This window comes from Dapis brunnea BLCC-M229, from assembly GCF_050015995.1.
GTDB lineage: Bacteria > Cyanobacteriota > Cyanobacteriia > Cyanobacteriales > Microcoleaceae > Trichodesmium.
The window spans coordinates 1-46,284 of the sequence record NZ_JBNHEP010000295.1 but is presented as its reverse complement, the minus strand read 5'-3'; the positions used below and the strand labels follow the sequence as shown (position 1 = coordinate 46,284).

Sequence of the window (46,284 nt, the reverse complement as noted above, 5' to 3'; positions counted from 1 at the left end):
GTGTTGGCTCTGGTGTTGGCTCTGGTGTTGGCTCTGGTGTTGGCTCTGGTGTTGGCTCTGGTGTTGGTACTGGTTGGGTTATTATAAAGTTACCATTTTGATCTATAATGCCGAAGTTCCCAAATTCATCTCTAACCAATTGCTCATTTTCAATTGATGCTCCTGCTCCCATTATTTTTCTCCCTTTAAAAATATTATTTAAATTTGTTTGCGATATTTATTGACAAATACTTTTTTTTATAGTAATAAAGTTGTTAATTTTTCATTAGTCCTAAATTTGACCAAAAATTACAATAGGTATTTATTCTGAATTGTCTAACTAACCAGTATGGGACGAAGAATTATAGACCAAAGGTAAAAGTGGCCCTGTTTGTTCCTGTCCGTTGACCGCCAAATCGCTGTGACAAAGGTAAATCCGATGTTCATTTGACCCATTAACTGAACTAGAGTGGCAATAAGTTACACGACCTAACAAATCTAACAAAATTCGTCGCAATCTTTCCCGATCGGATTTTTGAGTATCTTCAATAGTCCAACAATTTCCTAACTGGCCTTGCAAAAATAATGGCGCTCCGTAGAGAGTGGCAGTACCCCCACTTAACCACAGAGGAGAGCCAACATCTAACCAAAACTGCCATCTATGACATTTGCGACTAGCTCGGTATTGGAAAATCGTCGCTAAAGTAACTGCGGGAGGTGAATGACCTATTGAACGGACTGGGTATGGATTGGCACTAACAACACCTCTACGTAAAAACTGGATAAATTTCTCTACTGTACTAGAGGATAAATCTTCCTTCACCGGTTCATCAGTCATAGCTTCTGTTACCTGAAGTTGGGAGTTTTGTTGTAGTCTGCGCTCTACTTCCCAATAGTGTGTTGCTGTTTCCATCAACTCTCGTAGCGCTGCTAACTGAGCATAAGAAAGATAACTAGAAATAAAAAATTTCTGAATTGCTCTATCTAGTAAAAAGATAGGATTAGGCAGTTGACGTTCTTGCTGTTGCGATCGCTGTTTTTCTATCCACTCTAAAATCTGATTATAAATACGAGTTGCTCGATACCCCACCCTATCCCATCGAGAAAAAGTTTGTATGGGTAGTAAGCGTGGATGTGTAATATCTGGATAAAAGCAATGATCCGCTAATAAACCTGCCCGCACTGGATCTATATCATTAGTCTTTTGTAAATTTTCCTGACCATCTATTTCTTTTTCCCCTGTAGTAGTAGTAATTGACCTCTGACTCAATACCACCAGCATTTCTGCCACAGCATCACGATCTACTAGACGACCCAAACCAGGATAAACTAAAGTTAAAATACTTAATAATGCTCGAATCATCGGATAGCTAATTAGAGGACGTTGTTCTTTAAGAGATTCCACAGCAATTCCATCATGGTTGAGAATTGAAATCAAACTATAACGAGCGATCGCATCTAAACCAGGAGCTATTATTGCCACTTCTTCAGGTTTTACTATACCCAAATTTATATCTTTAACGATCGCCTCTGCTGTTTCTCGTAATAAAGCTGCCCGCGAAGTCCGCTGAATGGATTTAAAATAAGTTGGAAGTTGATAAATATAACTATTTAGGTAATTTTCGACGACTAATTCGACAATAGGTTCCCCTATTTCTTGTGCTAAATTCTGAGCTGCGTCTAATGCTTCTATTTGACAGCGCTTCTGTAGTTGTGCTAGATATTCCGGGTCAGCACCCAAACCTAATCTAATACTACCATCAGGATTATAAGTGAAAACACCTATAGAGCCATTATCTAACAGAAAGTCGAACAACTGACAAGTTATAGCTGGATATTCATCCACATCATCTGCCAATACAAAAGGATAGCGATGAATTAAATGTTGCTGATAGGTAGAGTTTGGCAGTAGATACCGCCAGTACAACTCCGTGATTATGCCGTAAGTTAGGAAACCTGTTTGCCAACACCAATGTCGCCAATGTTGCAGTAATTCTACTATATTGGCATAGAAGCCCTCTATAGGAGTTGGTGACCCAACCCCTACTTCCTCAAATCCCTGTTGTAAAATCATTCCGATTTCTTCTGTGGGCGTGCAACTAAAAGCAGCCAGTTGAAATAAGTCTAGAATTCGACGTATTATCCGCTCTAGACTTATTCCTGGCTGTTGTAGTTTCTCTATATGAGGACGCCAAAATCTGCTAGCAAGTTCCTGCTCTGTTTCGGGGCGTAATCGTAAAGGAAACTGTCCCCTCAAGTCCAAGGCTTGGATTAGCAATGGCCAGAATAAGATTACCTCATCCTCAAAAAAACCTAATGGGGTAGTTGAGTGATAGGGGTATTGTTCTGATGTGGCCTCCGAAATTCGGTCCATCAAATTAATGCGGTTCTCTGCATTAGCGGCCAAGATTAATATTTGGGGTTCACTATGTTGGAGGTCCCTTATTTGATTGTTGCATTGGCCGAGCGTACCGGCAGCTATATCGCTTTTAGAATTTTCTGGCCTCACTTTAGAAACAATTTGATTTAGGGGAGATTGAATCTGTTGGCCTCTAATGCAGAATTCTTCTATTAACCGACTTGTTTTACCACTAAGAGTTGGCCCTGTAATCCAAAGGGAAGAAAATGGCAATTTTAGCTATCCTTTGTTTAGTTAGGAAACTAGATTATATTATGGAATTATTGGTTTTGATGCTATATTTATAGTCTGTATTTTTCTTTCTGTTAGTCAACCTCAGTATCCCTGTCTAAAAACTATAACGTTGGAGTTTTTTGTCAGAATTTCGTGTTGATTAGTATAAGTCAAAATTTCCGAACTTGAGATTTTTCAGAATGGAGCGTATCTAAAAACTATAACGTTGCAGTTTTTTTTCAGAATTTCGTGTTGATTAGTATAAGTCAAAATTTCCGAACTTGAGATTTTTTCAGAATAGAGCGTATCTAAAAACTATAACGTTGCAGTTTTTTGTCAGAATTTCGTGTTGATTAGTATAAGTCAAAATTTCCGAACTTGAGATTTTTCAGAATGGAGCGTATCTAAAAACTATAACGTTGCAGTTTTTTTTCAGAATTTCGTGTTGATTAGTATAAGTCAAAATTTCCGAACTTGAGATTTTTTCAGAATAGAGCGTATCTAAAAACTATAACGTTGCAGTTTTTTTTTCAGAATTTCGTGTGGATTAGTATAAGTCAAAATTTCCAACCTGGAGATTTTTTCAGAATTATCAAGACTACAGACGGAAATTTATTCTCAAAAATTCAGATTCCTTACCCTCAAGAAAAAATCATTCTTGCCTCTCAAACTACACCCGATTTAATTACTATATCTAAACCACCTAAATCACTTTTAAGAATGTTAGAAAATGAAAGTATTGAAAAACAAGATATTGTCTTGAAGCTGCGAGAAAAAATTTTGAGATTTGACAAATCTATTGGAGAAAAAAGTACAAATGTTACTATTACTTACGATCAAAAAAGGAAAGACGGTTAACTTTGCAAACCACCACACAAACTTTTAGGAGGATTTCAATTTCCAAAAGGTGCATCTGGTTTAGAAATGTTTTTATATTTACCATATCGGCATTTTAAATCATTACGAAAATATATGCGCAACCAATATAGCAGTTCTCATATTAATGAGGTAGAGTATTTTTTTCTATTCCTTATTCCCTATTCGCTGTTGCCTAAAATCGAAAATTTGTGTATCTCACCAATTTGAGAAATGCTATATAACGATCTAAAAAGCATTAAAATTTCAATTTTAACTGATGATTGGAAGAAAGCATTAGGATACAAAATTACCAGTCGCTATAGTTATCAAGGAAAAACAGAATACAATAATATTGAAGGATATCTAAAAATGTATGAAATAATGACAAAAAAATCTATTAAATCTAAATCCATAGATGCTTTAGTCGATGTAGCTTTATCAGAATGGCAAAATAGAAACTCATCATAAATGAATCAAAAAATTAGTTAAAATAGAAAATTATAGATTTTAGGAAAATGCTTAAACAGGTAAATGAAAATCAACCTACTCCCTACTCCCTACTCCCTCTTGTCTAATGAATACACCAAGTCATGCCATTATTAATCTCGCACTTCTTACTAAACCTCAACTACCACAAGCTAATCTGGCTATTGTAATTGGTGGAATTTTACCCGATATTCCTATCTTTATTTTCTACTTTTGGGCAAAATTTATTGCTCGTTTACCAGAGGCAAAAATTTGGTCAGAAGCATATTATCAACCATTAATCCAAAATCTTGTTGCCATCTTTCATTCTATTCCTTTTGCTATAATTGGATTGCTAATTTCTTACTACTTTGGTTGGCAAATTATGCAAGTTATCTGTATTAGTTTAGTCTTGCATTCTCTACTAGATTTGCCAGTACATAATGATGATGCTCATAGACACTTTTTCCCCTTCAGTAACTATAGATTTATTAGCCCTATTTCTTATTGGGACCCAAACCATTATGGATCAATTGTGGCTTTAATAGAAATTTTGCTAGTCTTATTAGGAACTTGGCGGGTATTTCCCGGAATTAATTCTGTTGTAGGAAAGGGATTAATGATTTTAGTGAATATATTTTATTGGAGTGGTTATATTTATTTTTATCTTCGTTCTAAAGCTTGAATAAACTAGATAACTACACAATAACATTAGTAATTATAATTAGATTTTTCCTGACCTGACTGGGAAAAAAATAACCAAAATTAACAACTGCAAATATTACCCATTCCCTATTGCCTATTCCCTAATTTAAGAACGCCGAATATTAAAACAACACCACTCTTCTCGCTTCCAAAGAGTAGCTACAACCCAACCATTTTGTTCTAAAGTATCAGCAATTGATTTAGCTTGTTCTAATAAAATCCCACTCATAATACCCCAAGTGGTCGGTTTAGCGATCGCTTCGAGATGAGGAATTATATCAATAATAACCTCAGCTAAAATATTGCAGACTATACCATCTACAGGTTCAGGAACTAATTTAATTAAATCCTCAATATCTCCCTGTTCAACAATTAATTTTTCCGCCTCTATTTGATTTAATTTTCCATTATTAATAGTCGATCTAATCGCCAAAGGATCAATATCTACAGCATAAATCTGACGTACCCCTAATAATACTGCCCCAATCGACAAAATACCACTACCACAACCAATATCAGTAATTATAGCTTCAGGATTTGGTTCCAAACCCAAGCGCATTTCTAACGATTCTAAACATAATTCTGTAGTAGGATGAGTACCAGTACCAAAAGCTGCTCCTGGATCTAAACGGAGGATAATTTTATCTGACTCCTCTGGTAAAGCTAACCAAGCAGGATGAATCAGAAAGCGATCGCCAATTTCTTGAGGTTGCCAATATTGCTTCCAACTACTTGCCCAATCTTCTTCCTCAATTAAATTCCAATCCATCACTGGAGCAGGTAAATTCATACATAGAGCATCTTGACGCAGATTTAAAGCCAGAGCTGACAAGTCCAATAGTTGAGTTTGCTCTTCTGGTAAATAAGCCAATATTAAACAATCATTACCTTTAACCTGACTCGCTGTCCCCCGGCAACCAAAACTATCCAGACGCCAGAAAATTACCTCCTCCAGACTTTGGTTGCATAAGACTCTAATTTCCCACCAGTTATATGCCATAAAAATTTCAGCTTTTCTATGTTAGATTTTATATTTTTTAATTAGTCATAGGGTTTACGCAGAAACAGAAACCGGGTTTCTCGACGAAAGTCCCTCTATGATCGGCAAATCATCAGGGTAATTAATAAACCCAGTTTCTTGGTTGGAGTCAGTAAGTCCTATTCAACAATTAATAATTAATAATTAATAATTAATAATCAATAATTACCTCTCCTTGAAAACGGATAGGATTGACTAATCATGAAAATTTTTTCAAGTTTCTCCTTTAAAGGAGAGGCTTTTTACCTTAATTATTCGGTAATTTAAGAAATATATTCACTGCCAATAACTAAAAACAACCATTGAGGGGAGTATTCAGGATAATTTTGGTGAAAAAATATATTTATCTGTGAAGTACCCCAACTTGCTTCACTGAAGTTGGGGTTTCCTGCTTCAACTCAATCTAAGGACAGTTTGATTGATCTTCGAGACTTCGAGCCTTACTGGGAACCGCCTCGACTAACTTTGGTTAGTTTTGGGTCTTATATATATTCCCTCCACTTCTCAGGAGAATCTCTGCACCTTTAGGCCCAAGAGTATGTCAAAGAGCAACTGTATAAGCATCTTTAATTCCTGGTTCTTTGAGAATTTCAGTTAATATTGCTTCTGGTAATGGATCGTCAATACTTAATACCATCACCGCATCACCCCGAACAATTTTACGACCCACCTGCATACTGGCAATATTGACATTAAAACTGCCTAGAAGTGAACCTATTTTACCAATAATTCCGGGCATATCTCGGTGGAGAGTCAATAACATATATGGACTAGGAGGAACATTAATTGGGAAACCATCAATATTAGTAATCCGAATCTCATCTTCTCCAAGTAAAGCACCTCTAACAATATGGTCCCCTAGAGAACCCTTTGCTTCCAACTGTAATGAACCAGTATAGTCCCGGACTGAAGCATCTCTAGTTTCCACTACCCGAATACCTCTTTCCTTAGCTTCAATTGAGGCGTTTACATAGTTGACCCGCTCTCGCAAAGCTTGAGATAGTAAACCCTTCAACGCTGCCACTACTACAGGTTTACTATCTCCACTGGCCAAATCTCCTTCGAGACGAACATTGAGAAAATCAATACGCCCACCTGCTAATTGACTGACCAAATTACCAAGGGTCTCAGCCAATAATAAATAAGGCTTTAGTTTTTCTAAGGTATCAGGATACATACCAGGAATATTCACCGCCGATCTAGCAGGCAACCCTAATAATACATCTCGAATTTGTTCAGCTACATCAATTGCCACATTCACTTGAGCTTCAGCAGTAGAAGCACCCAAGTGAGGAGTCATCACAATTTTTTTTCCCAACTCTCGTAGTGGGGACTCAGCTTCTAGAGGTTCATTTTCATACACATCTAAAGCAGCTCCAGCAATTTTTCCTTCTTTTAAAGCTTCAGCTAAAGCAACTTCATCAATAATTCCACCTCTAGCACAATTAATAATCCGAGCTGTAGGCTTCATTTTGGCAAAAGTTTCAGCATTAATTGAATGATAAGTTTCGTCAGTTTTGGGTATGTGGAGAGTAATATAATCTGACTCTTGGATCAATAAATCCATATCTACCAAATTACAACCCAATTGCTCTGCCCTTTCTGCAGAAATAAATGGATCGTAAGCCAAAATTTTCATACCCATGGCTTTCGCCACCTTAGCTACATGGGAGCCAATTTTACCCAAACCAACAACACCGAGAGTTTTTTTGTAGACCTCTACCCCAATAAACTTTTTGCGGTCCCATTTTCCACTTACAACTGATTGGTTAGCCTCTGCAACGTGCCGCGACATGGACAACATCATCGCTAGGGCGTGTTCTGCTGCAGCTATTGTATTTCCTTCTGGAGAATTAACTACTACAATACCTTTACGAGTTGCTGCTGGTACATCTACATTATCTACCCCGACTCCAGCACGACCAATAATTTTTAGTTCTGTTGCAGCTTCAATAATCTCTTTAGTGACTTTTGTACCAGAGCGAATCATTAAAGCATCATATTCTGGGATAATTTTTACCAGTTCTTCTGCAGGTAAACCTGTTTTAACATCTACCTGAGCTACTTGGGAGATAATATCAATTCCACTTTGATCGATTGGATCGGATACAAGAACTTTTGGCATAGGAAGTTAGTTGAATAATTTGGGTTATTTGATTGTTTTTCTTACTGAAACTTCTGCTTCAGTTTAATTTTTTGGTGTCTTAAATAACAGCTTTACCCTTCAGAGTACCAGTATGGGCCTATAATTTAATTGATTGTCAGAAATATTTTAGATTGCTTTGGTTAACTTCTATGAATTATCTCGTCGCCGTATTCTCAGACCGTATGAAAGCTGAAGCCGCTTATTCTGCTTTGGAAAAAGAGGGTTTGCCCATGAAACAAGTGGCAATCTTGGGCCGGGGGTATCAAACTGCCGATGAATATGGCCTAATTGACCCAAAAGAACAGGCCCGCAAACAAGCGCTCCGTATGATTACTTGGCTTGTACCATTTGGGTTTGCTGCTGGTACTACTTTTAGTTTGATTACTGGTTTGAATACTTTTGCTTGGGCAGGCGAATTTGGCAATCATTTTATTGGTGGTATATTGGGGGCTATTTCGGGGGCAATGGGTGGGACTTTTGTTGGTGGTGGAGTGGGTTTGATTGTTGGTGGTGGTGATGCTGTATCTTATCGTAACCGTCTCAACGCAGGTAAGTATTTAGTTGTTATTCGGGGTTCGGAAGCTTTGACTCGTCTGGCAACTCGTACTTTATATCAGTTTAAACCAGAAAATATTCAAGGATATACTGCACCGGAAAGTTAGGAGATTTTTTAGGAGTCAGGAGTCAGGAGTCAGGAGGAAGTCTAAGTATATAGCTGGTTTATAAACTGAATACAAAACTACTAGCTTTTTTACATATACATATAAATGTCATTGCGAGGGGAGATGGGAAAGCAGATATTTTAGTTGATTCAATAATTACCCCCCCGTGGCAATCTGATTCATAACAGTATATGTGAGATTGCTTCGGCTAACTTCAGGGTTTATCCTGGGAGTTAACTTGTTTGATCGCCGCCTCGCAATGACAATATGAGATTTATAACTTTAACTTCTTACCTTATAAATAATTATGTTACCAAAAGAAGAACTTCTCAAAGGAATCGAAAATCGCGAAGCTATTACCAGAATAATAGACTTAGCTGAACAAGCTATTAAAACTTGGGAAATTACTCAGAGTGATTTTTTATCTCCACCAGAAATATTTGAAGCAGAAAGAATTTTTCAAAAGTTAACTGAAGTAGAAATAGTTGCATGGGGTGGTTATCCTCAAGCTGAACGAAAAAGATTAGCGATCGCTCGTTCAGATTTACCTATTGATATTTCGAGTGTGGAATTAAAGGCTATTAATATTGAGGGAAATTTTCTGTTTGATACTGCTACTCACCGAGACTTTCTTGGTTCGATGTTAGGCACAGGAATTGTTAGGGAAAAAACGGGAGATATTATTGTTTTGGGAGAACGAGGTGCCCAGGCAATTGTTGTTCCTGAACTGGTGGAATTTTTAGAGATGAATCTCCAACAAGTTCGGTCTGTTCCTGTTAAAGTTAAACCCTTAGAATTGAGTGATTTAAGAATAAGAGAACCGAAAAAGAAAGAGTTAACAACTGTGGAAGCTTCTATGAGATTAGATGCTGTTGCTTCCGCTGGTTTTGGAATGTCTCGTAGTAAAATGGTTGATTTTATTGAGGGGGGAGATGTAAGAGTTAATTGGAAAGAAATTAGTCAGGCAAGTTATCAAGTTAAGTCTGGAGATTTAATTGCAATTCGAGGAAAAGGGAGGTTAGAAATAGGGGAGGTTGCTATTACAAAAAAAGAACGTTATCGGGTGCAGTTAACGCGTTATGTTTAAAATTAGGTGGTGGTGCATAGTAATGGTAGAAAAAGTTTGGGAAGTATGGGAAGTATGGGAAGAAATTAAAAAATATATATCTTCACCATTACGGTTGCAGGACAACCAAAAATTATTCAACTGTCTAATGTTGTCATTGCGAGGCGATAATAGAATAAGTTAATCTTCTGGGAAAAGCAGATTTTCAGCCGAAGCAATCTCATAATTTGACTCGGAAAGATTGGCACGGAGAGTAATGACTGAGTAAACCAATATAACTGTAGGGACGTTGCATCCAACGTCCGTAGTGCATGCAACATTCCTACTCAATAAAATGTAGAAAAGTTTTTCAGGTAAGAGTATTACCGAATAATTAACAATTATTAATTATTAATTAAATAATTCAGCTTTATTAGCCTCCCCTTTCAAGGGGAAAAGAAGAAATGAAATAATGTTTCCTTTGAACTGAGGAAACACAAAAGACTTGAATTGACCAAACTTTTTGAAGCGCGGAAATCCATGACCCCTCTTCTGAAAAGCTTCCCAGGTGTCGTGCAGTCTACGAATAGTAGTCTGCAACACCTGAGAATGCACCAGGCCCAAACGCGGGAATTGCTTCTTAGCTTTGGGCAGGTTGTTTTGTTGACGATGGTAAGACGGGAACGGCTCATCGGCAGGAATGATGTACTCCTTCTCCAACGAGCACCTGTCTACAGCAGACTGTGTAGGGGCACTTTGACTTGTCCCCAGAGAGTGTATCTTTGGTCAGCTAAGAAGAAACGAAGCAACATGGATTTATCCTGTTGCGTAGTATCTGCTTAGAATCCCCGTGACTAACCTCCGGGGAGTAGTCAAGCAGATTCCCTGAAATAGGCAGGAGAAAACCCCTAATCCCGGAACCGAGGTTGAGGAATTCCACATTGTCGTCCCATGCGCAACAAAGTTTTCTGAACACAAACCTAAAAAAATAACGGGAGGAAGTTAGCCAGCCTGTTTTAACGGCTGGTTGAATAACGACACGCGGGTAATAAAGCGTAGTAAAAATCTGCTTTACTTGCTATACTCTGCTTTACTTGCTATACTAGAGATAGCAAGTAAGAACAAGGTTTGTTGCCATGACAAGACCGCTAGTGCGGTGAAATTCCGGTGGACAGTATAAGGGGAATTAATTTCCTACGACGGCTGTTTGCGCAGCATTCCGCAGGAAAAGCAAGCAGGCAGCTAAAGCAGCGAGAAGATTGCTCCAACCAGCGTGAGTAAAACCACTCGTGAAAGCTAAAAAAAAGTAAGCTCACAGCTAGATTTTGGTGTATGCCGAGGAGTTTAGAAGTCTGCCCTTCAGGCTGTAAGGAAATGTGGATTTATCCCCTAAGCGGTGGGTAAACCACGGAATCCAGGGTGTTTCAACCCCTGGAGATGTCAAACAAACCCTCTATAACCATGTTCTTAACTAAAATTAACCAACTTATACAAAACTAGCAAAAAACAATGAAAAAATCTCTAGACAATTCCAAAACTAACAAAAACCAAATCGCAAATGTCCAAATCTCGGCCAACACCCTCAAGGAGCTGTCCATCGAGGAGCTGTCGAGTGTCTGTGCTGGCGGCGATTCTAACAGCAACACATACAGTCGTTTCTTGACGAATTATGAATGTAATCGTTGTCAAGATTTACCCAAGTCCGACTCCAACCAGAGCAATTGATTAAATATTGTCCTATAACTGAATTATCTCAAGAAATAGTGAGGTTTGACACTCAGTTAATGCAAAGCCCTGAAATATCAGGAGTTGAATATCAGCAAGGTGAATTGCATGGCTATGAGCTAAGAGAATATTTGCTCGAAAATGAGTATAAATACTCAGAAGCCTGACATCCTTGCCCTGTCAGAACTTTAAAATAAGATGCGTTTGCCCTACGACTCCAACTGATGGCTCCTCGTTTCAGCCTAGCCGACCATCCTCTGATATAGAACCCATTTGGGATCTATTTAAAAAGAGAGGGGGAAGATGGGGAGATGAGGAGGTGGGGGTTGTAACTGTTGGCTATAAATCGAGACTTAAATGCTAGTTTAAATCTAGCTATGGCGGTCAGTGAGAGCTCCGCTAACGCGTTTCGCGCCAGCGTTGCGAAGCAAACGACCGTGACAGCCTGTGGATTGGATAACGCCGACGTTACCAGGTAGAAACAGGAATAGAACAAGCTATCTAGAGATAATCATAGATTTGCATAGATAGGTGTATTGGATTATCACACTAGGTGGTCAGAATGTAGTACCTCGTCTAGCTTTAAAATGTGGGTAAAGAGCGAGTCAATGAAGACCTCTCCCCCAACCCCTCTCCTGCAAGGAGAGGGGGGAGATTTTACCCACAATTTTAGTCTGGACGCGCTGGTAGGTTGGGTTGAGGGACCGAAACCCAACAACAATAGATATTTCCCACTTGTTAGGTGAAAACCATAGGTATCTGTTGGGTTGCGCGATCGCTTCACCCAACCTACTAGACTATTCCTCCAAAACCACATCTTCATAAAGTACCTCAATTGGAAAACTCAGCTCTACAGAAGTTAAATTTACCTCATCCTTGTTCCCCATAATTAGAAAGTTCCAAAATGCCATTTTGATTAAGTCGAAAACATTCAACTATCATCTTTTGTGCATTAATCAAAAGATATTTTTTCAAAGTAGAAAGACGACGATAATTTTGAAACTTTTTACCGCGTTCAATTGCTTCAGTATCAGGAGACAAAATTTCAGCAATTAAGCAAGGATAATAAAGAATTTTAGTTGCACCTCTATCTTGTTCCTTGTAAGTAATATCATGTCCGGTTGAATAGTTATAATTAAAGCTTGTAGTAGGGCTTGAGCAATATCTATAATTTAGGGCTAAAGCCCTACTACAAACAAAAATTTTTTGTTTCGCTTTCCTACGGAATGCTAACGCAAACGCGACATGAAACAGGTCAGCAGAACGGAGTTCTATCACTCATTATCCGGACATGATATAACCATTAGATCAGGATAATAAAAAGGTCAGACTTCAAAAACTCCAAGTTTAGCATCTGCCATTGATATTTCACTTTACCCCACAGGTGATTTTTTAAGACTGTAGTTAAGTTAACCGCAATGTAATTATGAGGAATAGTTCCTCCAGTCATATCAAAAACTTGACCGTTCATATATTCATATTTAATCGGTTGTTTTTCCTCCCATTCCAGATATTCTTGAGAGGTCATTAGTTGGTTTTTAGGTTGGGCAGTCATTAAGTATATCTCCGAGTAAATTCGTAATTAATTTATTACTAAAGAAACATGATTTAAACCTAGTTATTTCCTGACAAATCATATTCTCTTAAATGCTTACAATAATAAAAAAGTATTGACACTTTGTAGGTTGGGTTGACAAAGGAAACCCAACAATAAGTTATATATGTTGAGTTGTACCTTAACGCAATCTACTGGACTGACACAGCTAAAAAGTTTATTGTTATAAGGTAGATTAGATGGCTAAAATCTAAGCTATCAGAATTGTTTCAAAATCGCTCATAACGAACCATTGCACCGTTTTAGATATCTTGCTCCACTGATTATCCGAGTATAATATAACTAATAAATCTAGAGGTAAAGATATGCCACGTTTATATGACCGAGCCTATAAAATATTAGAGGTAGAAGTTGACAAATGTGCTAAGGAAGATTTGGTTGGGGAAGTGGGAAAAAATATAGTAATGAAAAGATTGGATAAGTTAACTTTCCAATCAGGAGAACCCCTAAAAGAAGAAGAGTTAAGTTATTTAGTAAAAGACCAATTTCCTAATTTTAGTGAAACAGTTATTCAGAAAGCAGCTAAAGCAAATAAACCACCAGGAATGTTGAGTAAAATTGCCTGGATACCTGCTGCATTAGTGGGAATGGCAGGGATAGTTTGGGTAGCAAATTTACCCTATCCAATGATTCGTAAACCTGTGGCGAAAGTAGCACCAATAATTTTGATTCCTAGTTATATAAATATGGATTATAACTATCGAGAGGCGATCGCTAATGTTGAACAAGCAGACCAATTAATTAATAAGGCAACTTCCAGCGCAGATATCAATTTTGGTGCTGAAAAAGTTGCTTTGGCGCAAAAACATCTTGATGAATTGCCTGTCTGGTTTTTGGGTTATTATCCTGAAAGATATTGTACCTTTTTCAGTTGTTCTTGGAAATTCACATTAGATGAATTTGAAACGGCGAGAAAACAGGTAGGGCGAATGGAGGCGAAGATATTTCAAGAAAAAAATGCTCAAACATTGTTAACGGAGGCGGAACAAAAAATTGCCGCAGCTAAACAACAATATCTAGAAGCTGCAACCTCCACAGAAAAACAGCAGGCGATCGCTAACTGGCAAACTGGAATAGATAAGTTAACACAAATTCCATCTGTTACTGTTGCTGGAAAAATGGCAAAACCACAATTAGCAGCAACTAAGCGAGATTTTCAAGCAGAGGTGGGTTTAGCTGGTGGTAGTAAACGTAGTGATGTGATAATTGAAGCAGCGAGACAATTTGTTTTGCAAGCAGGTAAAATTTCTGAAAATGAACCCCATCCAGAACAGAAATTGCAATTGGCAGTCAGTTTATGGGAACAGGCAATTAATCAATTAAAGAAAATTTCTGTAGATAACCCAAGTTATGTAGCAGCACAAACTAAATTGGCAGAATATCAGGTAAAACTGAGTGAAGCTAAAATGCGTTTAGAAGTAGAAAGGGAGTCAGGAACAGCTTTTAAGCGGGGTAAAGATTTAATAGCAGATTGGCAAAAATATGCTGTTGATAATTCCGATCGAGGTTTACTTACTAGTAAGTTACAGGAAATTATTAATCAGTTAGAGAATGTTCAACCAGGAACAACTTATTATCAAGAAGCTCAAGAATTATTGAAATTTGCTAAGAATAAACAGAAAAATTTATAAGTTGAAATTAGTCAGGCAACACAGAAATTTTGTCAGGGATGCACAGATGAAGTTTTTCGCTCTAAATATTTAGGTAGGGGATATTTGGAAATCGTCTACCTATTTTTTTGAATTAAGTGCATAGTTTTTTTGTAAAGTGGTAAAATTGTTTGAGAAAATTTCTTAGGTAACACCTACATATTTTAAATGCTTTGAAAAGGGGGATTTTGAATAAGCATTCAGCCGTCAGCTACTAATTAGAGGAAGAAGTAAAAGCAACTGAGAAATTGAGATAAAATTAAAAATTACTGCCAAAGTAAGTTTCTTGTTTGTAGTTGGGCTTTAGCCCTAAATCAAGAGTGGGCTAAAGCTCAACTACAATCTTAATTAATTCTTGCCTTGTGCGATGCAGTTCTTAATTAAGGAGCTTTTGAGGAAATTCTTGAAGACTACGATGATTTAGAAAAAATCGATATTCTCGCCACTTTACAGTTTGCTACTATTGTACATCAATAATTTATAATATTCAGTATTTTCTTAAATATATCTATTAGAATTAAATGAGTCCATCCCTAGAAGAATCTATTGTTTTAATTAGTAGTAGTAAAAAAGCAAATGTTATTGGAACTGGATTTGCTTTTTATCAAGCAGATAATTATACTTATTTGCTAACTTGTGCCCATGTTGTTGAGGGTGTGGGTGGTGAGGAAAATTTATTGGTTAATAATATTCCGGCAGAAGTTATTTCAACAGGAGATGTTAATGGTTTTGATTTAGCAGTGTTGGGAGTTGAAAAGTTGAATGTACCACTTTTCCAGCTAATAAGTTTATCCGAAGCAGAAAATCAAAAGTTTCGGATAGCAGGTCATTATCTCTATGGTGAAAATAAAAACGTTATGCTGGAAACTGTTAATGGAACTCTAGGGAAAAAGCGTTTTGCTCGTCAAAATAATGAAACGGTGATAGCTTGGAATTTGTTAATTAATGAAGGCGATCGCCTTCGTCAAGGTTATAGTGGCGCACCTGTAGTTGATCTGAGCGATCGTGTTTTGGGTGTAGCTACCAATATGGAGAATGAGGGAGCGGAAGGATTAGCTATTTCGGTAGAAGCTTTAAATAAAATTTGGCCTGAAATGCCTGTTGCTATTTCTCTACAGTTCTCTGAAGTTGAACTCAAGTCTGATGTTGCTTATGACTATAATAAATTAAAGAAATTGCTGAGTGAGGGAAAGTGGAAAGAAGCAGATGAGGAAACATCTCGTTGTATGTTGCAAGTTGCAGGGCGAGAAAAGGAAAGTTGGCTCGATATAGAAGATATAGATAAATTTCCTTGTACAGATCTCCGTACAATTGACCAACTTTGGGTAAAATACAGTAATGGTAAGTTTGGCTTTTCTGTGCAAAAGGAAATTTATCAGAGTTTGGGTGGTACAAGAGAGTATGATAAGAAAGTATGGGAAGCGTTCGGAAAGGAAGTCGGATGGCATCAGAAGGGGAAATGGTTGTATTACTCTGACCTAACTTTTAGCTTAGATACACATTACATGGGGTACCTCCCGATACCACGCGCTTCATGGCTTGAACGATTCCTCTGGATGGTAGCGATTAGTTGGCCTCTTCTCTCGTTTAGCTTCTCTTCTCTCGCGCAAAGACTTGTCAAGTGTAACATATAACCGTTTCCGGCGCTTTATTCAGTTATCAGTTTTTTATAACCCATTTATCGCCGATCGCTCAGATATCAGTTATCAGTATGACAGCAGTTTTCAGCTCAATGAACCACACTAAAAAAATGATAACCCTGTAGGGACGTTGCATAAAGCATCCCTACTTTGTCCTCTGCTAATCATAAACTTTCCTCTTCATCAAAAAATAAAGACTCTAAATTACGGTATCCACTAATTACTCTGACAATTTCTATTTCCATCTCAGTTACTTGATATAAAATAATATAACCATCCAAAGGAACACCTCTTAAATTAGGCATAATTTCAGCATAACTTCGTCCCATCTTCGGAAACTTAATTAAATTTCTACACTTCTCAGCAAAACGTTGAACAAAGCGATCGCCTGCTTCTATACTAACGTTAGCAAAATAACTAGAAATTTCATCTAAATCGCGAATAGCTGCTTGAGAAAGACTATATTTATTCACTTAAATTTTCCTCTCGCATCTGCTGAAATTTTGCTTTTAATTGTGCAATAACAATTTCTCCATCAACTTTTTCTCCCTTTTTTAATTGTTCTAAACCCACCTGAACTTTTTGGCGAGTTTCATCAAGCCATTGTTCATAATCTTGTTTTTCTAATAGTTTTAAAGCAGAATCAATAACTTCCTCAATGTTGGTATATTTTCCCTTGGCAATTTGAGATTGAATAAACTTTTCTTGTTGTGAACTTAAGATGATATTCATAACTACATAACCTGATTTTTTATTAAACTAACATTATTAACAATACTAGAAATCACTCGCTAACAGGCTCCATATTACCACAAAAAGAGACAGCCACATTATATCCAATACGAATGCCAAACAATCTAGCTAGGGGATTTTTATCATAGAGATAATCTGCTGCTTTTAAATCATCTTTATCAACAGAATAATCCTCCCTTTCAATATCAATAATCACCATTTACCTATATTCTATGGTGTTTAAACAGCAGCGCGGATACTATTTTGATAAAGCTGTTTACCAATCTTCCCAACTTCTTCATAACTTAATAAGAGTGTTTCCATCAATATTATGCTCCAAAAAAAGGATTGTTTATTTATAATAGCAGAAGTAATAATAAACTAGCTACAACAATTCTTTAATCTGTGAGGTACAGATATTCGATCCCCCCTAACCCCCCTTCAAAAGAGGGGGGGACTTCAAAGTCACCCTTGAAAAGGGGGATTTAGGGGGATCGTAAGTTTACCTCCGAGATTCGATAATTGCTATATCTCATATCAAATTCGGTGATATTGGTACAATTCAATATTGTCAGGGTTTGGAGATCAAACCCCTACCAAACAAAATAAAGATAAATGAGCGATCGCCATTCCGGTCAGCTAACAATTTAATTATTATTATTTTTGAACTTAAGGACTATGTAAAAATGGCTTACAGTGATTTTAAAACTATTAATCAAGTTCAAGCGACTTTTGACCTTAGTATTAATATGGTTAATCTATTTCCTAATATCGAGTTAGTTGAACCGAGTGAATATTTGAAAATGACTCTGAAACGTAATCTCAAAGTTGCTTTTGATAATAATACTGAAAAAGCTCGTTCGGAGTTAATTATTGCACCCTTGTTGATAGAAATAAGAGAAATATTTGATGGTAAAATTAGCTTGTTTTCTGGCAAAGATTTTAATGTCGATATTACCAGCGGGCTAAATGGGTTTTGTGACTACATTTTGAGTGCTTCAGAGTTCACTTTAGAAATAGAAGCTCCTGTAATAACAATTGTTGAAGCTAAAAATGAAAGTACAAATGTAGGTTTAGGTCAATGTATTGCAGAAATGGTGGCAGCACAGAGGTTTAACCAAGCCAGAAATAGAATAACTGAAAGTATTTATGGTGCTGTTACGACTGGTCGTATCTGGCGCTTTCTCAAACTTTCTGGTCAAAATGTTGCTATTAATAATGAGGAGTTAGTCATTGAAAATGCAGAAGATATAAATGTTTCTAAGATTTTAGCAATTTTAAGTTTGCCTATTAAACAATTGAACAGTTAATTTTTTTGATTCCTCTAAAGGAGAAACAAAAAAAATTCCTTTGAGAAAAATCTTCTTCTTTATAAGAATGAGGTAATTATTAATTATTAATTGTTAATTGTTGAATTGGTTATTATTTTGCCTGTATAATATATTCAGGACTTACGCATGAGATACGAAAAATTAGGGTTTGAGATTGCTTCCCTATAGGTCGCAATGACGAAAATACCTTGTATTGTGTAAGTCCTAATATTAAAAATGCCCCAATTAATCTGGAGGTAATTATGTCAGAAAAATTGACTATTCTGCCCCATGAAGATCCAGACACTAATAATATGATTCTGGAGAATGACACTCGCTTCCCCCATGGAGATCCAGACACCAGTCACATGATTCTAGAGGATGACACTCCCTTGGATAGTTTTATTAATGAAAAACAACAACGTCTGCTCACAACTGTATTTTATAGCGGTGCGGAAATACCTATAAATGTTCCTTTTATTGTTGCTGCCAATGTGGGTTTATTTTCTCATCTTTTAGATTCAGGAATTGTACCTGATGTCTTTTTAAGTTTGAATATTATTGGTGAGAAAGAATGGTGGGAGCGTAATGTTCGCTCTTATTTATTCTGGGAATTTGGCAAAGCACCAGATATCGTAATAGAAATTGTTTCTCCGACTCCCGGCAATGAATTAGGAAGTAAATTAACGGATTATGCAAAGTTAGGAATTCCTTATTATGTTGTCTACGATCCATTGCAAAAACTTAGTCAAACTGTACTGCAAGTATTTCAACTACAAGTTAATTTTTATATTCCTAAAAATCATGCTTGGTTTGCTCATGTTAATTTGGGATTAACTCTATGGAATGGTGTATTTGAAAATGTTAATGGTACTTGGTTGCGTTGGTGCGATGCTGATGGGAATGTAATTAAAACAGGAGATGAAATAGCAACAGAAAAAAATCTGGAAATTTCCCAAAAAGATGCTCAAATCTCCCGAAAAAATGCTGAAATTTCTCTAAAAGATGCTCAAATCTTCCAAAAAGATGCTGAGATATCTCTAAAAGATGCTCAAATTAAACAGGGATTATTATTGGCAATTGAAATGGGATTAAAACTGAAGTTTGGTGATGAATATGTGGGAATTTTATCAGATATTTCAAAAATAGATGATGTGAAATTATTAGAGACAATAGTATCTCAAATTCCCCAAATTTCCTCAACAGATGAATTGCGAAAACTATATATAGCGCTACGCGCTAGGGAATAGGGAATAGGGAACAGGGAACAGTAGACTATCAAAGGGTTTCAATATTTAGAAATGTCCTAACCTTTGCTTCAACTGCTATACTATGGATAATTGATAATTACGATCAAAAATAATTATCCATTTGGGTAGACCTCAGCAGGGACTTTACATGCAACGTCCCTATTGGGCAATCATTTTTTAAATGTGGTTCATTGACCTAAAAACTGTTGTAAGCTGACCATAATAATACCATTTCTCAAAAGCTTTTCTATATTTACTAATTTACTAGAGTAGGGGAGTGAGGGAGAAGTAAACATAAGACTGGATTAACATATTTATTACCTCAAGTTAGCAAAAAGGTGATTTAACCTGTATGAATTACTTAATAGCTGAAGTGTTACCAAAGTATAGCATTAATGCATGGGAATTGGTATAATACATAATTCTTAACAGACAATCCTTAAATGCTTGTGTTACAAGGGGAATTAATGTATTACAAAACTAATTAATTTCTTTAGGAGCATACAAATTTATGTCTACAAATACACCAACTCTTGCAGGATTATACGTTGTATCCTCAGAGGAGAAACTGACTTTTCCTCTGAAACACACGGAAGTTAAAGCAAAAATAGCGGGCAACCTATCCCGCGTCGAAGTAACTCAAAAATTTGAAAACCCATTCACCGAACCTCTAGAAGCAACTTATGTCTTCCCACTTCCAGATGAAGCTGCCGTTGATGAAATGGAAATAAAAATCGGCGATCGCCTGATTAAAGGCAATATTAAAAAACGGGAAGAAGCAAAACAAATTTACCAAAAAGCTAAACGAGAGGGTCGTACTGCTGGGTTACTCGAACAACAGCGCGACAATATTTTCACTCAATCTCTCGCCAATATTAAACCAGGGGAACAAATAGATGTAATTATTCGCTATACAGACTCCCTGAAGTTTGAAGGTGGCGACTATGAATTTGTTTTTCCGATGGTAGTTGGACCTCGCTATATTCCGGGAACGCCTCTAGATGGAAGTGGGGATACAGACCAAGTTCCCGATGCTAGCCAAATTACCCCACCAATAGTTCCCCCGGCGACTCGTTCGGGACATGATATTGGTGTCACTGTAGAAATAGATGCTGGGATGCCAATTTTTCAGGTTCATTCCATATCTCACCAAATTCAAAAATCTGAGCGGGGAGAAATTGTCACAGTCAAATTAGGGAACGAAGATACTATCCCCAATAAAGACCTCATCCTCCGGTATCAAGTTGCTAGCAATAATACTAAAGCAACAGTATTAACTCAAGCAGACGAACGTGGCGGACATTTTGCTCTTTATCTAATTCCAGCATTACGGTATCGCAGCGATGAAATTGTACCGAAAGATGTTGTTTTCCTGATGGATACTTCGGGTTCGCAACGAGGAGACCCCCTGCTCAAATGTCAGGAATTAATGCGCCGTTTTATCCACAGACTTAACCCCAACGACACTTTCACAATTATCGACTTTTCTAATACAGCCCAAAAATTATCAGAAACACCCTTATCGAATACACCTAGAAATATTGCTACGGCAATTAACTATATCAATAGATTAAATGCTAGGGGTGGCACTGAAATGCTCAATGGTATCCGGGAAGTTTTGAATTTTCCCTCCCCATCTGCGGGAAGACTGCGGAGTATTGTCATGTTGACTGATGGGTATATTGGTAATGAAAAAGCAGTATTGGCGGAAGTGCAAGACAAACTCCAACCGGGTAACCGACTTTATAGTTTTGGCGTTGGTAGTTCGGTGAATCGATATTTGATTAACCGTTTAGCAGAAATTGGGCGGGGTATTGCCAGAGTCGTGCGACAGGATGAACCGACTGAGGAAGTAGCAGAGAAATTTTTCCAGCAAATTAATAATCCTGTATTGACTCAAATTGAGATTAATTGGCATGGTAAGGGTGACGCGCCAGAAGTTTATCCGGTGGCAATTCCAGATTTATTTGCCGAACAACCTTTAGTTTTGTTTGGGCGAAAACAGGATGTTGTGGCAGGTGAGTTGCAAGTCAATGGTATTGCTGCGGGAGGAGAAATTTATCAGCAGACTTTCCCAATTAATTTTGCTGAAGGTGGCAATGTGGCAGTTGCTCAACTTTGGGGACGGCAAAAAATTAAGCATTTGACGAATCAGATGTTTGATTATGAGAAGAAGTCGATGGTAAGTAAAGTGACAGAGACTGCTTTGAGTTATCAATTGTTATCTGAATATACAGCGTTTGTAGCAGTTAGTGAAGAGGTGCGAGTTGAACCGGGTGGTAAGAGCATTTCGATGGAAGTTCCTCTGGAAATGGCAGAAGGAGTGAGTTATGAGGGAATTTTTGGTGCAGCAGTTGCAGAATATCAAGCAAAAAATCTGGAAGGTGCTCGGATGACGTCACGCCCTGTGGGAAGAAGAAGAAGAAGAAGTGCACTCGATGAAAATGCAATGATGAGTATGGCTAAATTGGAACTTTCAGATGCGTCTAGATCTGAAGCAACAGATTGGATGGAGCAAGAAAAGGAAAGAGCAATTTCTATCGATCCAAAGCCTTTAAGAAGAAGGAGAAGAGCAAATAACAAAAAGCAAGATTCTCTAAACCTCACTCATAATACTTTGCAAATTATTCAGGTTACTGGCTTAGATGGAGCAGCACAAGAAAATCTGCAACAGTATCTACAAAATGTGAATATACCACCAAATATTCATGGTGAAATAGTTTTGGAATTGCAGGTAAAAGGTAAGCGCGTACTTAAAGTCATTTTAGATGATGAAACTTCTACATTGAAAGATAAAAAAGTAGTAGCAGAAATTAAGCGATCGCTACTAAAATGGCGCGTTCCCTCCGGTGCAGCAGACAAGATTTCAATTACAATAAAAGTTAATTCGTAATAACAAGTGGCAAATCGTAGGGTGTGTGACGGCATCCTCTTTTGGATTTTAGGGAAACTCAGAAAATTTTGCCGTCACGCACCTTTTTTTAGATGGTAAATTATATCATATTCGGATAATCACTTATAATAAAGTATATGGTTTGTAGTAGGGCTGAAGCCCTACTACGAACTTTAATTATAATAACTATTTAACCGAACATAATATAAATAGTAAAATATTTATATCGAACGCTCGATATATTTTATTTGACTCTGGCAGAAAAACTGATAACTGAATGTAGCGATCGCCATCCTTTGAAAATGCGTTGGTAAATCAAGAGATGAAACTTTAAAAGTAATCTGTTTTAATACCTCTAAATATTTAACCAGAGTAACTGGTGGGTATCACCCCTAGTAGAAAATCATCCCACCAATTACCAACGCCTTTGAAAAATGCTGAGATTATCATTATTTTCCATCATCCGTGCATCCGTGGCAAAATCCCTGTCTAGCTCTTTTCAATTTTAGGGAAACTCCAGAAATTTTGCCGTCACGCACCTTTTTTTGAGATGGTAGATAATATCAAATCCGGTAGTATCGGTATAAAAAAGCAGAGAAACCGGGTTTGTATCAAATGCCCTACAATAGTAACATTAACCTCCCACAAACCCGGTTTCTTATGATATAAAATCCGGTTGAACAGTCGTCATTGCGACGATAGGAAGCAATCTCAGGGGTGCGCGGAGATTGCTTCCTTCCACTCCGTTCCAGTCGCAATGACGGAGGTTATAGTAATTATCTGGATTTGATATAACACTTCCATTGCAAGCAGATTTGATATAACAGGACTTACGCAAATTATTAGACAATACGCTATCCGTAGAGGGCGAATGCCATTCACCCCTACTAGATATAGCGGTTCTGCATAATTTCTGAAAAAGCTACTATTTTTCCAAAATACTTATCTAATCTTAGATTAGAACAACTTTTTCTAGCTGTCAAGCAGCGATCGCTTATCAAAACTGCGGTCATAATTTCCCAAGCTGAAGAATCCCGCGTTGTCGCTTAAGCGCAACAACGTCGGGAGTATGTCAAGCATTCAAACAATATTCAATCCGAACTTGTTTAATCGTATTTTCACCCGCTTCAGATAAAAATATATCGCACCGAACTTCTTGTAATCCTAACTCAATAAACTGGGCAAGTTCTTTCTCCGATAAAGGCCAAGGAGGACCATCAGGTACAGAATCATTGTCCCGTATGCGAGTAATTACCACAAGTGTACCCCTATTTGCCACTAAAGGAGCAATGCAATTAATAACTTGCGATCGCATCTCTACTGGCAAAGCTTGAATATTCCGCGACTCCACTACTAGATCGAATTTACGATGCCATTCAGAATCTAAGGCTAATAGATCGGCAACTAAATAGTTAACCGAAGAATCAGGAAATCTTTCCTGACACCAGGCGATCGCCTTAGTCGAAATATCAAAAGCTGTCACCTGAAAACCAAACTTTGCTAGACCTTCCGCATCATCACCTAAACCACACCCAATAACTAAAGCAGTGTGTCCTTCTCCTTGTGGTTGAGAAATATCTAACCACTCTTGTAGATATGGATGTGTCGTTAAACGCGCCCAAGGTATTTGTGTAGCATCACCCTCAGCTTCAGAATATAAAATATCAAACCATGCAGTGGGATTTGTTTTTTGTGATTCAGTTGCCAACTTCTTTACTTTTTGTTGAATAGCTTCTGGTTGTTGTTCAAACATTATATTTTATGTCCTAATTGTTCAGTCTTAATTTTATCCCAGTGAAGCAAAAAACATAGCTTCCTTCTGGTAATGACGTGACGCAGATAAAATAGTGGATTAGTTTAGTGGTGTAATACCAAATTAATAAATGTTTACTACAAGTAAAAGGAAGCAATCCCAAGCTTTTAGAGATTGTTTCACTTTGCTCGCAATAACAGTTATTCAACCATACTTTATATTAGAGGTTAAGAATATTCCTATTACCTCATTCCTTACTCTTCATAGAACCAAAAAATATCTGTGCTACTATTTGTCATGCTAATTAATCATAAATTGTGATATTTTTGTTATTAATGGGAATACTATAATTAAACAAATACATCTAAAATTAATATCAGCTTATGAATAAGAATCTAATATGGTTATTCGTCATTATGGCTACAGTTTTTGTCACTGCTGGAGACAGTCTGGAGTTTATGCCTGAACCTCTCCAAAATGCCAGTTTAGAAAGTCGTAAATTTGTGGTTGGGTTATGGCCTGATTGGTTGAAAGGTAAAAATACTAATGAACGTACAGAAAAAGCTGTGGATGAGTTGGAAAATCCTGGTAAAAAAGAATAGCAGCTAACAGAAGTAAGGGAAGAGAAAATCTTAGGTTATATGAAAATCAGGTTTCAAGTTTCCTACTGAAGTAGGAGGTACTGATAACTGATAACTAATAACTGAAATGACCTCTTCCCTTTTCCGAGGAAATTTTTAGCGTTTCTTTAACCAGCTAAACATGGCGCGTAAGTCTTTGCCAACTTCTTCAATAGGTTGTTCTGCTTCCTGGCGACGGATGGCAGTAAATACAGATTTGCCTGTTTGGTTTTCCATGACAAATTCGCGGGCAAACTGACCAGACTGAATTTCACTTAAGATTTTACGCATTTCGGCGCGAGTTTCATCAGTAACGATGCGAGGTCCACGAGTGTAGTCCCCAAACTCAGCAGTATTGGAGATACTATTGCGCATATTTGCCAGACCACCTTCGACAACTAGATCAACTATAAGTTTGACTTCGTGGAGACATTCAAAGTATGCTAGTTCTGGTTGATATCCAGCTTCTACTAGGGTTTCAAACCCAGCTTTGATTAATGCACTGAGACCGCCACAGAGAACAGCTTGTTCGCCAAATAAGTCGGTTTCAGTTTCTTCCCGGAAGGTAGTTTCTAGAATACCAGCGCGGGTACCACCAATACCTTTAGCATAAGCCATGGCGCGATCGCGGGCTTGACCAGAAGCATCCTGGAAAATGGCAAATAGACAGGGTACTCCTTCTCCTTGTTCGTAGGTGCGTCTAACTAAATGTCCGGGACCTTTTGGTGCTACCATTACTACATCCACGTTTTCTGGAGGCAGAACTTGACCAAAGTGAATATTGAAACCGTGGGCAAAAGCTAGGATTTTTCCTTCTTTGAGATGGGGTTCAATTTCATTTTTATAGACGGTTTTTTGTACTTCATCTGGCAAGAGAATCATTATTAGGTCTGCCATTTCGGCAGCTTTGTCTACTGGGTAAACATCTAGACCTGCTTCTTTTGCTTTGGTAGCAGACTTACTGCCTGGATAAAGTCCGACTATTACTTTTGAGCCACTATCTTTAAGGTTCAGAGCATGAGCATGACCTTGAGAACCATAGCCAATGATGGCAATCGTTTTGTCGTTTAAGATGTCCAGGTTAGCATCGGAGTCATAGTACATTTTGGCCATTATTGTTGTCTCCTGTCAGTAACTATTATTATTTATGCAAAACTTTTATTATATCAAACAAAGTAAGAAAGAAGAAGGAAAAATAAATATTAATTATCTGTGAATGTAAATTTATCCCATCTATTCAAATCTTAGTATTTTGTTTATAAAAAGTCTCTAAAATATCCTCAAATATGAAAACTGAATACTTTATTTTTATGCAAACTAAACTTCACATCTAATACCAATTCACTTCAAAGATGTCACAAATAGTTTTAAATTCTCTATGTAAAATAATTTCCTAAAATTACTTTGGTGTCAAAGTTTTGAACCTATAAAATATTACCGAATAATTAATAATTAATAATTAATAAATTAAATACCTTGGTTAAAAGCCTATCCTTTCAAGGGGAAAAAGCGGTCGTTTCGGCTGTCGCCGACATGAATGCGGAGCATGACCTAGGATGGGATAGATGGGTTACCTAACCATATCCAATCTTCCCTTGAGAAAAGTGCTAGGATATTTCCTTATCTTCAATTCCCTCGCGGTTTTAACCAGAGGTAATTATCCATTATCCATTAATAACTTTTGACTTTTGAATTTTGAATTTTGAGTTCCGTACACCTTCTTTAACAATCAATATCCATCAGGTCCAATAGTCGTATGGTCAGATTCTGCCATTGATAAATCAACTTGTCTAGCTCGAAACAAATTACACCATCCCAATTTAGCATTATCTAACTTTGCTTTTTCTAGGTTAGCCCCTCTCAAATCTGCATACCTTAAATCTGTATCTGTTAAGTTTGCATTATATAAGTTTGCACCTTGTAAATTAACTTGACTCAAATTTGCACCACGAAGATTAGCATTACGTAAATTAGCTCTCGACAGATTTCCCTTTTGCATATTACTATCAGATAAGTTAGCTTGATAAAGTTTAATATCTCCCATTTCTACTTCTGGCAAATTACATCCTTGAAGGTTAGCTTGATTCAAATTTGCGTATGGCAGATAAGCTCCTTTTAAATCAGAACCTTCTAAATTAATTCCTTCTAAATCAGCTTCAAACAACTCTATATTACTTAAATCAATACCACAAAATTCTCTTTGACCTTCAGCATATCTCGATAGTAATTCCTCTGCACTCATCTTCTCCATCTTAATATTTTTAGAGCTACTGGTTAACAGTTGATAATCATCGTTTATTAAATAAATAATAAGTATTTATACCTATGATACTTACTAGAATTCATACTAAGATGGCCTGATAAAAATTACTGAGATCCTAATCCTTTTTTAAGATTTGTAAAATTTTCATTCATAAATGTCAAAATCATAAAGAGGGATTAGAGAGTAGGGAGTAGGGAGTAGGGGGAAGTCATTGGTTTGATTTTTTATTATTGGAAATGTCTATTAGAATCATTGTCAAACGCATCCTAATAATAAAAATGCCAGAAATTAGAGAATCTATCGCTCAACATTACCATGAGCGGACAAAATATGACCCAGAAACGATTCGGAGTAAAAATCCCCAACTAGACTGGGAAAATCAACCAATACTATTCAAAGAGTATAAAGTTGGGACAACTATTGACCTGAAACCCTATCTGCAAGAAAAAATTAATCAAGGAAAAGACTCTAAAGAAGGAGAAAACCTATCCAACTTACTTGTATGTAGCTATGGCTTAACTGGTAAGATACCAACAATGATGGGAAGTCATTACTTAAGAGCAGCTCCTTCCGCTGGGGGGTTGTATCCAGCAGAAGTTTATTTAATTTCCCGTGGCACACCCCTATTACCGGCAGGATTATATAACTATCAGGCCAAAACTCATTCATTACTTAGATTTTGGGACAATAGAATATGGCCAGAATTACAGGATGCTTGTTTTTGGCATCCAGCTCTAGAAAATACAAAATTAGCGATCGCCATTACTGCCATCTTTTATCGTTCTGCTTGGCGTTACGAAGACCGCGCCTATAGACGAATATTTTTAGATACAGGTCACTTACTAGGGAACATTGAACTAGCTTCTGCTTTCAGTAACTATCGACCACATCTCATTGGGGGGTTTAATGATAAAGCAGTAAATCAAATGCTTTATCTGGATACAATTCAAGAACAGGCGATCGCCATTGTTGCTCTAGCAGACTTACTAGATATTGAACAAAATCTTCCTCAGTGGCAAGCTGCTTTACCTTCTGGCACTCAAACAGATTATCCTTTAATTGCAGATGGTGAACTGCTAAAATATTTACATGAAGCCACTCACATTAACTCAAATTCTCCAAAAGTACCTGCTTGGAAAACAAGAGAAACTCCAGAACATTCAGAAGATAAATATAACTTTCCATTTTGTACAAAAGTTTCCACTGTCACTCCCTCTATTTCATGGGGTAACAACTTAGAAGGTCTGAGAAAGACAATTCTCAAACGACGTTCCACTCGTGTCTATACTGGAGAGACTATTGCTTTAAAGGAACTATTGACTGTATTAGACTTTACTTATCAACCCCACCATTACTTTAATCAAGAATTAGATCGTAATCCTGATTATTTTGACCTAAGTTTGATTGAAACCTTTATTGCAGTTTCTGGAGTAGATGGCTTAGAAGAGGGTTGTTATTATTATGCCCCAATGGCTCAAGAGCTGCGACAAATTAGGTTTAAAAATTTCCAAGAAGAGTTACATTTTCTGTGTTTAGGGCAAGACTTAGGTAGAGATGCTGCTGTTGTCTTGTTTCATACTGCCGACCTGAAAAAAGCTGTAGGCAAATATGGCGATCGGGTTTATCGTTACCTCCATGCAGATGCAGGTCATCTAGGGCAAAGACTGAATTTAGCAGCTATTTATCTGGGTTTAGGTGTTAGTGGTATCGGCGGTTTCTTTGACGATCGTGTGAATGAAGTTTTAGGTATTCCTGTAGATGAGGCAGTTGTTTATATTACAACTTTAGGTCGCCCACAATAGGAATAATAGTAGTTTTCATGATTAGTAGACCACAGTAGGGGGAATTCATGTTTGCGTTTCCGCTGTCGCCGACATAAAAAGTGAAACTCCTGTTTCATTAATGGATAATGGATAATTACCTCTGGTTAAAACCGCGAGGGAATTGAATATAAGGAAATATCCTAGCACTTTTCAATTGGGGAGATTGGATATGGCGAGGTTTCCTCGCCATCCCATCTACCAGGTCATGCTCAGCTTTCCGACTGCTCTGTCTATAAAAGGATTTCAGCAGAAAAAGTGTTTCATTCTTAAGTTAAATAACTATAGTTGCTCAACAAGTCTCTTAATACTTATTTTACAAACAGTCTCTGACTTCAGCACTAAGTCGATATAGCTGTCGCTAGGCTCCGCCAACGCTTTCCCTGATAAAACTTTACAAACAGTCTCTTATATCATGTGCCCCCTCCGGGGGAGCTACGCTAACGGATAATTAGTTATAACCCATATTCCGCACGTCAAGTTGTAATATTAAAAGTAGTATAAAAAATGGTAGCGCGGGTTCGTATTTATACTCTATAAATCCTATTCATTGACCTTTCTCAGGAGTCAGATTCTCAGGAAAATATTAAGCATAAATACTCAATTACTTACTCCTATTGACCACTTTAATTGCCTCCTGTCTCCTGTCTCCTGTCTCCTGTCTCCGTTTTTCATGCTACATTTTGTCGTGCGGAATGTAGGTTATAATAAACCTTCTTCCTTCTAAATTTACTCTTTCCCTTCTGATTAATGACTCCTGATTAATGACTCCTTCAATCATGATTTATAAGTATTCAGATATTAGTTATCTGCTTCATCCTCTTCATCCTCTTCATCCTCTTCATTTTCTTCATCCTCTTCATCTTCATCCTCTTCTTCCTCTTCCTCTTCTTTATCCTCGAACTCTTCATCTTCTAGCTTCTTCTTGCCTTTCTGAGGACCACGATGGGGCATTTTAATCCCTTCTTTTTCAAATGCTTCGACTATCATTCTACGCAGGCATAATTCTATGTCTTCGTTTTTTCCAGGCTTAACTTCCGTTGTCGTTTGAATGATTAACTGATATCTATCGAACTTCTCAACCCCGTCTACTGAGGTAGCTTCTAGCACATCCTCATTTTCCTGATTTAATTTTTTCCCCACTGCTTCTATAACTTGGTAAACATGATCGAGATTGGCATCATAAGCAACATTCACTGTCACTACTGCTTCACTATATCTTGAATGGTTAACAATACTACCAATTTCCCCATTGCGAATAATATAGTCTTTATCCTCAAAGTGAATGCGAGTAGTTTTAAGCTCTATTGCAGTCACATAACCTTTGACATCATCAATCTCAACAAAATCACCTACTAAGTAGTAACCTTCAAACAAATTAAATAAACCAGCTACCACATCTTCAACAATACTCTGCGCCCCCATACTCACACCCAGACCAAGAATACCAGCACCTGCGAGTATAGGAGTAGAGTCAATACCTAGAACATTGAGAATAGCAATGATAGCACCACAGTAGACTAAATATTTGAGGGTACTATCAAACAATGGTAAAAGAGTCTCTCGTCTCTTTCTGTCAATTTCATCTAACTCTTTGTCCTCACTGAGTAGGAATTTTCTGGCCAAAAGTTTGCCTACCTCTTCAATTACACGACTGGTATAAAATATGCCGATAATTTGTATGATTTTCGGACCAATGATTGCTAGATAGGCAATGAACTCAAGTTGTTGAAATACTAAACTTGCCATCGACACGTATATTATATACTCCAAACATCGCTTTGACAATGGGAGTAGATGGCTGAGGCGATTATATAAGCGTAGCAGTCTGCTAGGACTGGAATATTTTTGGGCTAGTGCTTCTAATGTATCGATAATTACGATGTTGGCTTTGACCAGAAGTATGCCAACTGTGATAATGACATATATTCTTACAGCAATATACATATATTGCGTAATTACTTCTGGTAGTTGGATAAACTGAGTACATAAGGTTAGACTCAACAACCACAGAATGTTAATTAGGTTGAGACTGAGAAAGTCAAAGAAATCTTCTATACTTTCATCGTTCGCTGTAATATATTCAAATCTTTTGGTGCGATCGCATAGATTTTCTATTAAACGTTGAATGTAAGGTTGGGTTGCGGCTAATAAGAATAACAAGAACAGACTTCTACCTGCTCCCATACCTAAATTTACCCAAAATTCTTCAGGAATATTATCAATAAATGACTTTGTATATTGTAATAAATTTTCTCCCTGATATATTAGCCAACTATTTAGTCCTAATATTAGTATACCCAGTAATCCACTACCTACAGTTAATGCAGTCCGGGTATTCCTTTGGATATTCTCTATTGTGATTTTAATTTTCTTGCTAGAAGCAGCTTTGGTTAGTTGTTTGAAAATTTGTTTAACTAACCAATTAACGGCAAGAAAAATAAAGAGTAGTAGACCAATTTCTGCTACAATAACTAAAAAGTTTTGTACTGCAAACATTTTCTAAATCTCCTATCATAATGATAATTTTCACTCACGCAGTTCAAAATCTAATTTTTCTTAATCTCCATCCAGTCAATGATACTTATTGTTGGTACTTATATCAAGTCTTGGCCAAAAGTTATTGGTTCGGTATTGAGGCAGGTATCTTAAATATTCAATCTAGTTTAAGCAAGAAGGTGTAAAAAAATCCAAGTATTTAACGAAAAGTAATATCAAATCCTGTATAAATCTCTTCTCTTTGTGAGGGGTTAGGGAAAAATACTCAACTATAAATTAAACTATAAAGTAGTTGTAATCCTAAACCATAAATGATTGATAAATTGTATTAGTAGCTAATCTATATCAACTCACTTCAATCACCTCACAAATAATAATTTTACACTCCTGGTTATGAAATAATCATTTGAAATTGTTGTTTATTCAAGTTTTGCTCCTCAGAGAATCTTACTTTTACTTTTAACCTCCGTGGAATAGCATACTTTAATAATGATTATTAATACTCAATTAATTTGACTTTTTTTGTCTTTCTAATCTAGTAGTAACTGCCTGATAGTTAATTCGATAGAGGTCTAATTTTTCCACTGCTTCGGGAGCTACAAAAGCATCTTGAGGTATTTCTTGAAGTAAATTTATAGCTTCCTGCCATTTAGCTTGAGCATCTTGCCAAACCTCTAGGGGATGAGGTGGGTTTTGCACAATTACACTTGCTTCTGTGGCTAACTTTTTAGCAGTAACTAACTTAGAAGTTGCAGTTTTTTCAAATATTAGTTGTTTTCGGAGATTATGATAATCTTGACGATAAGTTTGTAGCAGTCGATCGGCTTCTTTCTTAACAGTAGTACCTTTGGGAATTTCTTCTAATAATTTAATTGATTCTAGTAACTCTGTTTCTGCCTCTTCCCAAGTAGCTAAAGGTAGTGGGGGATATTTAATTGTTCTCTTAGATTCCACAGATAGTCTTTTAGCTTCTTTTATATCTTTTTCTGCTTGTTGTTGTTCCAAAATAGTTTTTTCTTCTGGTGAAACAATAACTATATTTTGACTTGCTTGTAGAGCATATATTACTATTCCTACCTCTACCATGAGAATAGATATTAACAAGATAATCAAGCCTTTCTGGGAAAATATTTTTTCTTCAGAAACCTGTTCTTCTTCTTGTTCTGTTTTTATTTGGTGTAGTAATTCTTCAGAATCTAAACTGTTCTCAAGTTCACTTAAAAGTTTATCTGTTTCCATAGCTAAATGGTTATCAGTTATCAGTTATCAGTTATTAGTACCTTCTACTTAATTAGGAGACAAGAAAGTCCTAAATTTCCTTTTTTATCTCCTTGAAAGATAAAGGGGAGATTTAAATATAGAATCCAGTTATATAATATATGTTTATAATTCTATCTATGCTTCAATATTCAATCTATTTCAATATTCAATCTATCTCCCTATCTCCCTATCTCCCTATCTCCCCACTTCCGGCTCTATTTTTAAGAAGTCCCTAACTAGAAGCACTTGTATAATACCGCAAAGCCAGTCGCCAAAATTGAATAGAAGCAAAAAACAATCCACCTGCTAAAACAAAAGAACCCAATATCCAAGTACCTCCAACCCTACCTAATATGGCTTGAGCTGGTACAGTAGTCAAAAATGCCACTGGTACTAGAAAAGTAAAAAAGAAACGATAAGCAGTAGGATAAGCTACCATTGGATATCGTCCTGCTTCTAATAAACCTCTGAGGACTTCTGTTACGTTGTAAATTTTGACAAACCAAATACTGGTGGACCCCAACATAAACCAGAGACTATAAAGAATAGTTATCCCACAGACCAGTGGCACTATACTGAACAAATAATTGCCTACTCCTAAACCCAGTTTACTACCAGCATATCCTAACAGCAACCCACCAAAAATTACATCTGGTATTCCCCAGGGAGACACTGTACGGGTAGAAAGCCAAAATTGACTACTAATGGGTTTTAGGAGGACAAAATCTAGAGTACCTTCTTGTACCTGTTCCACAATTCGATTCAAATTAGGAATCAAAAAAGTTGCTGAAAGACCCTGTAAAATAGTAAAAATTGCTAGGATAATTAAAGCTTCTTCCCAATTCCAACCATCAAATTTGTAGCCTGTTCGATAAAATAGAAATAAACCAAATAAGCTACCTAATAAACTTCCTATACTACTAATAGCCGCGATAATAAAATTGAAGCGGTATTCTAATTCAGCAGCGATCGCTGCACCCCAAAATAATTTTAGTATTTGTAAGTATCGTTCCATTTTGACTTAACTTGATTAGGAAATTTACATCCTGAATCATATCAAAATGATGTTGACTATAAGCTAAATTTTCATTAATAGCCAGATCGGATTTAATTTTCAGAAAAGTAAAGTCGATCATAATCTCGGTGTTCTCGAATTAGCTATATTAATGTTATTAGGGAAATAATTCTATACTTATCAGATATAGCAGTACGTTTTTTAGTTAGGACAATAAGTCTAAGTTTAAAGGCAACAGGGAACAGTCAACAGGCAACAGAGGAATGTCCTAAACTTAATGCGTAGTGCCTATAATTCTATTGTAATTTGCCTTAACCCAGCAAAAGTAAATATAGAGCTTTGGAGACCAAACCCCTACATATTTACCTTTTAATAAAGATAATTGAAACTATTTAAGTAAGTAGGCAAAATTAACGTAAAGTAATTACTGCAATTAATATCAATTACCAAAAGTAATGCTATACTATACTTATGTGGGACTTCAATTATTAAGTAATTAACACAGAGATAATAACTTTTTCGATCTCAAAAGTAAAATTGTTAAGTGGAAAAAGAAGAAAGAATTTTGATTAGAAGCTAGGGAATTAGATAAAATAGTTATTCACAATAAATACCATCAATATATTTATGGGCTTCTTTTCTTCCTTCTTCCTCCTTTCTCCTTCCTTTTAATTACTAATTTGAAGTTAAAAGCACAAAATCAGTTACTTTACCTCCGCTATAAGTCCGCCAATGTTCTGATACTTGAAAAAAACCTTCATTATACTGAGTTTGATTGATAATCCTGAAAGTTTCTGAACGATGATTTTTCTCTTGGGAAGGTTGATTTTTTCTGAGACTAGCAACTAAATTTTCCAGAAATTCATACCCATCACAAAAAGCATTTGGTGGATAACCCATTTCTCCATCACCATAAGCTTTTCCAGCAAGATAAATTATATTATGATAAAAAGAATGTGAGTCCATTTTATCTATGTACCTGCGTAATTTTAAAGGTGATGGTGCGATTAAATATACATCTTCACAATCAGGTTCGGCATACATTAATTCATCCCAATTTCTATAAGATTGTAAGGTTTCCCCTGACTCTAATTCATAACCTAAAGCAAACTGCATTTCATCTAACAATTCTGCTTCCCAAGATTTTTGAGATATTCGATCTAGCCAATGGTGAATAGTATTATAAAATTCCATGTCTGACAAGGAAAGTAATGCTTCTTTTACAGCATCAGTGTGTAATTTAGTTTTGATTTTCATGGTATTACCTCCTTTTTTTGTTTGTTTAACAGATTTTGATTTAGTTTAGTTGATTAGCTTTCCTGAAAGAGATATCCTTCAGGATTAACTATAAATATTGGGCAGTTTTCTACTTGTATAGGAAGCAGAAAATGATGATTTTACTTCCTTCTATAAGACTGAGTTATGGTTTGGATCTCCCGTCTATAATACTGAGGAAGGTCCTTATAGCCGGGCCTCTTATTTCCTTTAGTCTTTTGTTCTTATACAATGACTATTGATTTTGTCGATCCCAATCGGTAAATCGATACGGTTTAGGTATAACTCTCTAGTTAATCGGGAAATTATATAAGCAATTATCCTGTTGCTACAATTTTCAACACTCCTCCGGTGGGAAACCCATCAACTATTTTGTGTTTAGGATGGGGCTTCAGAGAAGATTATTTATATGCCAAAACTATTAATATAGTATATAAACAAATTTTTGTAAATCCAAATCTTGGCAATTTGTATTTATTTTTGATTTTTGATTAGCAGATTATGGAATGACTGGTATATCAAGAGCGATCGCCTACTATGTAAATAAACAAAGATTTTGGGATAAGACAGGATAGATATAGAATGCACCTATAAATTGATAAAGGAATAAGATTAAGATGAGAGGCACCAGGGATAGTCTGTGAGGCGTTGCTGATTAAAAGTATGAACTGATGGAAATAATGTTTTAAATTCTGTTGACCATACTATAAATTCATACCGCTATTTAGTAAGACCATCGGTTAAAAGTTTTCTATTCCAATATATAGCAAATATAGCATTTTCAAATGAGATGTAAAACAAGAATTGGTTATTTACTAACAGTAAAAAGTTTGGCAAACCTTCTTACCTATTGCAAGAGTCCCTATTGCCTATTGCCTAAAAGCGGCCAGTCTTTTTACACAACTCAAATGAAAACACTATATATAGCAAAAAGTAACTTAAAAGGAAGAGCATAATGCAACTTACTACACAGCACATAGACATCCTAGAAAAGGTTCAAGACTTTGATACTTATATGGAGAAACTTATCCAAGACTGGAATACTCCAGGAGTCGGGATAGGAATTGTGGCTGAGGATCAGCTTGTCTTTGCTAAAGGGCATCTCTTAACCTATCATGGGGGATATATTGATGGATTTCATTCGCAAGTATCTTTTCTCCCTCAGTCAAAAATTGGTGTGATTGTTTTGGGAATTGGCTCACATTGTACTTCATTAAGTGATATAATCACTTACAATAGACTTGTCGCTTTATAAGCTTAAAAATTCCCGAAAGCCTTGTCCTGTAAGGATTATAACCATTGGCAATTAAAAACGCCTGAAATTTTTGCTCTGTCTAGGTTTGAGCGATTTTTCCCCTCTATTTAGCGACAACTCTAATGTGTGCGAACGCCTTTTGGGTCTGAGTCAAACACCTTGGAGCGATCGCTGGCTTGATGTAAGATTTAAGGCTAAACAAGCAGGAAAGGAGGATCGAGCAAAGGCTGGCGAAAATAGAGTTTCAAATACCACACCCTCACATTCCCTAACTGACTATGTAGGAAAATACGCTAACCCTATCTACGGCATTCTTAAGATTGAAATGAACGATAGCGAGCTTCAATTCAACTTTGGTAAAATAAAACTTCCTCTGAATCATTTTCATTACGATCGTTTTGATACTCCCGATGATGAAATTGACGGCAAGTGGTCGTTGAATTTTCTCACTAATTCCCAAGGTGACGTGAACAAAGTAACAATGTCTATAGATATGGCAGAAGTAATATTTACCCGCCAAGCAAAAATTCTAGACTCCCAACTTTTAAAACAGCTTGCAGGAACATACGAAACACCTGTAGGTTTTAAGTTACAAGTCGTTCTCAAAGAAGATGATTTCCTGTACTTAGTAATCCCAGGTCAGCCTGAAGAAAAGCTGATTCCATATAAAAACCTTACATTCCAAATTCAAAGGTTCTCTGACTTGATGTTAGAGTTTGTTTTGGAGAATGGTGAGGTGAAAGCTCTAAAACAGATAGATCCTTCAGGGGAATATGTATTGAAACGATGCTGACATAGCCCGATGATTGAGATTGAGGCAAGATAACAACAAGAGCGGAAATAGAGGCGTTCATCTCCTTGATTTTTCCTTACCTACAATGCTATTCTTTACAAGACAGTACCAAATAATCAAACTCAGTCAGGGATTACTTCTGACTTTTGACTTTTGACTTGCGTGTAGCGCTATATGTGTCCTCTTCGGGGGAGCTACGCTATCGCTATCGGTAAAATACTTATAATTATATCAAATCCGGATGATTAGTTATTGTAGTCATTGCGACTGGAACGGAGTGGAAGGAAGCAATTTCATTGGAGCGCTAAAGCGCAACTACAAACAAAGATCTTTTTATAACTAATTAAAGGAATAATTATGGCTTTTATTTATTTAATATCCATCATCACACAACAGGATTTTATCTCTTTTCATCTAGCGACAAATTTCATAGAATTAACTGAGTATTTTTTAGATGAATTTGTGTTAATTCTGAAGATTTTTATTGAAGCAATTGCTGTTTTTATTATTGCTTTTGCGGTGCTAAAAGCATTGGCAAAAATGTTGCGAATGCGGAAAAATCGAAAACTTTTTGCATCAGAAGGAACCATCCGACTTGAATTAGGTATTTCCTTAGTTCTGGCTTTAGAATTTCTCTTGGCTGCTGATATAGTAGGAACTGCTATATCTCCAAGTTGGAGTGATATTGGAAAGTTAACTGCAATTGCTGGAATTCGTACTTTTCTTAACTTTTTCCTCGAAAAGGAAATCAAAGAACTGCAACAAAAAAATCCCTCTGATGAATAATATTTAATATCATCTAAAAATATTAGTTCAGCAATCAATAATTAATATCATGTCCGGGTAATAAGTGATAAAAAAGTTTTTGTTTGTAGTAGGGCTTCAGCCCTATCTACAGTTCGGGCTGAAGCCCTACTACGAACTTTAATTATATATAACTATTTAACCGAACATAATATTACTCATCAGTATTAGGACATAATTAAAGTTAACTGTGAGGAAAAGGTAACTGTGAACAATAAGCAATTAATTTGATGCTTGTTAATATTTATTAGTACAGAGTTATTTACTTATGTCCTACTACTCAGCAATCTTAAATTTCCTCGAACAAATTTAGGCATCTTTAAAGTTAAAACGAACCAGTGTTAATTATAACTAAAAATACATTATTGAAAACTCTCACTAAAAGCAAAAAATTAAGACAGAATGACTATATTACTTCATGTTTTGGAGGCAACATAAACACAGAAAGGATCATTCTGTTACAGATATTTGAAGATAGTTATAGTAAATTGAGATTCCAAACTATTCTGAGGTATCAAGTATTATGAATACTCAAAACAACAACCTATTTACTCAAGAAGAACAAAGACTAGAAGCAGACCTTAACCATGAAGCATACTGGAGACGTTGGGGACCTTATTTGAGCGAGAGACAATGGGGAACAGTACGTGAAGACTATAGCGAAGATGGTTCCGCTTGGGATTATTTTTCCCACGAACAATCTCATTATCGTGCTTATAGATGGGGAGAAGATGGTATTTGTGGTATTTCTGATAATCATCAACGACTGTGTTTCGCGATCGCTCTCTGGAATGGGGAAGACTCTATGTTAAAAGAACGACTTTTTGGTTTAACTGGAAGTCAAGGAAACCATGGAGAAGATGTCAAAGAATATTATTTTTATTTAGATAATACCCCCAGTCATAGTTACATGAAGGCACTTTATAAATATCCTCAAAGTGCTTTTCCTTATGCTGAATTATTAACAGAAAATCAACAGCGCGATCGTAAGTCTTTAGAATACGAATTGCTCGACACAGAAATATTTGCGGAAAATCGTTATTTTGATGTCTTTGTTGAATATGCTAAAGCTACAGCAGAAGATATTCTGATGAAAATTACAGTAAATAATTTAGCTCCAGAAACTAAGACGTTACACTTATTACCGACTCTTTGGTTTAGAAATACTTGGTCTTGGGATAACAATTCAAACAAACCTATCCTCAAAAAAATTAATCCTGGTCTCATCGAAGCAGACCACCCCACTTTAGGTAAAAGGTGGCTTTATTTTCCGGAAACAATGGAACTATTTTTTACTGAAAACGAAACAAATAAACAAAGATTATCTGGAGAAAAAAATACATCTCCTTATGTAAAAGATGGCATCAATAATTATTTAGTAAACCGTCAAAAAGATGCCATTAATCCTAATATGCACGGCACAAAATTTGCACCACATTACACCCTAGAACTACAAGCAGGTGAAACTAAAACTATCAAATTAAGACTGGCTAACTCTCCAGAAATTAGACAACCATTCGACACAGAATTTGACGATATTTTTCAAATCAGAATTCAAGAAGCAGATGAATTTTATCAGCGTCTTTCTCCCTGTAAAATGAAGGATGAATGGCGAAATATTCAGCGTCAAGCCTTTGCCGGATTATTGTGGACAAAACAATATTATCATTATATTGTCGAAGATTGGCTCAAAGGCGATTCTACTCAACCACAAGTATCAGAAAATAGGAAAAATATTAGAAATTATGGGTGGATTCATCTATTTAATGATGATATAATTTCCATGCCTGACAAATGGGAATATCCCTGGTATGCTGTTTGGGATTTAGCCTTTCATACCGTACCTTTAGCCATAATTGACCCTGATTTTGCTAAACGTCAATTAGACTTAATTACTAGGGAATGGTTTATGCACCCCAACGGTCAATTACCAGCTTATGAATGGAATTTTAGTGATGTCAATCCCCCCGTTCATGCTTGGGGAACTTGGCGAGTTTATCAGATCGAAAAAGAAGTTTATGGTCGTCAGGATAGAAAGTTTCTCGAAAGAGTATTTCAAAAGCTTTTACTCAATTTTACTTGGTGGGTAAATCAGAAAGATGTTGAGGGAAATAATGTTTTTGAAGGAGGCTTTTTAGGATTAGATAATATTGGGGTATTTGACCGGAGTTCCGAACTACCAACTGGAGGGCATATTGAACAATCAGATGGTACGAGTTGGATGGCGATGTTCTGCTTAGATATGTTAAGAATAGCTCTCGAACTTGCCCTAGAAAATGATGTTTATGAAGATATTGCTTGTAAGTTTTTTGAGCATTTTCTGTACATTGTAGATGCGATGAATCATTTAGGTTCGGATGGTACTCAACTTTGGGATGAAACGGATAATTTTTATTATGATGTTTTGCATCAACCAGACAAAGAAGATGTACATCTAAAAGTTCGTTCTATAGTAGGATTAATTCCATTATTTGCCGTAGCAATTATTGACTCCGAAACTTTGCAAAAATTACCTAAATTCCAGAAACGAGTCAAGTGGTTTATGGCAAATAGAATTGACCTTAGTGCCAATATTGCTTGCATGGAAGCTTGCGGTATTGATTCCGAACGTTTACTGGCAATTGTTAGTCCTGAACGCCTGAAAATTATCCTGGAAAAAATGTTAGATGAAAATGAATTTTTCAGCGATTATGGCATTCGTTCTTTATCTCGTTTCCACGCCGAAAATCCCTATATTTTTCATGCGAATAGTGAGGAATATAGAGTAGATTATGAACCTGCCGAATCTACCAGTGGAATGTTTGGAGGAAATTCTAATTGGCGCGGTCCGATCTGGTTTCCAATTAATCATTTAATGATAGAATCTCTACAAAGATTTCATAACTATTTAGGTGATGATTTCCGGGTAGAATGTCCGACTGGTTCAGGTCAGATGATGAACTTGTGGGAAGTATCATTAGAAATTGAAGCCAGACTAATTAAAATTTTCCTCAAAGATCAAAATGGAAAACGTCCGGTTTATGGTGATACGAAATTATTCCAAAATGACTCTAATTGGCAAGATTTAATTCTGTTTTATGAATATTTCCACGGTGATAATGGTGCAGGTTTAGGTGCGAGTCATCAGACTGGTTGGACTGGTTTAGTGGCAAAGTTGATTCAGCAACGGAGCGAGTATAGTTGTGAAATTTAGTTCTATTGCAGTTTGATATTATATTATGTTCGGTTAAATAGTTATTATAATTAAAGTTCGTAGTAGGGCTTCAGCCCTATATACTTTATTATAAGTGATTATCCGAACATGATATTAAGTCTTTGTAAGGGTTTGGTGACCCAACCCCTAATATTCAAGTTTAGTGGTATTCGATCGCTGCTGCAATGCCCAAAACAATTTTGAGGATCTGCTCTTCAGAAATAGTTCCTAGCTTCTGGACAAACCTCATATAATTAGTCCACCCGGAATGCTTGCTTGATGGTTATTGCTAAAATTTAAAAGAGAGAGAGATTTTATCTAGGAATCACAATGGTAAAAATTGTACCTTGCCCAACTGTTGAATCACAAGTAATCATACCACCGTGTTTTTCTGTGATTATCAAAATAATATGGGTCTAAAACCCCGCCTTTTAAGGCGAAATATTTTTGGAGCCTTGCTCAAATCCCCGTTACAAAAATCACTGTCTTGAGTGTGTCTTACATTCTGAGGAGACCTCAGAATTACACACTCGCTTCTGACTTCCCCTCCTGGGAGGGGTTAGGGGTGGGTTGACTTCTGACTTCGTTAATTGATGAGCGATCGCCATCCCCAAACCTATTCCTTTTCCTACTCCTTTGGTAGTAAGCTTGATTGGAGATACAATTCAAGAGGGGGGAAATTATTGAGGAATGGAGATGGTAAACCTTAGCCCCTCTCCGAGTAGGCTGTTTGCGCATATCGTTCCTTGCAGTTTTTGCGTTACCAAATTATAAACTATATGCAGTCCCAAACCAGTTCCGCCTAGATTTCTGGCAGTTGTATAAAATGGCTCAAAAATTTGGGAAAGTTCTGCTTGTGCAATTCCGCAACCATCATCAGTATATTCAATAATTAATCCCTCTTCTACCTGTTCTATCCTCCAATTTAATTTTCCAGTTTTGTCATCAGGATAAGCATGAAGCAGAGAATTGTTGGTTAAGTTAGTGACTATTTGCGCCAATGCTCCGGGATAGGTTCTAATATTTAGGTTTTCATCTCCTTCGATGTTGACTTGATGTCCCTGCTGTCGGATGTTAGGCATTAAACTGGTTAGCACTTCCTCTAAGTATTCTTTGATGGCAAAGGTACGCATTTCTAGATGGGTTTGATCTACGGCTACTTGCTTAAAACTGCCAATTAATTCCCCCGCTCGCTTTAAATTATCCACAATCAATTGGGTACATTCAGTGCTGGTTTCTATGTAATCGTTTAAAAGGGAGCGCTTGAGCTGACCTTTAGCTATGGCATCCCCAAATGCTTGAGTTTCCTCGTTCAGGGTTGAGGCTACCGTGATGCTGGTGCCGACTGGAGTATTAATTTCGTGAGCGACTCCCGCTACCAGTCCTCCTAGGGAAGCCATTTTTTCTGATTCTACGAGTTGTTTTTGGGTCTGTTTCAGGTTTTCCAGAGCCTGGGATAGTTCGGCAGTGCGCTCTTGTACTTTGATTTCTAAATTGTTGTAGAGTTGAGCATTTTCCAGGGAAATAGCAGCTTGAGAACAAAGTAAATTCAATAGCTCTATGCGGTCGCTGGTGAATGCGCCACTGGTTTGATTGTTTTCTAAGTAGAGAATGCCGATCTGTTGACCTCGGTCAATTAAAGGTATACATAATACTGAGGCTGGTTGATGCTTTTGGATGTAGTCATCTCGGCCATAGTTGTTGTCTTCTGTTGTCCGATCTAAGAGGAGGTATTCCCGTGTGTTTTTCACATGATTTATGAGGGTTAAGGGGAGATTGTTACTTGTCTCAACCGGAATGCTGATTACAGACATTTCCTCTTTTGTCGCCTGGGCTTTCAGAATCAGAGTATCTGCTTGAAAGAGCATGAGGGCGACGGTTTCAGCTCCAGCGTTTTCTTGGATGACTTGTATGAAGTTAGTGATAGCGCCCTTGAGGTCAATTTCTTGGGAAAGGCTGCGGGATGCTTTCATGAGGCTAGCTAAATCTAACAATTCTCCGGTGGAAGTATTGGTGTGGGAAACTGTTCCTTTGGTGAGAGTTGTTATCTTACTGTTGGCAGTTTTACCCAATTGTTGCCGTTGGAGGATGGGAGATAGCAGTTGGGGATAGTGTTGTTCGAGGTGTTCAATCTTAGCTTTAGCTCCCCACTGAGCATAACAATAATATGCTTCTTGCATATATACAGCAGCCTCTTTTTCTCGCCCCCAGTCAAGATAAAATTTGGCAAAGAGTTCGTTGGCGAGGGCTTCTTCTTGGATGTATTCGTTTTCTTTGGCTCCGGCGATCGCTTTGTCATAGAGTTCGATCGCCTCTAATTTTTGTCCCATAACCCGGTGTTGTTCCGCCTCGACCAGATTGAATTTATGAGCATAATTCATGGGTGCATCATACATCCATTGTTTAAACTTCTCCTGATTTGAGGAAACTTTCTGCAATAAAACCACTTGCTCGTCTCGACCTACTTCAGACAAATAGGCTATTCTTACGAGTGAGTCGTACCAGTAGAAAACGGCAACCGAAGACAGTCCATTAACGCCATGAATATTCTCTTCAGCCAGTTTTGTCGATTCAATTGCCCCTGAATAATCCTCAAAAAGATAGCTGAGAATCATTTTATTCAGGTAAATTTTGTGGAGGGAGGTATAATCAACTTGTTGGCGTAAAATGGGAATTGCTTCATCTTCATTGCAAATCGACCCTAGTAAGCGGCAAGTATTATCCGTTTTTCCTTGCAAATTTAAGACGGATTCATAAAATATTGCTTGCAAGTAAAGTATTCGTGTCTGCTTCAGCTTTTCCTTAGTTGTGCTGTAGCAAGATTTCATAGCTGCTTCCACAGTCGAAAGTTCGACTCCAGCAAAGTAATAGTGATAACAGTAAATTGTTGCACTATACCCTGCGTATTCTAAATCTCCTACTTCTAATGAGCTTTGATACCCTTCTAGTAATGGCTCGATTGTTTCTTTCAGATGAGATTGCCATCCTTTAACTTGACCATAGAACACTTGAAAGGTTTTGCCTTTTACTTCTTTGGCATCTAGTTTATTGAGAACGTCAATAGCAAGCTGACCGAACTGAAAGCCTAGTTCGCTATTGCTGAAGTTACTGTGAATCATATACGCCAAGGAGACATAAGCAAAGGGAATCAAGGGATCGTTGCCATTGTGCAAGGCTGAATCAACAGCCTGGAATAATGCCAAAATAAGTAAAGTTGGGTTAGTACCAAATAACGCTGGGTATAATCGAGCCATAATCCGAGCGATCGCTAAACTGACTGGATCTTCATTGTTCGGTAACTCTAGTAAGTTTCCTACAGATAAATTTGCTGCTGCTAAATTGGCTTTCATGGTCTCAAAGGCTTGTTGGACAGCCTCTGAGGTATTTTCGGGGAATTGAATCCCAAATGCTTCAAGAATCTCTAAACCTGTGCTAACTGCTTCCTTAAGTTTGTGCTGGGACATAAGGGATTGAATGGCGATTTCATAGACCTGGGCTTTATCTAATGTTGTTTGAGCCTGTTCTAAAACCGTTTCTATCAAAGATTGGGCCTCGCTAAAATTACCATTTAGATAATTGGATAATGCGAGTTCTTGGTATAAGGAAAGCGCCAGTTTATACTCTTGTTTCCAATAGTTTTCTGGGAGAAGTTTGTACCCCACAGACAGATATTCGAGTGCAGCAGCGTAAGCTGTCGCTTGGATGGCTTTTTTCCCTGCGGTTAAATTGAGTTGAGCTAGTTCTTTTTTATCGTGGCGATCGCTAAGTAGTTCTAAGCCTCGATTCAAATGAACTACAATTGAGAAAATCTCGTCTTCTAGTCGGCTTTTGGGAGTATTTTTGTAAATTAGTTGTCCGATCTGGTAGTGAGTGGTCTGTTTCTGCTCGTCGGGAATGAGGGAATAAGCTGCTTGTTGAACGCGATCGTGTAGGAACCGATAACCAACGGCAATACCCTCGGCTTTCTCTTTGTCTTTTTCCCATCCTTGGAAAAATTTGTAGGCTTCGCTTTGGGGTAAAATTAGCCCTTCTCGCAGAGCGCTCCACAGATTGGCAGCGACTTCCTCTGATGAGGTCTGGTAGATAATGGCTAAAGTCTCTAAGTCAAACTGATTCCCAATACAGGCAGCTAATTTCAGGACTTTTTGGGTTTCTTCGGGCAACTTGTGCAACCTTGTGGCCATAAATTCTACCACATCATCAGTGAGGGCTGCATCTCTGACTTTCACTAAATCGCATTCCCAATAACCTAAATTCCGATCGAATGCAATTAACCCATCCTCATGCAATCCTTTTAAGAACTGAGTGGTAAAAAATGGATTCCCTTTCGTCTTTTGATAGACTAAATCTGTTAAAGGAGCTGCTAACTCTACCGAACAACTGAGGGTTTCGGCTACTAATTGATTGATATAACCCACAGACAAGGGTGCTAAAGTAATTGTCGAAATCGTCACGTTTTGTTCTCTTGTTGCGCATTCGCTCTCTTGGTCAGCATTCGGTTGCGTATTAAGCCACTGCGAGTTCTGAACGTTTGCGTCTTTAGCCAACGGAGGGCTGCACCGCTTCTCTAATTCTCCTAAAGTTAACATCAACGGATGGGCGGGGAAGACTTCATTATCTCGATAGGCTCCCAACAAAAGTAAATACCCTGTCCGAGTATCCCCTATCAGCACTTTCAGCAAGTTTAATGATGCTGAGTCCACCCATTGCAAATCATCTAGAAATAGGGTTAAGGGATGCTCAATTGTTGTGAATACGGCGATAAATTTCTCAAATAGGAGGTTAAAGCGGTTCTGGGCTGCATTGCCAGAGAGTTCGGGGGCGCTTGGCTGTTCTCCAACGATCCTTTCCAGTTCGGGAATGACTTCTATGAGAACTTGCCCTTGCTCTCCTACTGCTTCCAGGATTTTTCCTTTCCACTCTTGCAATTGGGCATCACTTTCTCCGAGTAATTGCCCCATTAAGTCTCGGAAGGCTTGAACGAAGGCAGAAAAGGGTATATTGCGATTGAATTGGTCGAACTTTCCTTTGATAAAGTACCCTTTCTGTCGGGTGATTGGTTTGTGTACTTCATTCACCACGGCAGTTTTCCCAATGCCGGAATATCCAGCTACTAGCATCATTTCTGTTTTTCCGCCTGCGACTCTTTCAAAGCCATCGAGAAGAGTTTGCACTTCTTTTTCCCTTCCATATAGTTTTTCGGGGATTAAAAAGCGAGCGCTCCTATCTTGCTCTCCCAAGACAAACTGTTCGATTTTTCCCGTTTCAAGATATTCAACCCTACATTTTTCTAGGTCGTGTTTCAGTCCGAGAGCGCTCTGATACCTTTCTTCGGCATTTTTCGCCATTAATTTCATAACTATATTAGCTAAGGCTGTCGGCACTTGGG

At 37.2% G+C, this 46,284-nt stretch carries 35 protein-coding genes and 2 pseudogenes; 19 read left to right on the top strand and 18 right to left on the bottom strand.

The genetic code is table 11. The annotated features are described in order from the left end of the window. Positions 1-319: 319 nt before the first annotated feature. On the bottom strand, positions 320-2,611 hold the full coding sequence (locus ACP6PM_RS33965) for a PD-(D/E)XK nuclease family protein (protein WP_426591258.1): 2,292 nt from the start codon (positions 2,609-2,611) through the stop codon (positions 320-322). Positions 2,612-3,151: 540 nt separating this feature from the next. On the opposite strand from ACP6PM_RS33965, the gene ACP6PM_RS33960 reads away from it, so the two are divergent. The 3 genes from ACP6PM_RS33960 to ACP6PM_RS33950 all read left to right on the top strand — a co-directional run bounded on the left by ACP6PM_RS33960 (position 3,152) and on the right by ACP6PM_RS33950 (position 4,619). After that, positions 3,152-3,469, top strand: a complete 318-nt coding sequence (locus ACP6PM_RS33960) for a hypothetical protein (RefSeq protein WP_426591257.1) — start codon at positions 3,152-3,154, stop codon at positions 3,467-3,469. Positions 3,470-3,700: 231 nt separating this feature from the next. After that, positions 3,701-3,937, top strand: coding sequence for a hypothetical protein (locus ACP6PM_RS33955; RefSeq protein ID WP_426591256.1), 237 nt, complete (start codon positions 3,701-3,703; stop codon positions 3,935-3,937). Positions 3,938-4,043: 106 nt separating this feature from the next. Then, positions 4,044-4,619 carry a hypothetical protein gene (locus ACP6PM_RS33950; RefSeq protein ID WP_426591255.1) on the top strand — a complete coding sequence of 192 codons (576 nt, stop codon included), beginning with the start codon at positions 4,044-4,046 and terminating at the stop codon, positions 4,617-4,619. A 126-nt stretch (positions 4,620-4,745) separates the two neighbouring features. Here the strand turns inward: ACP6PM_RS33950 and prmA are convergent, their stop codons facing one another. After that, a complete protein-coding gene (gene prmA, locus ACP6PM_RS33945; protein WP_426591254.1) occupies positions 4,746-5,639 on the bottom strand; it encodes a 50S ribosomal protein L11 methyltransferase in 894 nt (297 codons plus the stop codon). 580 nt (positions 5,640-6,219) lie between these two features. Beyond that, positions 6,220-7,803 carry a phosphoglycerate dehydrogenase gene (gene serA, locus ACP6PM_RS33940; protein WP_426591253.1) on the bottom strand — a complete coding sequence of 528 codons (1,584 nt, stop codon included), beginning with the start codon at positions 7,801-7,803 and terminating at the stop codon, positions 6,220-6,222. A gap of 170 nt (positions 7,804-7,973) precedes the next feature. Here serA and ACP6PM_RS33935 point away from each other — a divergent pair, with 170 nt between their 5' ends. The 3 genes from ACP6PM_RS33935 to ACP6PM_RS33925 all read left to right on the top strand — a co-directional run bounded on the left by ACP6PM_RS33935 (position 7,974) and on the right by ACP6PM_RS33925 (position 9,736). Then, on the top strand, positions 7,974-8,486 hold the full coding sequence (locus ACP6PM_RS33935; protein WP_426591252.1) for a hypothetical protein: 513 nt from the start codon (positions 7,974-7,976) through the stop codon (positions 8,484-8,486). Between the two features lie 307 nt (positions 8,487-8,793). After that, positions 8,794-9,573 carry a photosystem II S4 domain protein gene (locus ACP6PM_RS33930; protein WP_426591251.1) on the top strand — a complete coding sequence of 260 codons (780 nt, stop codon included), beginning with the start codon at positions 8,794-8,796 and terminating at the stop codon, positions 9,571-9,573. Between the two features lie 22 nt (positions 9,574-9,595). After that, positions 9,596-9,736: a hypothetical protein gene (locus ACP6PM_RS33925; protein ID WP_426591250.1), complete on the top strand. Its 141-nt coding sequence runs from the start codon at positions 9,596-9,598 to the stop codon at positions 9,734-9,736. Between the two features lie 206 nt (positions 9,737-9,942). On the opposite strand, the gene ACP6PM_RS33920 is transcribed toward ACP6PM_RS33925, so the two are convergent. Beyond that, positions 9,943-10,251 (bottom strand): hypothetical protein, encoded by a 309-nt coding sequence (locus tag ACP6PM_RS33920; RefSeq protein ID WP_426591249.1) that lies wholly within the window; start codon positions 10,249-10,251, stop codon positions 9,943-9,945. A gap of 998 nt (positions 10,252-11,249) precedes the next feature. On the opposite strand from ACP6PM_RS33920, the pseudogene ACP6PM_RS33915 reads away from it, so the two are divergent. Continuing rightward, positions 11,250-11,396: pseudogene (locus ACP6PM_RS33915) on the top strand (RRXRR domain-containing protein); the annotation flags it as partial. A 730-nt stretch (positions 11,397-12,126) separates the two neighbouring features. Here ACP6PM_RS33915 and ACP6PM_RS33910 read toward each other — a convergent pair. Both ACP6PM_RS33910 and ACP6PM_RS33905 read right to left on the bottom strand, forming a co-directional pair. Next, positions 12,127-12,534 carry a Uma2 family endonuclease gene (locus ACP6PM_RS33910; RefSeq protein ID WP_426591248.1) on the bottom strand — a complete coding sequence of 136 codons (408 nt, stop codon included), beginning with the start codon at positions 12,532-12,534 and terminating at the stop codon, positions 12,127-12,129. A gap of 25 nt (positions 12,535-12,559) precedes the next feature. Continuing rightward, entirely contained in the window at positions 12,560-12,811 is a 252-nt protein-coding gene (locus tag ACP6PM_RS33905) for a Uma2 family endonuclease (RefSeq protein WP_339379475.1), read from the bottom strand. Between the two features lie 365 nt (positions 12,812-13,176). Between ACP6PM_RS33905 and ACP6PM_RS33900 the strand changes: the two genes are divergently transcribed. Together ACP6PM_RS33900 and ACP6PM_RS33895 are read left to right on the top strand one after the other, a co-directional pair. Then, positions 13,177-14,502 (top strand): hypothetical protein, encoded by a 1,326-nt coding sequence (locus ACP6PM_RS33900; protein ID WP_426591247.1) that lies wholly within the window; start codon positions 13,177-13,179, stop codon positions 14,500-14,502. Between the two features lie 539 nt (positions 14,503-15,041). Continuing rightward, complete coding sequence (locus tag ACP6PM_RS33895) at positions 15,042-16,154, top strand: GUN4 domain-containing protein (protein WP_426591246.1); 1,113 nt, start codon at positions 15,042-15,044, stop codon at positions 16,152-16,154. A 170-nt stretch (positions 16,155-16,324) separates the two neighbouring features. Here the strand turns inward: ACP6PM_RS33895 and ACP6PM_RS33890 are convergent, their stop codons facing one another. The 3 genes from ACP6PM_RS33890 to ACP6PM_RS33880 are packed head-to-tail and all read right to left on the bottom strand — an operon-like array spanning position 16,325 to position 17,112. Then, positions 16,325-16,633 carry a type II toxin-antitoxin system RelE/ParE family toxin gene (locus ACP6PM_RS33890; RefSeq protein ID WP_426591245.1) on the bottom strand — a complete coding sequence of 103 codons (309 nt, stop codon included), beginning with the start codon at positions 16,631-16,633 and terminating at the stop codon, positions 16,325-16,327. Then, on the bottom strand, positions 16,626-16,892 hold the full coding sequence (locus tag ACP6PM_RS33885; protein ID WP_426591244.1) for a type II toxin-antitoxin system ParD family antitoxin: 267 nt from the start codon (positions 16,890-16,892) through the stop codon (positions 16,626-16,628). The genes ACP6PM_RS33890 and ACP6PM_RS33885 overlap by 8 nt, the downstream gene beginning before the upstream one ends. Before the next feature lie 52 nt (positions 16,893-16,944). Beyond that, entirely contained in the window at positions 16,945-17,112 is a 168-nt protein-coding gene (locus ACP6PM_RS33880) for a hypothetical protein (protein WP_426591243.1), read from the bottom strand. A 466-nt stretch (positions 17,113-17,578) separates the two neighbouring features. Between ACP6PM_RS33880 and ACP6PM_RS33875 the strand changes: the two genes are divergently transcribed. The 3 genes from ACP6PM_RS33875 to ACP6PM_RS33865 all read left to right on the top strand — a co-directional run bounded on the left by ACP6PM_RS33875 (position 17,579) and on the right by ACP6PM_RS33865 (position 22,345). Beyond that, entirely contained in the window at positions 17,579-18,202 is a 624-nt protein-coding gene (locus ACP6PM_RS33875) for a hypothetical protein (protein WP_426591242.1), read from the top strand. 263 nt (positions 18,203-18,465) lie between these two features. Further along, positions 18,466-19,452 carry a Uma2 family endonuclease gene (locus ACP6PM_RS33870; RefSeq protein WP_426591241.1) on the top strand — a complete coding sequence of 329 codons (987 nt, stop codon included), beginning with the start codon at positions 18,466-18,468 and terminating at the stop codon, positions 19,450-19,452. Positions 19,453-19,963: 511 nt separating this feature from the next. Then, the gene (locus tag ACP6PM_RS33865) at positions 19,964-22,345 is read left to right on the top strand and encodes a VIT domain-containing protein (protein ID WP_426591240.1); all 2,382 of its coding nucleotides are present in this window, start codon (positions 19,964-19,966) and stop codon (positions 22,343-22,345) included. A gap of 1,072 nt (positions 22,346-23,417) precedes the next feature. Here the strand turns inward: ACP6PM_RS33865 and ACP6PM_RS33860 are convergent. Further along, positions 23,418-24,098 carry a class I SAM-dependent methyltransferase gene (locus ACP6PM_RS33860; protein ID WP_426591239.1) on the bottom strand — a complete coding sequence of 227 codons (681 nt, stop codon included), beginning with the start codon at positions 24,096-24,098 and terminating at the stop codon, positions 23,418-23,420. A gap of 383 nt (positions 24,099-24,481) precedes the next feature. Between ACP6PM_RS33860 and ACP6PM_RS33855 the strand changes: the two genes are divergently transcribed. Continuing rightward, on the top strand, positions 24,482-24,700 hold the full coding sequence (locus tag ACP6PM_RS33855) for a hypothetical protein (protein ID WP_426591238.1): 219 nt from the start codon (positions 24,482-24,484) through the stop codon (positions 24,698-24,700). Positions 24,701-24,835: 135 nt separating this feature from the next. Here ACP6PM_RS33855 and ilvC read toward each other — a convergent pair whose 3' ends face one another. Continuing rightward, a complete protein-coding gene (ilvC, locus tag ACP6PM_RS33850; protein ID WP_426591236.1) occupies positions 24,836-25,831 on the bottom strand; it encodes a ketol-acid reductoisomerase in 996 nt (331 codons plus the stop codon). A gap of 616 nt (positions 25,832-26,447) precedes the next feature. Continuing rightward, positions 26,448-26,969, bottom strand: a complete 522-nt coding sequence (locus ACP6PM_RS33845) for a pentapeptide repeat-containing protein (protein WP_426591235.1) — start codon at positions 26,967-26,969, stop codon at positions 26,448-26,450. Positions 26,970-27,259: 290 nt separating this feature from the next. On the opposite strand from ACP6PM_RS33845, the gene ACP6PM_RS33840 reads away from it, so the two are divergent. Further along, positions 27,260-28,783 carry a SagB/ThcOx family dehydrogenase gene (locus ACP6PM_RS33840; RefSeq protein ID WP_426591263.1) on the top strand — a complete coding sequence of 508 codons (1,524 nt, stop codon included), beginning with the start codon at positions 27,260-27,262 and terminating at the stop codon, positions 28,781-28,783. 819 nt (positions 28,784-29,602) lie between these two features. On the opposite strand, the gene ACP6PM_RS33835 is transcribed toward ACP6PM_RS33840, so the two are convergent. Beyond that, on the bottom strand, positions 29,603-31,300 hold the full coding sequence (locus ACP6PM_RS33835) for a mechanosensitive ion channel family protein (RefSeq protein ID WP_426591234.1): 1,698 nt from the start codon (positions 31,298-31,300) through the stop codon (positions 29,603-29,605). A 20-nt stretch (positions 31,301-31,320) separates the two neighbouring features. Between ACP6PM_RS33835 and ACP6PM_RS33830 the strand changes: the two genes are divergently transcribed. After that, positions 31,321-31,485: a hypothetical protein gene (locus ACP6PM_RS33830; protein ID WP_426591232.1), complete on the top strand. Its 165-nt coding sequence runs from the start codon at positions 31,321-31,323 to the stop codon at positions 31,483-31,485. 322 nt (positions 31,486-31,807) lie between these two features. On the opposite strand, the gene ACP6PM_RS33825 is transcribed toward ACP6PM_RS33830, so the two are convergent. The 3 genes from ACP6PM_RS33825 to ACP6PM_RS33815 form a co-directional block, all read right to left on the bottom strand. After that, the gene (locus ACP6PM_RS33825; protein WP_426591231.1) at positions 31,808-32,539 is read right to left on the bottom strand and encodes a hypothetical protein; all 732 of its coding nucleotides are present in this window, start codon (positions 32,537-32,539) and stop codon (positions 31,808-31,810) included. 253 nt (positions 32,540-32,792) lie between these two features. Next, a complete protein-coding gene (locus ACP6PM_RS33820; RefSeq protein ID WP_426591230.1) occupies positions 32,793-33,575 on the bottom strand; it encodes an ABC transporter permease in 783 nt (260 codons plus the stop codon). A gap of 675 nt (positions 33,576-34,250) precedes the next feature. Further along, complete coding sequence (locus ACP6PM_RS33815; protein ID WP_426591229.1) at positions 34,251-34,832, bottom strand: hypothetical protein; 582 nt, start codon at positions 34,830-34,832, stop codon at positions 34,251-34,253. Positions 34,833-35,805: 973 nt separating this feature from the next. Here ACP6PM_RS33815 and ACP6PM_RS33810 point away from each other — a divergent pair. From ACP6PM_RS33810 to ACP6PM_RS33795, 4 genes are all read left to right on the top strand, one after another. Next, on the top strand, positions 35,806-36,105 hold the full coding sequence (locus ACP6PM_RS33810; RefSeq protein ID WP_426591228.1) for a hypothetical protein: 300 nt from the start codon (positions 35,806-35,808) through the stop codon (positions 36,103-36,105). A gap of 124 nt (positions 36,106-36,229) precedes the next feature. Further along, the gene (locus ACP6PM_RS33805) at positions 36,230-36,898 is read left to right on the top strand and encodes a DUF3471 domain-containing protein (RefSeq protein WP_426591227.1); all 669 of its coding nucleotides are present in this window, start codon (positions 36,230-36,232) and stop codon (positions 36,896-36,898) included. Positions 36,899-37,255: 357 nt separating this feature from the next. Further along, the gene (locus tag ACP6PM_RS33800) at positions 37,256-37,684 is read left to right on the top strand and encodes a DUF1622 domain-containing protein (RefSeq protein ID WP_426591226.1); all 429 of its coding nucleotides are present in this window, start codon (positions 37,256-37,258) and stop codon (positions 37,682-37,684) included. A 541-nt stretch (positions 37,685-38,225) separates the two neighbouring features. Beyond that, positions 38,226-40,895 (top strand): MGH1-like glycoside hydrolase domain-containing protein, encoded by a 2,670-nt coding sequence (locus ACP6PM_RS33795; protein ID WP_426591225.1) that lies wholly within the window; start codon positions 38,226-38,228, stop codon positions 40,893-40,895. 680 nt (positions 40,896-41,575) lie between these two features. On the opposite strand, the gene ACP6PM_RS33790 is transcribed toward ACP6PM_RS33795, so the two are convergent. Both ACP6PM_RS33790 and ACP6PM_RS33785 read right to left on the bottom strand, forming a co-directional pair. Beyond that, positions 41,576-42,868 (bottom strand): GAF domain-containing sensor histidine kinase, encoded by a 1,293-nt coding sequence (locus tag ACP6PM_RS33790; RefSeq protein WP_426591262.1) that lies wholly within the window; start codon positions 42,866-42,868, stop codon positions 41,576-41,578. Positions 42,869-45,457: 2,589 nt separating this feature from the next. Beyond that, positions 45,458-46,284 (bottom strand): annotated as a pseudogene (locus tag ACP6PM_RS33785) (ATP-binding protein); the annotation flags it as partial.

Coding starts and splice junctions, on each gene's coding strand:
- ACP6PM_RS33950 (WP_426591255.1), top strand. CDS start 4,044: ATGAATACACCAAGTCATGCCATTATTAATCTCGCACTTCTTACTAAA.
- ACP6PM_RS33930 (WP_426591251.1), top strand. CDS start 8,794: ATGTTACCAAAAGAAGAACTTCTCAAAGGAATCGAAAATCGCGAAGCT.
- ACP6PM_RS33855 (WP_426591238.1), top strand. CDS start 24,482: ATGAATAAGAATCTAATATGGTTATTCGTCATTATGGCTACAGTTTTT.
- ACP6PM_RS33870 (WP_426591241.1), top strand. CDS start 18,466: ATGTCAGAAAAATTGACTATTCTGCCCCATGAAGATCCAGACACTAAT.
- ACP6PM_RS33815 (WP_426591229.1), bottom strand. CDS start 34,832: ATGAAAATCAAAACTAAATTACACACTGATGCTGTAAAAGAAGCATTA.
- ACP6PM_RS33900 (WP_426591247.1), top strand. CDS start 13,177: ATGCCACGTTTATATGACCGAGCCTATAAAATATTAGAGGTAGAAGTT.
- ACP6PM_RS33865 (WP_426591240.1), top strand. CDS start 19,964: ATGTCTACAAATACACCAACTCTTGCAGGATTATACGTTGTATCCTCA.
- ACP6PM_RS33925 (WP_426591250.1), top strand. CDS start 9,596: ATGGTAGAAAAAGTTTGGGAAGTATGGGAAGTATGGGAAGAAATTAAA.
- ACP6PM_RS33885 (WP_426591244.1), bottom strand. CDS start 16,892: ATGAATATCATCTTAAGTTCACAACAAGAAAAGTTTATTCAATCTCAA.
- ACP6PM_RS33875 (WP_426591242.1), top strand. CDS start 17,579: ATGGCTTACAGTGATTTTAAAACTATTAATCAAGTTCAAGCGACTTTT.
- ACP6PM_RS33800 (WP_426591226.1), top strand. CDS start 37,256: ATGGCTTTTATTTATTTAATATCCATCATCACACAACAGGATTTTATC.
- ACP6PM_RS33905 (WP_339379475.1), bottom strand. CDS start 12,811: ATGACTGCCCAACCTAAAAACCAACTAATGACCTCTCAAGAATATCTG.
- ACP6PM_RS33840 (WP_426591263.1), top strand. CDS start 27,260: ATGCCAGAAATTAGAGAATCTATCGCTCAACATTACCATGAGCGGACA.
- ACP6PM_RS33955 (WP_426591256.1), top strand. CDS start 3,701: ATGCTATATAACGATCTAAAAAGCATTAAAATTTCAATTTTAACTGAT.
- ACP6PM_RS33895 (WP_426591246.1), top strand. CDS start 15,042: ATGAGTCCATCCCTAGAAGAATCTATTGTTTTAATTAGTAGTAGTAAA.
- ACP6PM_RS33935 (WP_426591252.1), top strand. CDS start 7,974: ATGAATTATCTCGTCGCCGTATTCTCAGACCGTATGAAAGCTGAAGCC.
- prmA (WP_426591254.1), bottom strand. CDS start 5,639: ATGGCATATAACTGGTGGGAAATTAGAGTCTTATGCAACCAAAGTCTG.
- ACP6PM_RS33820 (WP_426591230.1), bottom strand. CDS start 33,575: ATGGAACGATACTTACAAATACTAAAATTATTTTGGGGTGCAGCGATC.
- ACP6PM_RS33790 (WP_426591262.1), bottom strand. CDS start 42,868: ATGAAAGCATCCCGCAGCCTTTCCCAAGAAATTGACCTCAAGGGCGCT.
- ACP6PM_RS33880 (WP_426591243.1), bottom strand. CDS start 17,112: ATGGTGATTATTGATATTGAAAGGGAGGATTATTCTGTTGATAAAGAT.
- ACP6PM_RS33830 (WP_426591232.1), top strand. CDS start 31,321: ATGATAATTTTCACTCACGCAGTTCAAAATCTAATTTTTCTTAATCTC.
- ACP6PM_RS33860 (WP_426591239.1), bottom strand. CDS start 24,098: ATGTTTGAACAACAACCAGAAGCTATTCAACAAAAAGTAAAGAAGTTG.
- ACP6PM_RS33845 (WP_426591235.1), bottom strand. CDS start 26,969: ATGGAGAAGATGAGTGCAGAGGAATTACTATCGAGATATGCTGAAGGT.
- serA (WP_426591253.1), bottom strand. CDS start 7,803: ATGCCAAAAGTTCTTGTATCCGATCCAATCGATCAAAGTGGAATTGAT.
- ACP6PM_RS33795 (WP_426591225.1), top strand. CDS start 38,226: ATGAATACTCAAAACAACAACCTATTTACTCAAGAAGAACAAAGACTA.
- ACP6PM_RS33825 (WP_426591231.1), bottom strand. CDS start 32,539: ATGGAAACAGATAAACTTTTAAGTGAACTTGAGAACAGTTTAGATTCT.
- ilvC (WP_426591236.1), bottom strand. CDS start 25,831: ATGGCCAAAATGTACTATGACTCCGATGCTAACCTGGACATCTTAAAC.
- ACP6PM_RS33810 (WP_426591228.1), top strand. CDS start 35,806: ATGCAACTTACTACACAGCACATAGACATCCTAGAAAAGGTTCAAGAC.
- ACP6PM_RS33835 (WP_426591234.1), bottom strand. CDS start 31,300: ATGTTTGCAGTACAAAACTTTTTAGTTATTGTAGCAGAAATTGGTCTA.